The sequence below is a fragment of the Synechococcus sp. N5 genome (assembly GCF_900473925.1).
In the GTDB taxonomy this organism is placed as follows: domain Bacteria; phylum Cyanobacteriota; class Cyanobacteriia; order PCC-6307; family Cyanobiaceae; genus Parasynechococcus.
This window is the reverse complement of record NZ_UCNI01000001.1, coordinates 650,984-700,194: the sequence shown is the minus strand read 5'-3', so window position 1 is coordinate 700,194 and position 49,211 is coordinate 650,984. Positions and strand designations below refer to the sequence as shown.

Here is a 49,211-nt window from a genome sequence, read left to right as displayed (position 1 = left end):
GATGAAGGGTGTTCATCCCGACGAGGACGGCCTGTTTGTGTTTGAGAGCGATGATTCGCTCAAGGTGCTCGTGCTGGAGAACGATCAGCCCGGTTCTGATGAGCCCTTCTACGTCACAGAAGAGGATCTGGAAGAGGACTGAATCGATTGGCGCAGGAATGGAACGATGAGTTCATCACTCAGGCTCAGCATGAGCTCAAGGGGATGGTGGCTGACTGGAAATATGACTACGGCGTGAGTGATCACGATTGCTCGTCGATGTTGCTTTGGATGCTGATCAAGCTCAATCCCGACGCCAAGATCGATGCTGGCCTGCTTGATCGCTGATGCGACCTTCGCTAGGTGCAATCACCGATGCCGTTTGGTTCCTCGCGATACAGAATGAACTGGTAACCCCAGCTCAGAACAGGGGGAAACTGCGTCGAACAGGGGAGGGACTAGGGAACCCTTCCTTTTTTATGGACTCCCTTTGCAGGTTTTGCACCAGCGCTACATCTGGGGTGTTGCCACAAAAAAGCCCGCCGAAGTGGGCGGGCCGGGTGATGGGGTCTCTCAACATAACCCCGATGGCCACCACATGCAGCGTTGATGTGTGATCAAGGAGCCCTGCATAAGTAATCGTGCTCCCCCTAGATCTGGGGCTTGATGAGTATTATCGAGCCAACGCATCAAGATCTGGTGCTGTGAGCCGGGTGATGGGGATCGCTTCGGCTTGATGAATCGCTCCATGGCTGGGGCGATTTTTTTTGTCATTTATGTGACTGGTGGTTGTGTTCCACTTCAGGCACGTTGCGACTCAGGTACAGGGCGTTGCTGAGCCCCATCACAACGGTGCATCCGGCTGGTCCGCAGACCCGATACAGGTGATTGCCGATCGATTCCACGGTTCCATTCCCTTGAACGGAGTAGGGCAGATGCAGGGTTTCGGCCATGGGATCACGCTTGAAACTGCAGCTGTCTTACGGATTCGTGTTTGGACCGGGCTGCGACAACCGATACGGGTTTGGCTTTCTTTGCGTCTCTCAGCATTCCTTAAGAATTGAGCTCTTTGACTCTTGATGGTTCAGGTGCCTGGGAAATGGCTGGCCTTGAGCCGATCGATGTGATCGTGCACTTTCAGATCGGGCATGCGCATCACCCGTTGCATCAGGTTCTGCCGATGGGCATAAAGCCCTTTGCATCCCTTCAGCGGTTCGATCAGCAGATCGAGCAATTGAGCTTTGGCGGTTGTGTTGGTCATGGTTTTCGGTGCTCCTCGCCTCGTGTTCCATCAGCATCGGCAAAACCTGGGATCCACACATCACCCACTTGAGGGGTTGTGGAGTGGTGATCCAAAACGATGTCTCCCTCATCTGAGGGGACGTCGTCTGATGACTCCCCTTAACGTGAACTGTCTTGTGGGGGTTCGATGAAGGTTCTGCAATCCGTTCTGGCGTTGTTGCTGGTGCTGGTGCTCGGTTGTGCAACAACCTCAACGGTGTCTGCAGCAACGATTGAAGAGGCGGCCAGTGGTGATCTGATTGCCACGCTGGAAAAGGCGCGCGATGTTCGCGAGCAGGCCGACATCAAGATCCGGGAAAACCTCAAATTGATGGCGTCGAGTTGTCTGTATATGAGTGATTCGTTGAAAGAGTTGATGGCTCTGGAGAATCAGTTTGAAGACCGCCAGATCGAAGATTTCACCGTGGGAATGGCAGACGCGGTTGAGCTGGAGTTGCTCGATGAGGAGTCACGCAAGATCAAAGCGCTCTATCGCAGATCCCACTGTGATGATCCGATCATCCTTCGTGAGCAACTGCGGCAGGCCGATCAAAAGCGCAAGGCCTGAATCAGCAGCAGACCCCCGGTCCCTGTGACGGAGGGGCCGGGGGTCTGTGTCTGAACGATGGTGTTCAGGGTTGGTGTGGCCGTCCCGTTCCGTTGAACAGGCGGCCTAACTCGCTCGTTTGTGCATGACGCAATCCATCAGATGTGGCTGAAGGAAGGTCGAAGCGTCTGGCTTATGGCGCCTGGGGCCATGTTCCAAGGGGTCGGGTGATGGGAGCTCCTTAGGGCACCTGGCACGGTGCAAATGGAGTGCCGATCGGCCTGGCCTTTCGCACAAGGCCTGTCGAAGGGCGCACCCAACAAGAGGTGTGAAAACTGTTGGAGCAGGGGCCTGAAAGTCAGCTTGCTTCTGACGTCTGCTCGGTTGGACCGTCGTCTCGCATGGACGCCTCCGATCTCGATGCACACAGTCTTGGGGCTGGGCCAGGCCCTGGCAATCAGCACGAACACGCATTGCCTTTCAGGGCAGAACCAGCTGAAAGTGGGGCTGGCGTGGCTGCGATCTGATTAGCCTGAACCACCGCGCGTGGCTGATGACCATTCCCTTCGGCACGCCTGAGCCTTCGGACGGTCTGCTCAACAAGTCGGTGTCGTCCACCCGACTGCGCGCCTGGCTGAACACCCGCCTCCGCCAGCTCGCGGTGGGGCAGCGGATTCAGGATGCGCGGGCTTTGCGCAGCGAATTCCTGGTGGAGTGATCGTTCAGCGATCACCCCAGCTCGAGGCAGGCCAGGCCGTAAACGTTGCGGTCGTGCCCCCTGGGGATCACGCCCTTGTACATCCGCACCGTTGACGTCATCGGTTTGAAGCCCCTGGCGCTGAGGATGGTTTTGGCGCTCGGGTTGTGGCCGGGGGTGTCGATCAGGACGACACCGTTGTGGTGGTCCAGGGCGTTGTTCAGCAACAGCGAGGCCATGCCGGGGTCTTCGGCGAGCCAGGGGCCCACCCGCCAGCCCTCGCCGATCGGCAGCAGGCAAGGCCGAATGCGCACGTAGCCATGGCATTCGCCCTCGGCATCCCTCGCCGCGAACACATCTCCGGCTCTGTGGCGGAGCCAAAGCTCAAGGAAGTGGGGCCTTGGGCTGATCTCATGGCGTTCGTCGTAGCGCTGAATCGCCTCCAGCGACACCTCGCTCAAGGGCACGACGGCAACGTCGCTGCGCTGGCTGGGGCTTGCGTCCAGTGATGCCTCGCTCCGGAACAGCATCTGCCGGCGGGTGGTGATGCAGTCCTTCTGAAATCCAGCGCGTTCGTAGAAGCCCACCATCTGCACCGCGGCCTCCAGGCCGATGCACTGCACGCTGCTCAGGGTTTTTAAGGCGTGTTGCCAGAGCTGATGCCCGATTCCTTTGCCCCGATGCTCCGGCTTCACCACGAACAGCCCGATGAAGGCGTAGTCGGGGTTGTAGGTGACTGCAGCGATGCAGCCCACCGGTGCGTTGTCTTGCCAAGCGAGCCAAATCCCCTGGCGATCGGTGTTGGCGTAGATCTCGATGTCGCCGATTCCTGGGGCGAAATCCTGCTCACGGGCCAGGGCCGTGACCACGTCGAGGTCGGCAGGTGTGAAGGGTCTGATCTCCAGCATCGAGCTCGGCCCATCCCGACCCTGCTGAACTCCGTCTTACCGCCTTTGACGGCTGATCTCCATCCCTGAATCAGCCCATCCTCTGCTGGTGCATGACTGTTCTTGCTGAACAGTTTCTCTCTAGGGTGCTCCTCATGACTGATCTGCCTGCGGGCTCTTGATCCCCATGACTGCTTCGAAGCTGTTCGATTTCCTCGGCCGGGTGCTGATGGCGGCCGTGTTCGTGAATGCCCTGCCGGCCAAGTTCACCAACTTCGCTGAAACCGCAGGCTTCATCGCCTCCAAGGGCATCCCCGAACCCCTGGCTTCTGTGTTGCTCGTGGCGGCGATCGTGGTGCTGATCGCCGGATCGATCCTGCTGGTGTTCGGCAGCAACACGGTGCTGGGGGCCTCGCTGCTGCTGCTGTTCCTGGTGCCCACCACGCTGATCTTCCACACCTTCCCGGTGGACAGCGGCTTTGCGATGAACCTGGCCTTGATCGGGGCATTGATTTTGGCCATCACCCGTACCTGGGGCAATGGCGTGCCCAGCTTCACGCACCTGCGCTCCAAGGGTTGATCGCTTGATGGCTGGATCATGGCAGGCCCAGGGCCGTTCCTTCGCGGCGCGGATCAGCGGCCCCCTGCCAGCCAGCACCGATTTTTTGAATCAGAGCGGTGCCGCTGCCGATGCTCTGACGCCGCGGGCTTGCTTCGCTTTTGAGCTGCTGCAGCGGAAATGGCCAGGGCAGCGGCGGATCGCTTTCCAGCACCAGCGTTGTGCCCCGGCGTGAGAGATGGGGAAGGCCCACCGCCCGCGCCGGCGGTTCGTTCCAGATCAGGGATGCCAGCAGCACCCGGCTGAGCAGATGGGGAATGCTGCGGCCGCCGGGGCTGCCGAGGGCCAGCACCGGCTCGCCCTTGCGGAACACCAGCGTCGGCGCCATCGACGACATCGGCCGTCGTCCGGGCAGCCGGCGGTTGGCGACCGGTTTGCCGCCAAGGCTGGGCTTGAAGGCGAAATCGGTGAGCTGATTGTTCATCACCATGCCTCCCACAAGGTGCCGACTCCCGAAGATCGTCTCCACCGAGGAGGTGTAGGAGGCAATGTTGCCGCTGGCATCCACGATGGTGACCTGGCTGGTGCCCTGTTCGATGCCCTGATCTGGCCGGCCGTAGGGATAGCGATCGATGCCTGGCGGCAATCCCGGCGTTGGCCTTTCGCCGTTGGCGCCCTGCATGGCTCTGGCCCGGCTGTTGATGTAGGCCGGATCCAGCAACGCCGTGCTGGGAACCGAGCCATCGATGGGGTCGTGCACCCAATAGAGGCGGTCGACATCGGCCCAGGCCTGGGCGCGGGCCAGCTGCTGCCACACCTGCGGCTCAGCTGCGCTGGAGTTGGCCAGGTTGGTGGTCTGGTTCAGCAGCGCCAGGCTTTGCAGCAGCGCTAAGCCACCGCTGCTGGGGGGCGGCACCGTGCAGATCCGGTGCTGCATCTGCTGGCTGCAGAGGGGAGTTCGCCGGACCACGGCATAGCTGCTTAGATCAGCGGAACTCCAGCCGCGGAAGTTCGGCTCGCTGGCCTGCAGGGCATTCACCCCGTCCAGGATCTGCTGCGCCAGAGGCCCTTGATAAAAGGCTGGTCCTCCTTTCCTGGCCAGCAGTTTCAGGGTGCGTGCCAGGGCTGGGTTGTGGAAGGGTTGATCCGCTGCTGGTGGCTGTCCGCCGGGCAGGTAGAGCGCTTGAAACTCAGGACTGTGGGCCACGCCGAAACGCTGGGCCAGGCGAATGGAGCGCAACAGACGCGGGCTCGGCAGAAAGCCTTTGCTGGCCAGGCGGATCGCCGGTTGCAGGGTTTCGCTCCAGGGCAGATGGCCATGGTTTTGATGGGCCTCCCAGAGCAGGGCCACGGTGCCGGGAATGCCGATGGCGTTGGCTTGGCTGGTGGCCTGACGCCAGGGGAGGGGATCCCCCGCTGTGTCGAGCAGATCGCCTGGGCGGCTGCGTTCGGGGGCCACTTCACGGCCATCCAGCACTGCAAGCTGGCGTTGCTTGGCATCCCAGTGCAGCAGAAAACCACCACCCGCCATGCCGGAGCTCTGGGGTTCCACCACCGCCAGCACCGCCTGGGCTGTGACTAGAGCATCGATGGCGCTGCCGCCGTTCTTCAACGCAGCCAGCGCTGCCGTGCTGGCGAGGGGATTGGCGGTGACCACCACGGCGGATCCGCGGGCGGTTGAGATGCCTCTGCTGTTGGTGTCGCTGGATTCCGGATCATCCCTGCTAATCGGGGCTGCCGATGCTGGGAGGGTGCTCCAAAGGCTCAGCGCCAGCAGCAACGCTTTGAGCTGGGGGAGCACGGCGTTGGATCGGCTGGTTTCAGTCTTGTGGCTGGTGAGGCGGACTGCTGGCCTTCTGATCAAAAAAAGAGCCGGCCCCTCAGCCCGCTCCTGCTTGACGCATTGAAGGCACCACAGCCTTCACCTCAAGAGTGGATCAGTGGAGGGCCGTTCGAGGTGCGATTGGAGCGTTTCTCAGGGAATTCTCAGGAGGTGGAATAGGCATTTCAGCTCAATGAGAATCATTCCCGCATGGCCGATGATCGTGCCGGCGCGAGCACCACTGCAAACGCTTCTGGAGGGAATAGGGAGCAGGTTCCCTCGCCTGCTCCTCTCCTCTCGGCTGTTAGCGAGAAGCGGCCGTTCATTAGGAGGAGATGTATCCGCAGGCCCACCTACGGGATACATCACTCACCTGATGGGAACTTACCCAAAAAAAGGTTCCCGAAGAGCCCACTCCCCGGGAACGACTCGTGCATGCGAGGAGAACTTAATGCTGCGCAATCTCCCTTAACAATGGGTAATTGTGCTCAGTCCGAGATGACTGGGTCTCGCTTTGATTGCCCTGGCTCTGAGTCGCTTGGCGCGCCCCAGATATCCAATAAAAAACCCCTGCCTGCTGCAGGGGCTCATAACCATTTTGTTGTGGAAGATGGGTTCAGAGGCCGAGGAATTTGGCTGGAATTCCATCCAGGCTGTTGTTGCCCATCATCTGGAAGATGACGTTGATCAGCATTCCTCCGATGTGGAAAGCTCCCACCAGAGCCAGGCCTCTCCAAAGTTTTTCGGCTGCTGCTGGGGGCTGATTGTTGGCCCAGGTGCCGGATCCGTTGGTCATCGGTTGATCGCAACTTCAACAACGTTGGCGAAATAGGTAGTAGCGGTCCAGCAGTCGTCACTGAGGTTCATCAGCGCACCGGCGGTGGACAGCGTCGCCAGCCTGTTTTGAGCATCGTGTTCCAGGCTTCGATGGCGTTGTGCCGCAGCATCCGTCGCCGTGTCTGGGGCACCGGCGGACTGGGCGGAATCCAGCTGTAGGTGCGCACCACCACCCACTGGGCATGGGCGGTGGATGCATCTGGTTTGAACTGCACCACTTTCTGCTGCTCGGCGCTCACCAGCCAGCCTTCTCCGCCGGGCTGTTCTGGTGGTTCGTGGGTGGCGCGGTAACGGGGCAAGGGGTGGGGCGACGGCAAATAGAAGACAGCTCTGCAAAGCATCTGCTGCCGAGGCGGCGCCCCGGCTTCACGATGGCGAATTCGCTGCTTGAACGGTGAGCTATATCGAGCAGGACGCTGGTCAGGCCTGAACGACGCTCGCGAGTCCGACGGTCTATGGATGAATGAGTTGTTGTTGTCCTCGAGGAAAAGAAGCTTGTCTCAGTCAAAACGAGGCTTGAGAGAAGCTTCTGGTGGCCTTGGCTTGCGACCACGGTCCAACCAAGGCAGGGCACCTTTGCATCGGTCGGCGCATGGTTCGAGGTCTTCGTGAAAGATGTTGAGCAATTTTTTGTTTCTCCAAGAAAAAACATAAAGTTTTGTCTTTGCTTGATAAGCAAGAATTCGAAGTTCAACGCATTGGTTCAAAAAGTTATTGGGGCTTCATTCTTTTCTCGCATACATTCCGGCAAATCCAGAAAGCGATGCCCTACTGTCAGGTTGAAGATTTTTCCCAGAAAATTGCCTCAGATTTTGCTGCAGCCTGCAGGACTGATGAGCAGAGTGAGGATTGTTTTGGGACTGCTTACAACTACGGTCGCGACCATGTGACCCGTTTGACGCACGAGATCATTCGACTTCAGCGGGAGAGTGGTTTATCGCGAAAGGAAATCGTTGAGTCGATCAAAGATCTGGCCAGTCACATGAATGCACTCTCCTATGTGTTTCTTGTGGCGGCCGATGTCGCCGAAAAAGCCCTGGACCGTGATTGATCCTGAGGAGGCGTCTGCACACAACGAGTCCATAGAAGATGCTCCTTGCTATGCCCCGCGGGGCGATTTTCTGATTGGTCTTGCTCAGGAAGCGTTTTCCTTTGCCAGGAGACGGAAGCTTGAGAAGGAGATCGCCGTGATCAAATCAGCGCTGAAGGGCCATGACAACAAACCCACAACCCGTCGCGCCAGGCAACTCAAAACTCGTCTTGACAAGCTCAAGGAAGCGACCCATAGGTATGACTTCCAAGACTCGAGGGATTCTTTCCGCCCTTTTGTTCAGACCCTGCTGTATCCAAGCTTGGTTTCAAAGATCTTGAGTGGAAGTCCAAACGACTCCATCAACTGCCGGCAGTCATCGCCCACCGTGCCGTACACCTCAACGCTGAAGCCATCGCCAAGCTCCGCATGCTTCTGCAGATACTTCTGAACGGGAGGGTTGGAGACGTGGGCGCTGAATGCCTCGTCGTTGGCGTAGACCTCAGACCACACGAATGCTTGGGGATCGTCCGGGTCCTGATCAAAGGTGTGGTGAACCATGCCTGGCTCAGATGCCTGAACGGCTTCGTCGGTGACGCGGGCCAGCTCCAGGTATTGGTCCACACAGCCGGGTTTGACGTGGATTCGTGCCAGCAGCATGAACGGAGTGGTCTTGTCGAAGCTGGCCATTGGATCTCAGGCGGTGCCCAAGTGTTCCATGGATTCAGGCTGACCCCCCCCCTGGAGGTGCACTCTCCAGGGGAACCCAACATATGTTCAACTTACGAACCGATGGTGACGATCAGGCGGCTAGAGGCTGTTGTTTCAGCGACAGGCGACCGCCAGCCATCGAGTTGTGAACCAGGTCTTCGGCGTAGCGACGGCCTGCTTGTTGTGCTTCTCGAACGCTCTTGAAATTGCCGACAAAGTCGTATTCCTTTCCGTCAACCGTTGCTGCAACCGCATAGAGCCTGTCAGTCACCTTGCTCACAGACCAGCGCAAAAAGCAGGCCGGGGAGTTCTTCTGACTGTGCATACTGTCCTCCATGAAATAACTGGACGACTTAAGCACTTGATTACTTGTTTGATTTCAAAGCTTTAAATATCGCAAATAGGTAATTATATTTCTTTCATGATTTGCTCATCAAGTACACATTGAATCGATAGGTGTGGAGGGGCGTGGCCGAGGTTTTTGAGCAGCTCCCTCTGCCGCGATGGCTGACCTTCAACCAAGCTGCGACTTAACGATGTGGAGCCACGGAACCGCGAGGAGAAGCGAGTCCTCCCCGAGCGATGCGGTATCCGCATAAACACGTTCGTCACGTCACACTGATTTGTGCCTGCTGCACTGAATTTCTACAGCTTTTAGACACAGAGAGGTTTCCCCATTGATCGCTCTCAACGGGGAAACTCGTCTGCCAGCCCCAGGGTCGCTCTCCCCGTGCTGCTCAGCACCGCATCTGGTATGCGGGCGACTGAGGGCCCAATGATGAGGCCATTCAGCAGGCTTGTCTGGAAATTTCTGAAGATGTGCTGATCCGCCAAAAATTTCGGTAGATCCCTGCGATGGTTTCGACTGATACGGACTGCCTAAAAGCTCGATTTGCCTCGGGAGAACGGCTGGATTCGCTAGACAAACGGACCCAGCAGTTGCCGCTGACATGGGTCCGCGTCCCGGGCTAGTTGCATGAGACCAGGACGCGATACAGATAAGCCATTGGAGCCAGTTGATTCAGCGAAATCCGCTACTCAAATTGCTCCACATGTCATGCGGGCGCTTTGCGGAAATTGGTTGAATACGGGAACCGGTAGCCAAGCTCCATTTCCTCCAGCTGCTCCTCGGCGAGGTAGAGGCTGCGCGTGAAGAAGCACACGTTCTCGCTGTCGCACACCAGAAATTTGCCGGCTTCGATTTTTTGGATGGATGAGCCGCGCGGAGTCTGTGCGATCAAGTCTGCTTGAGCCATGGAGCGTTCTGGCAACTCTCCCCTGTCATGGCTTTCATCGTTTTCGTTTGGTCGTTACAACGCTCACACTTCGACAATGTCATTCCTCAAGTTTCTTGGTAACAACAGATACTCGGGTTAAGCGATAAAAAGAATCTTTCTCGCCAGCCCAAAAATGGGCTATCTACGGTCTCGTTTGATAACGAAGCGATGAAGTGGCTGCTCTCGAAACTCGGTTTACTCAAGCAGCATAAAAAGACCCAGGGTCTGAAGGACGACCTCTCGTTTTTTAAGACCTCGCTTCAGGCCAATGCCATTTCATGTCAATGGCTTCTAAGGAAGCCAACTCAGCTCTTGCTGAGGCAGAGCAAGGGGTCAGCATTAATGATCAGAATTAGGGATGCATCCGGTGATGGCACGGTTGCGAGCAAGTTGGTGGAGCTCAGCCTCAAGGCAACGCAAGCACAGATTGAAGTCCCATCTGCAAGCGGCCAGATGCTTCTTGAGCTCGGTTATCGCACGGTTGGTGGTGACTTCATCACGCTTGAGTATTCATTCATTGATCTAGGACCCAAAAAGATTGTGCAGCCAGAGTTGACCAATTGGTTCAGCAATGAATCGGACAATATTCATCAAGACATGTATGACTTGGCGACCAAAGGAAGATCACTTGGTGGATCTGAAGTCATGCCCCTCGGCCGGTGATCCTGGTTGCAGCAGCGTGGTGTTTCTCTAGTCCAATGGATGACGAGTAGGTCGAGATTGCGCTGCTCTAACCGTTTGATCAGCGCCACAACATTGTGGTACGTCATTTGCGCATCCTCAACGTGTCATTGGCGCTCCCTGGTCTTTTTCACCTAAGCCATGGTGGAACTGGAAGGCGCAGACGAAGGCTCCTTCTTTCCAATGGTTGTTCCGTTGACCATTGGGCGCTGGTCACTGCACTGACTCCCTTCTGGCGATGCAGGGAGTCAGACCTGCGTTGTCTTTTGGGTTATTCCTTCTGATCTGTTGCAGTGCAGTAGGTCTTAGGGGTGGTCATGGTTCTTCTTGTTGGGCCGTGAAAGGCAGTTAGAACAAAAGTAAGAACAAAATCCGCCCTCACCGCACTGGTTGCCGACAGCGCACCTACTGTTTTCACCCAACGAGAGAGAGGCAGCGTTGAAACCTCGTTGCTGCTCATTTGGTCATAGCCATTGCGTCATTCGCATGGGACTGCACCCCCGTCCGGGGTGAGGGTGTCTTCGGAAGTTCTGCCGTTAGGGCTTTCCATCCAATGGTTTCTCCAATGACCATTGGGCGCTGATAGCACCACTGACTCCTCTGTCTCGAGCGCGATGCGAGGAGTCAGATCAGCGTTTTCAGTTGCCGAAACTTTTTAGTGACTCATTTGGTCGCCGCTGTTGCCTCATTGAAACTGCACTGAACGCCTGGTAGAGGCGATGGTGTCTCGGGAAGTTCAGTCGCATGGGCCTTCCCTCCAATGGTTTTTTCGTTTTAACCATTGGGCGCTGTCCAGAAAAGCTGACTCCCTTTCTTGGCGGACGGGGAGTCAGTTCAGCGTGACCTGACGGGTGGTGAGCAAAGACGGCAACCTGTTTTCAGCATCCCGGTCCAGGCTTCGACCGCGTTGTTCCGGAGCATCCGTCGCTCGGTCATCGGCGTTGGCGGCTGCTGTGATTAGAGAGCAGTATGCAAGCCTCTCAACATGGTCTACACCCAGGTGGCGACGTTCTCCTCTTCTGATTGCGATGAAGGCTCTTCTCGCTAGCTGCCTACTGCTTGCCTCCACATCTGTTCCTGCTTTGGCTCAGAAGGAAATCCCCAAGGCCGAAGGCCACGACCAGTGCCCTCTGGGTTATGTGAACACCCTTGGGACGACGTGCGTATCTCCGATCTATTACGAAGTAGCCCCAACCAACGGCAAAGCTTGCCCATCTGGCTGGGTGAACATCGGTGCTGGGTACTGCAAGAAGAAGAAAGGTCCTCTGGGAATCCTCTGAACACCACCAGGCCAATAGGTATCAAAAAGCCGGGTCATCACGCTCTGCCCCATGCGCAGTTGAACCTGTCTATCGACTGAGACCAGTAGCGCAAGAAAGCAGCAATACCCATCCCTCATCGCTCGGCTTCACCGGCGGGGGATTGGTGGCGCGATGCCTCGGCACGGCCGAAGTCTGGCGAGCGCGGAACCCTTAATGCGGTCGGCGCCACACCAGCCCGTTGCATGAGCCTTCAGATTTTGTTCCTGGACCCTTGAACAACCTCTACACTAGTATGTCTGTACTGGTACGAGGGCTATGGCGGTTGATCATGCGAGCGGCATCTCGGCGCCCAAGTCGGATCCGGTCTTCCTTCACGTCAAATCGGGAATGACCGTGATCGTCACTGATACGGATGGGGCCTGGCGCATGGCAGATGTGATTTGGGTCGATGGTGGTGCCAGGAACCCCAAGACTCCGACGTTGTTTCAGGTGGCTGATGTTGATACCGGCGTCATCAACTGGGTCAACGCCGATTTCGTCACCCACATCGTTCCAAGGGTCTGAGGCCCCTGTTGGTACGGGATGGGGCAGATCAGGTCTCGGAATGCAGACAGCAGCTCTGCCAGAGAAAAACCATCTGACAATCAACTCCAGCTTCAAATGAACGTGGCGCGATTTCTGCTCAGGGACGGGAACAAGGTTGGCGCTGAAGTCTCACCAGAAGGTCTTGAGGTCTTCACCTACGAAGACCAGAAGGGGCAATTGATCCATGCGTTGGCCACGGTTAAGGCTGAAAGGGAGTTCCTCAGGCAGGTCCCCTCGAAGCTGCTTCCCTTGTATGTCCTTATGGAGCAGGCCCTTGCCAGGGCCGTTGGACGTAACTGAGACGAGCCGCAGATCTTCCCCAGGCGAAACCATCGGTCAGGTGACCGCTCGAAGTTGGTTCCGCCGCCCCTGAGTGGTTCGGGCCGCCCCGGGGCACTCCAGTCGTAGCCCTGTCGAACCAGGCTGAGACGTGCCACCTGCTACACGCTGGTCGTGTAAGCCGTACGCATAAATACTTAGTCGCTCTGTTAGGACTGGGGTACGTCATGAGAGGCGGAGGTCCCGGCATCGAACACCGGGACTTTTTCTTGGGCATCACCCACGGTTCGTCCGAAAAGCTTTGAACATGGACCAGGGCATAGCGATACCGCCCCACCGTCTTCTGCTCCAACGCCTTCTGATGAGCGATCAGGCAGAGGGACAAGCGACAGGCTGTCCATAGGTTGCTTCCCCATTTCCCATCCTCAAGACACGATGAAGTTGTGAGGGAAACACCTCATGGGATGGAAACAAGGTCGCATCCCTGAGATTGTTTTGAGGCCTCTGCCTTTGGCGGAGGTCTTTTTTATGGCTGCCCAGTTGTGAAGAGAGCGGTTTTCTTGTTGTCGAGCTTCAGGTATCAGCAACTACTGCAGCCAGTGTCAGCCCTGCCATCATTCATTAACTGCACAAAGTAAGTGACGCTTGAAGAGCAATACATCACTCTGATGGATGCAGCTGGAAGGGTTACAGATCAATGGTGTCGGGAAAAATTTATTCAGGAAGCAGACAATGTTTTGCTGCACATTAATGCTCAAGTTCTGAAGAACAGGCAAGAGCTCAACACCAAGTCTGCCTAAGACGGCAGCCGTTCAAAGAGTGAGTTCCCATTGGTAAAACGGGTTGTTGCTGGCTTGTGCCGATAAACCTGCCTATCGACTCGCCAGGGCTTGGAAGATCAGAGCCGCAAAAAGCGACCAAAGCACGGTGCTTGCGAAGCGGTGCTCTAAGGCCAACCGACGGGACGTGCTCCTCATCAGTAGGTCCCGTGGACAACCGTTGCGATGACTGAAGCAAGCGAGCAGGTAAACAACGCAAGCAGTGCGAACTCCATGAAGGTTCTGTTTTGGCCTGCTTCTGTCATGCCTCGGGTTGAAGCAGAGCTGTCGTAGCGGTCGGCACCAGAAAGCACCGGTAAGCGCTTTTACCCGTAGCGGCGAGGAAATGCTGTCTTTTTCTTGGCTTGCTGACCACACCCATCGTTTTGTCGTGATGGCGACGACTTGTCACTGAACCTCACGTCATCTTTTGAATGCTTCTTCGGTGAAGGGGCGATGCGTCAAATGCGGGGGGTGCTTAGGGAACACCCCCCTTTTTTTTGGCAGTTCGTAAACGACGCCCACGGCACTGCAGGCTGGTTAAAGAGGGTGGTGCAGCTGGGACGCCAGCACCTTCGACGCATTCGTCCCCTTGTTGATGGGCGGCATACCCTGCCGCCTTTTTTTGTCTCTGCTCGTCCGCTCCATGGCCGGTGTCTACGACCTGTTCCGACGGTTCTCCCACTCCCTCTCGCGGGTCATCTCGAAGAAAGTGAAGTGGTCGTCGAACTAGGGACACTGGCCTCTGGAGGTGAGATCTCCAGGGGCCTTTTTGTGTTCCTCTCGGCCGTTGGTGGGGAATCTCCCACCCAGGGCTACAGCCCAATCGATAAGGGCTTGTTCAGTCGGATATGTTCAATTTATTGCACGAACTATTGGCTATGCAGCGATATCTTGATCGATATAGTCCAGAAAATGAATCACTCTTCTTTCCTTCTTCTCTTGCAAAGCTTCCTTGGCAAGAGTAAGCAGCTGATTCTCTCGGGCTTTGATGGCGGTTCTCCACCGTTTGGGTTTGGGATTGGTCACACGGAAGGGGCCTGAGAGTGGAGAAGTCTTGAGAGGCACAAGTCTTTTCAAGCCGCATGACGCTAGTGGGCACAAATCAAAACCCCCAAGATGCGTGATGGTTGTTGATGTGGGTTCGTCCGGATACTGTTTATATGTATCAGGTTGAACTCCCAGTTTGGCTGCCTCAACAAGAGAAATCGCTTCAAACCTGAAACCATTTCTCGTCACTCTTAGCGGGGAACCATATGGGAACGGGGCTCACAGCAAAGCCTTGGACTGTTTCTATCCGCAGTTGAAACCGGGAGCGGTTTCAGCCACAACTGGTATGTCGCAGCACTTCAGATGGTGTCCAGCACTGAGCAACCCAAAGCGGAAACCACGAGCTCCACTCGCATTGCAGCTGGACTCATCCTCGGGTTGGCTTGTTTCGCTGCGGTGCTCACCGGTGGGATCTTTGTTGGGCAGACCATCGGAGAAGCGTTAAGCACGTTCCAGACCATCGCCCCAATTGAGGTTGATCCGCTTCGCTGAGTTGGTGGAGCCAATCAGGCTTCAACGTCAGCCTTGTCGTCGGCGTTGTGGTGGGCCTCAACTGAGCTGGCCTCAGCTGATTTGTTGCGGGGGCAGTCACCAGCGTTGGCGGCGCCAATAAAGACAACCATTGCCATGATCGCGACGATCACAGAGCCGCCTAAGAAAGCAAGGTTCGGACCTTTCACGCCAGATGTGTGTAGGAGTTCTGGCGACCCTAGTGCTGGATTCAGACCTGCGAGGCGATGTGGGTGGAATGGTCAGTGTTCACCCACGTGGTGGCCGCTATTGGTCCTTGTTTTCTTTGTATCTGGGCAGGTCGGTCGGCTGAGCCAGCACGTAAACGACGGCAGCAGAGATCACCACGGTGACCACGATGAGAGCGGTGATAGCTGCTGAGTAGTCGTTCACTGAAGTCTCTCCAAACTTAGAGGTTAGGGCTGACGCTTTGCTGGCTGCGTCAATTGCCCGAAAGGGCCTGGCTGTGGATCGTGGTCATCGTGTTGTTCAGATCACCCACATCCCGAAGCCCTTCAGCACTGAACCAGGGTGCGTTCTCCCAGCTAAAGCCTTCGCCAAAGGTGTTGTCTGGTGCGGTGACGTACCAGTGACAGTCCACATCCGGCGTATCAACGGAGCACTGCGACCAGTCCGGTTGCCACTGGGGCACCTGAACCCACATCACTGCTGCAAAAACCAGGGAGAACAGGGCATTGGTCATCTTCCTGGAAGTCGCTTATCGAAACTTTACACGAATTGGTCTCAAGATTGGAATCGTTTCTGGTGTTGACGATCGCGGCCTGAAGGCTCAACTAAGAACGGGCATCGGTAGTAAGTGACTCGATTTCGATCCGATGAGCGGGGATACAACCGAGGTGCCGTGCTGTGCGTTCGCGGGCACACCGGTGGCGGAATCGCATTCCCTCATCGCTCGACGCGATGTGATTCCGTCGTGTGGCTTCAATTTGTGCGTCCCAATCTGATCGACGTTCAAGGCGTAAGAACAACTTTGGAGAGTGTTGGCACCTGGCTTCGCGTCACCAACTGATGACGTGATCCCGAAGCTGGCCTGTCGATCGAGGGCAAACGGCTGCAGCCTCATCAGGCTGAATGTCCTCTGTGCGCCAAATGATGTACTGCGTTGAACGAAGCGATGGGCTCGACCAATGGGTTCAAGAACAGTGCTTCAAGACTGAGTTCAAGGCGTTCGTGAATGCACGCGCTAAATCTCTTGCCTTCACGAACGTGTACCGCGTCATCTATCAAAGCCCTGGGCTCACAGGCGAAGTGGTGAGGGTTGCGAAAGGAAAGGCTCTTTTGAATTCCGATGACCGGCTGGTTGGCTGAGCCGTCCAAATCAGGACTCTTTTGATTGTTCCTCATGGGGAAGGGAACTGGAGTTGAGACCTGATTGGTCGGCCCCCTGGCTCATCTCTTCCGCTCTGGCCAATCGCTCCATCAGGTTGAGGGTGTCGTTGGGAGACAACTCGCCGTCAACGCCCCACTTGAGACTAGAAAGGTCAAGTGGGCACATATAGGAGCGTGATACTTCTTGGAAGCTATGGGCACCGAGATGGCTGCTGAGGCAATGCTCCCTGAAGATTCATGGAAGAAATTCCGAATTGAGTAACCAGCCGATACTCATTGCTTGTTTAGGGGTTCTTCCACGCACGATCCTTCCTGCAGGCGACAGGCAATCGGGAAGGGTGGTCTCCTTCTTTTGTGGCTTCTCCCCTGCCACGTTCCTCACACCCCAAGCTCCTCTCAAACAAGAAAACCCTGGAGTGACGGCTCCAGGGCTTCCTTTATTCACCCGAAAGAGTCAGTTTCAAAACTTTCTCGGATTTGAGGAGGAAACCCTAAGGGCATGGAGGACCTCAGGGCATTCACTCGACAGCCGCCGACAGACTGCAGGATCCGCCGCCGGCGGAATCAATCAACTCCTGTGCATTCGATTCTTGATACCCCCATTTGGGGTGGCCATCGCAACAGTCAGCGCAACCACGGCGATTGGGTCACCTCCAGGGTGTAGGCCCCTGTGCGGGTGAAGCGCAGCGGGATCGAGTTGATGCGGATGTAGGTCTCGCCCTGCTCGGCAGCCAGAAAGCTGAACTCATGCTGAGCGCTGTTCACCAATACGTTGCCACCGCGCTGCATGAAATCGCAGCGGAAGGTTTTCACGCTGGTGATGGGGCCGTTGTAGCTGAGCAGCCGGCAGGTTGAGGCAACGATCTCAGCGCTTGCCGGAATCGCGGTGGCGATGGCGAGGCCTGCCGCGGCGAGGCTGGTTCGAATGCAAATCATCGGAGCACCCCGCAGTGCGTTGCGTTCGATTCGTGAACTCACTTTGCTGCCTCAATCCCTCTGCGGCCGGTCTTTGTGGGTGACTCGCAAGATTCTCTTAAGCATTGCGGGGCGCGTCTGCATCTGATCTGCGCGATAGTTGATGTACGCGAAAGGGCCGACAGACCACGACGCGAGATCTGAATAAGAGGAGACTTCAATGAGCAGAAGAGGTATCCATCCCCTTTTGATGGGCTTGGACAAACCCGAACGCAAACCCGTTGAGCCTTCGAAGGCAAACGATTTATCTGGCAATGAATCGGCTCAACGCAAGCGGTTCATCCGTTCCGAGGAAGAAGATTCAGGCAACCAGCAGGCTGCTTGATCAATCAACGAACCATTGATCCGAGAGTGGACGAGTCCATCCATCTTCGTGTTCCATCAACCGTTCTTCCTCCGGGAAGAGCGGTTTTTTGTTTGTGTAAAGGAATGGGTTAAGTACCTATTGATTCTGGAGGGGAGAGGAGTAGAGATAAGTCAGCGACAAGGAGAGAGATGGTCACGATCTGTTCAGGTTTTTTCGATCTCTGCATTCCCCTCAATGCATTTGACAAGACGCAGCCAGGTCAGGCTGAAGAACCCAAGCAAGCGATGAAATCTCAGCACGATCTGTACTGGGATGAGCGTTGCGACACCTCTCCAACTGCACCTGGCTGCAAGATCTATGACGACTGAGATCAGTACGTCGTCGTTGACGTCCTCAAGGCAACGCAATCGATTGTCTTTGGTTCAAGCAATAAGCCCTGGTTGATCTGCCTGGTTTTGTTGTTGCAATCTTCTTTCTCCCTGCGTCTTGCCTGCGGGGAGAAGGGGTCTGCTGTTGTGATTTTTTAGGTCACAACCTTGATGTTTTTTTTTAACACCAATTGATTCATCAATGGTGAAGTTCAATGAAAGACAAAATTGTTGTTCTCGACACGAATGTGCTGCTCCACGATCCTGAGGCGCCGCACCGCTTCGGTGATCTCAGGGTTGTGATCCCCATGCAAGTGGTTGAAGAAATCGATCGCTTCAAAAAGGATCACTCCGAAAAAGGCCGCAATGCTCGGCGCATTTCAAGGCTCCTGGATTCCTACCGAGCCCGCGGAAGCCTTGCCGATGGCGTTCCGATTGAGGGCACGAATCACGGCATGCTGCAGGTGATTTTCTGTCAGGCCCAAGCTCTCAACGCCTTGCCGGCAGAACTGCAGGGGGGAGGCGGCGACAACAACATCCTTGCGGTGGCCCTCGAGCAGATGCGATGCAGCGGGCTGAAACAGGCGCCCGAGGTCGTGCTGATCAGCAAAGACATCAACCTGCGAATCAAGGCTGATGCGGTGGGCCTGCAGGCCGAGGACTACATCAACGACAACGTCTCGATCGACGACCTCTACACAGGCTTCCGACAACTCAGCACCGATGCGGACACGATCAAAACCCTGCATGACGAGGATCAACTCCCTGTGGAGGCTGTCGCCGATCCCGAGGGGCAGCATCTCCAGGCAAATGAAGGCGTGGTGCTGGTGGATCAGCGCAACGACAGCCATACCCTGCTGGCCCGGCATCAAGGCAACAGCAACAGGATCAAACCGCTGCATTGGCTGCATCGCGCCCACTTGGGACGGATCAAAGCCAGAAACCGCGAGCAAAGTTTCGCGCTGGATCTGCTGCTCGATCCCTCCGTTGCTCTGGTGACTCTGGTGGGCAAGGCCGGCACGGGCAAAACGCTGCTGGCCATCGCTGCTGGTTTGCACCAGGTGGCCGATACCCATCACTACGCCCGCCTGTTGGTGACGCGCCCACCGATCTCCCTTGGCAAAGACATTGGCTACCTGCCCGGCACGCTGGAGGAGAAACTCGGCCCCTGGATGAAGCCGATCATCGACAACATCGACTTCATCACCGGTTCGTCTACCGGCGGGGATGCTGAGCAGACGAAGAAACAGCGGCAGCGCGAACCACGCAACGCCTGGGCCGATTTGCAGGGTATGGGGTTGCTTGAGGTGGAAGCGATCAACACCATCCGCGGCCGATCGATTCCTAATCAGTTCCTGGTGGTGGATGAGGCGCAGAACCTCACGCCCCTGGAGGTGAAAACGATCGTGACGCGGGTGGGTGAAGGAACCAAGGTTGTCTTCACCGGTGACCCATATCAAATCGACAATCCCTATGTGGATGCCGAAAGCAATGGGCTCACCTGGCTGGTGGAAAAACTCAAAGGCCAGCCCCTGGTGGGACACATGACCCTCTCCAAAGGAGAGCGCAGTGAACTGGCTGAACTGGCGGCCAACATCCTCTGACGCAAGACGACCTCGCCAATACCGCCGACATCGCTAAAACCAATGACTGTTGAACAGATGACTCAATTCCCAGGCACTTCAAGTCCTGAGCAAGCCAACCTGGACGCGATTCTGACGTCCCCCACCTACAGAATTGCCCATGAAGATCCCGACTTGTTGAACAGAAATGCCATGCGTGGTGTGCGCATGCTGCTTGAAATCACCAAGCCGGATCTGCATCTGGAAACAGCCGGAATCGAATCGACGATCATTGTTTTTGGTGGGGCCAGGATCGTCGACAACGACACCGCAGCAGCGAAGCTGGCGCAAGCCGAGCAACGTCTCAGTGAATCTCCGGGCTCACCGGTGTTGAAGCGGCAAGTTGTCCATGCGCAACAGCTCGTGGCGTTGTCTCGTTTTTACGATGCCGCCCGGGAATTCGCCTCATTGGCGTCCCGGCATGGTCAGTGCAACAGGGAACAACCCAACGACTGCTCATCCCATGTGATCGTGACCGGTGGTGGCCCGGGAATCATGGAAGCTGCCAACCGGGGTGCCTTTGAGGTCGGCTGCCGCTCGATCGGGCTGAATATCACGCTGCCGTTTGAACAACACCCCAATCCCTACATCACCCCCGATCTTTGCTTCAAGTTCAACTACTTCTCACTGCGCAAATTCCATTTTGTGATGCGCTCGATTGGCGCCATCCTTTTCCCGGGGGGTTTCGGCACGCTTGATGAACTGTTTGAGCTGCTCACACTGCGGCAAGTGGGCACCAAAGGCAGCATGCCCATTGTTCTGTTTGGAACAGATTTCTGGAAGAGGCTGGTGGACTTCGACTACCTTGCTGAGACGGGCTTGATCTCAGATGACGACCTCGAGCTGATCCATTTCTCAGATTCAGCGGAAGAGGCCTGGGATTTCATCCGCAGCCGAGCGCGGGCCGAGCCTGAGGCGAGCTGAGCAGGCCAGGCTGTTTGATCAAGCGGATGGCTGGTTGTGCTGGCGCAGTTTCTTGAGTTGATCTTCGATCTGAAAGCGCAGCTGCCTCAGGTTTTCAACATTGATCTGGTGTTCGCCTGAACTCCAGTGCTGCGGGTTGGCGACACGGATCTCCAGCTCGCGCAGGCGGGAGCGATCAGATTGCATGGCGAACTCCACGGCCGGATCAAGTCTGTGGCCGCAGCTGCCGCTACTACATGAGTTTTTCTACTGAGTAAGGGAAAACGACTGATTTGCTTCCGAAGTGGGCTCAGATGGAACCCGATTCGAGCAGGTGGTCCATCAAGGCTGCATAGAGCTGGGTCTTCATGTTCAACAGGCAGGCCTGTTCGTTGGCATCACCACCGGGCCAGTTGGCGTAGGCATCGGATACAGCCCGGTGCAGAAGACGCAAGGCATCCATTTCCACCGAGATGGTGGTGATCATTTGGTTGTCTTCCATCGTTATTAGTGGTGAGCAACGAAATCAGCTGACTTCAGAGGCCCTGGGATTGCTGGCGGACGATCCAGGCTGAGGCGGCTTGTTGTTGTTTCCAGGCCAGCAAGAGGTCTTTGGCAATGCTTTTCAGAGCCGCAAGATCGTCCGAGTTATCGATCTCCCGTGAGAATTTCTCGATTTCAAATTTCTGGCCCAGAGTCAACGCGATGGGTTCCATTGGCTTGTGGCTTTGTGAGCGGAACGTACCCGAGAACTTTTGAGGCTGCAAATGGAAAACGTAGTAGTTGCAACCGATTTGAGGAAAGAATGCTCAACTCAATGCATTGCTTGCATTACAGAACATTTCTGAATGCCGCTGATTGCTCGGATCGCTAAGGCTTATGGCCTTAGAAAGCATGTACAGGCCTGGAGCTGATGCAATTCTCCTGGGAAAAACATCTGGAATTGTCCAGGAATGTAGCTGTTGCCTCAGACGAAAATCAGGGCATGGCTCTTGCCCTGATGGGTGTTGCTCTCGCCATGCTGGCCACTGATCTTCTGGCCCATGAGTTGAAGGCCTCGGTCTTGCCGTCTTCCAGGGCTTGATTCAAAGAAAGTCCATTTCGTCTTCATTGTTGTCGTCTTCCCTTGATTGAATCCAGAGGGCTGAAAGCGGAAAGATGAAGCAGCCGGCAATCAGGAATTCCATGGGCTTTGGACTTGATTGCAGCCACGATCTGTTGGATTCCAACGAGAAGCTGTATCAACCGCTGTCGTGCTTCTTGAATTTGGTTGCCGATCAATCCGTTTGATCGCGTTGAGTGCTTGTGCTTAATCAGTCCAGGCTCACCAAGGTGGCACCGGCCACAAACAGCAAAACAGACAACACCAGCAGTCCACTGTTCATCGGTTGCTGGCGCGTTTGATCGATTCCATCCCCAGGCGTGCAGCCCTGCGCCCCAAGCCCACAGCTGCCTGAGCGGTGCTTTTGATCACATCCTTGGCGGTGCTGCGAACCCTGAGCGGGCTGCGTTGCATGGCATCGGGCCAGGATCCCTCCGGCCAGCGCGGCACGCGGCGACTAACACGGTCACCGAGTTGAAGCAGGGATTGGCGTAGCCGGCTGGCCACAGCTTTGAAGCAACAGCATCAATGTGCTGGCTTCATTTCAATGCTGTTGTGCCAAATGACACGAAGGGGGCTTGGCGCCTACTTCGTTGCTCTAATTCCATCAATTGAGGGATATGGCTACACAGATGGCTCCCCCAACTGATGGATGTGGAATCCCTTGGCGTATTGCTCAATAAGAGGGCGCCCTGTCGGTTTGCATGTCTCCTCTCTATGACCTGATTCTTCAGCGCAAAGGAGAGCTGCAGACCGAAACGGTGCAGGTGGTGGATACCGCCCAGGCCTGGTGCCTGGGGCGTGAGCGCTATCCCCACTGCATCCGGGGTGTTGTCCGTAGGGATGCTGAGTGTGATGGCTCTGCAGCTGAGCCATCCAAACGCCGCTAAAAGGGGGCATCCCAACAGTCTGGGATGGAGCTGCGGCTCGAGTCGCGCGCGTTGAACGAAGCCGTCGAGGCAACGGCGCAGTTTTTCAAGACCCAGCGGGTGGTCGCCTGCTGTGGTGATCGCCTCACATTGGCTTGCCTTTGCCTGGCGGAGCCGATTCGCCGTGCTGTGGTGGGTGCCGCCACCACTGAAGACGAAGGCTTTGAGCTGGTGCTACGCCACAAGCCGAGCCTGCTGATCTGCACGTCGGATTTGGAGACCGGCTAAGGCATGAACCTGCTGCGGCGGGTGAAGGCGGAGCTGTCTACCTGCCAGTTGTTGATCGTGCTGGTGCGCGAAACCCAGGCCGTGGTGCAGGAGGCGATGCAGGCCTACGCCGATGCGGTGATTTTCAAATCAAGCCTCGGCACCGGCAAGGGCGATTTCGTTCAAGCCCTCCAGACCCTTTCTGAAGGCGGGGTGTATCTCCTCGAAGAGATTCGCCAGCTCGGTGCGGCTGAAGCTCCGAACCTGAACCTGCCGCCGTTGATTGAAGAGCTCACCGAGCGGGAGCTGGAGGTGGTGGCTGGCGTTGCCCGCGGCCTCACCAACCGGAGCATCGGCAGCAGCCTCGGCATCTCGGTGGAAACGGTGAAGACCCACGTGGTCAACGCCAAAGACAAGTTGGGTGCAGCGGATCGCACCCAATTGGCGGTGATGGCGTTGCTTTACGGCCTGATCGATCCCCTCGGCTGAGTTCTGGGGGGCTGTTCGGTGATCGCTCTTTCGCTGATCGCCTGTTCGGTGATCACGGTCGTGATCGTGCTTCGGTGGCCAACGCCCGATCCATAGGGTCTCGGGGTTGCGTCTTTGTGATGTCCGAGGAAACCACCAACGAGCAGTCCTGTGGCGGCAAGAAGCGGGTGATGCTCGCCTATGGCCTGGTTCAGATCTCCGCCACCGTGGTGTCGGCTGTGTCGTTGGCGGCCATTGCCGTTGGCCTCTGTGCTGTGAAGCAGGAGAGCCGTCTGTTCAACGGCTGTGTGGAAACCGTGGTGGCCGAGGGCCGCTCCCAAGCCGAAGCCGTTCGCTACTGCAACAGCGGCTGATTCCGTCAGATCTTCAGTCCCGATCTGGCTTTTCAGCTGTTTCAAGTTGTGGCGATCGCGTTGCAGTCAGCCGCTTTGATTGCGCCATGTAACGCTCACTTTGAACTATTTATAAGTTCATCAGCGCACATGAAGTCATCGCCATAACTTGAACTGAATTTCATTGGTCTTTCGGATGCCAGCTCTGAAGTACAAGCGGGATTTCACCCACGATCAGCGGGTGTCCTTCGCCTTTGCGAACTCCGCGACTGCCACCAAGAGCGCCAGTTCCAACGCCGGCAAAGCTGCATCCAGCTCCGCTGAATACAAGCAGAACCAATGCGCCTCGATGGGCATCGGCATGGGTCCTCGAATCCATGAGGTCTGCCCCTTCGGAGCGGTGAACCACTCTTATGCCGCCACCGGCAGCTCGGCCCTGGAAACCGCCATCGCCGCGGCCTACAAGCAGGTGTTCGGCAACATCGGCATCTCCGACAGCCAGCGCCTCACCTCCCTGGAAGCCTTCCTCTGTGATGGCCGCATCAACGTGCAGGGCTTCATGGGCGGCTTGGTCAAGTCTGACCTCTACAAGCAGAAGTTCTTCCACGCCGTGTCGCCCATGCGCGGCATCGAGCTCACCACCAAGCACCTGCTGGGCCGTCCTCCGGTGAGTCAGCAGGAAATCAGCGCTGGCATCCAGCTGATTGCTGACCAGGGCTTTGATGCTTTTGTTGACAGCCTCACCCACTCCGAGGAGTACCTCGAGACCTTCGGCACCGACACGGTTCCCTACCTGCGCGGCTTTAAGTCGGAAGCCCGGGCCGCCTGCTCCACCTTCGTGGGCATGGCTGACGTCACCCCGGCCAACGCCAGCGCCGAGCACGTGATGTACACCGGACCTCTGCTGGTGAAGCGCCTCACCAAAGACCTCAGCACCTTCACTGCCGGTAGCGGTGGCTTCGGTGGCGATGGTGCTGGCTTCTCCTACACCAACGCCGTAAAGAACGCCCGCAACAGCGCCTACCGCCGCATGTATGGCGGCAAGTTCAACTACGGCAGCTATTGATCCCCTGCCTCAAGCAGCGATCATCCGATCAATGAACGGCAGGAGGGGCATCCCTCCTGCTTTTTTGTGAGTATCAATTCCCATTGAGAATAATCCTCATTTAGGTAAAGTCCCCGAGATCTTTGGCTTCTGGATGCATTACTTCGGGCTATTGGTGCACGAAAGCGGCCAGGTGACGCCGCTATTTGGTACTGAGGTTCTTGAAGTTGCCGTCTCTAAATTCTTTGAGTGCTGTCTAAGAGCGGGATACAAGCCCACCGATGTTCATCTGCGCCTGATCAAATCGGCGTCGCCCAAATTCCCTTCCGAGATCTGCCTGGATAAAAATCTGTTGGTGTCGGGCTACAACCTGCAGGTGGAGAACTACCAATAAGCCGTGACATCTTGGGGATTGCCCCCGCCTTATGCTTCGTGGCCAACCCCGCCGACGCCGACGCCAACCTCAAGCGGGCCCTCGAGCAGCTCAACGAGAACGAGGCGGCCGTGGCCGAGGCGATCAATGAAGCCCGCGCTGAGCATGCCCGCAGTGAACCGCCCCTCACCGGGCCTGCGCTGCTGGAGCTGATTGATCAGCTGGCCAGCCAGCGGTCCCTCGACAGTCAGGACGCTGCGATCCTCTGCCACTGGCCCGATGCCGCCTCCATCGGCCAGGCCTGGTTTGAGCTCAAGCACCCCGGCAAAAGTGTGCCCAGCCCAATGCTGGTGCTCGACGCCTACCTCGTTGGCGCCCCGCCCTTTTTGAGCAAGGCCCAGCGGGATCTGGTGGGGGATTGGTACCGCAGCAAGGTGAGCGCCAATCCCGAGTACACCGATGCCGTCACCGGGGCGGCCAAGGCTTTTGTGCTGATAGGTGATCTCAACGCCAGTGCCGCCGGCATGGCCTGGCAGACGATCATTCCCGATCTGCTCGAGCAGGGGCATGATCTGGAGTTCAACGTCACCAAGGAACAGGTGACGGCAGCGGCGGCCCGCTGGATTGTTGCGGTGGCCGACACCTTCACGCCACCATCGCTGGATTGACGCGAGCAATCGATGGGTCTGCAGCTGGTTTCCGCCGACTACCTCCATGAGGACGGCATCACCTACCGGATCCGCCGCGACAGCCTCGAGCAGGACTTCACGATTGAGGAGAAGCGCGATGGCGCCTGGGTGGATTGCGGCCTGGATCAGGCGGTGAAGGATGTGAACTTCGCTGAGTTCAAGCGCCTCGGCCTGCTGATCAAGAAGGTGATGGATGCCGATCAGTGGCTGGCCTGAACGACCCTGAATCGCAGCCGCCGGCCGGCCGCGCCAGGATGTAACGAATTCGTTACACGTTTCTCATGACCGTCGGAGAAATCTTCCTGGAGAGCCTTTCCACCGGGGTGATCACGGAGCACGAGGTGAACTGGCTGGCCTCCCATCAGACCAGTTTTGATCGGCCCGAGGAGGCCGCCGCCATCCGGCTCGGACGTTTGATGGATCAGGGCCAGATCAACCTCGGCTGCCGCCTGCCGGAGCCGATGCTGCGCCACCAGGAGGTGCTGGTGGACTGGATCGAACCCCTCGGCCGTCGCCGTCACCGTCAGAGTCAGCGCGCGGTGGCCTGAACAAGCAGGCCGTCCTTGGGAGTGGGGCTGGGAATCAGTTGCAGCGCCAGGTCTTGATCTGGCTGCAGCTGCAGCTCCACCGCCTGCAGCATTCCCACCGCCATCAGGCGGATCTCCAGTTCCGCCAAGGCCTTGCCCAGGCACACCCGCTCGCCGCCACCGAAGGGCAGCAGCGTCTGCTTGAAAGATCCATCCAGGTGGCGTTGCGGCCGGAATGCCGCCAGATCCTCGTCATCACCGGCCGACGTCGGGCTCAGCACCACCTGAATCACGCTCCCTTCAGGAACGGCCACCCCCGCCAGCTCGATCGGCGCCAGGCTGCGCCGGAAGAAGCCTCCCACCGGGGGCGTCAGCCGCATCACCTCCAGCACCGTCGCGTCCAACCGCGGTGATGCCGCCTCGCTCGCCAACCCATCGCGCAACCAGTGCTCCACCTCCGGGTTGAGCAGCAGCGCCCGGAACAGGCAGCTCAGCGATGAGGCCGTTGTCTCGTAGCCGGCGAACAGCAAGAGCAGCAGCTGTTCGGCCAGGTCGTCATCGTCCAAAGGAATGCCGGCTTCATCCAGGCCCCCGCTCAGCAGATCAAGCCCGCCTTGGTTGGTGCCCGCCTGGAGCACGCTCTTGATCCGCTTCAGCAGCCGTTGGCGGGCCGCCATCGCCTTGGCGAAGGGGGTGCCGGGAAGTGCCAGGGGAATCGAGAACAGGGCCCGGGTCCAGATCTCGAAGTCGGCGAACAGGGCATCACGGCTGGCGCCATCCAGCCCCAGCACGGTGGTGGCGATCACGGCAAAGGCGAAGCGCCGCATCCGTGCCGCCAGCGGCAACGGTGTGGTGGTGGTGATCAGCTCCTGGCAGAGCTCCGCCACCATCTGCTCGATCGACGGGGTGTAGCGCACCAGTGCTGCGCTGGAGAACAGTTGCCCCACCACCCGGCGCCGGGCTTTGTGCCCCGGGCCACTGCGGTTGGCCAGCGACCGGCTGCCCAGCAGTTGCCGCACACTATCGGGCCACCAGCCTTCCAAGGCATCCCCTTGCCCCAGCAGGTCGCCGATGGCCTTTTCGCCGCGGATGAACACCATCCGCTGGGCCAGCAGCTTGGTTTCGAACACATCGCCGTGGGTCTCAAAGCGCCGCTGGGCGAACTCCGCCTGGGTGAAGAAGGCCAGGGTTTCCCCCAGTCCGCTCACGGCGCCTGTGCTGGGGAGGGGGGTGGTGGCCATCGCAGCTCGGCGTGAGCTGACGTTCTAAGGCTGACAGTGCTGCAGACGCTGGCTAACTCAACGGGTGTGCTGCGCGTTCTCCGTGGAACTCAAGTCTCTGCTGTTTGTGCTGATCGCTCATCTGATCAGCGCCGGCCTCTCGAAAACCGTTGCCGCCCAGAAGGCGCGCAACAGCAAACGCTGGGCTGTTGCAGGTTTTCTGTTTGGGCCGTTGGGTCTGATTGCTGCGGTGGGCATGCCGGACCGTCATCAGATTGTTTATCTGCGCTACCTGGCTGAGCAGCAGGGCTACCAACCCCGCCACGCTTGTGGTGGCCAGAAGGGCGAGACCGACGCCTGAGTCTTCTGTTGAAACCCTTCAGCTGCAGCGCTGAAAACGAACAATGCTGCGGGTGAGGCCTGTCTCGGGCCAGTTGGGCATCACCCGCCAGGGGGTGTGCACCGTGAGCACGTCGCCATCGATCGCGAAATAGCGGGTCTGTTCTGTGCCCACCCATTCCGGGTTCCATGCCACATCCACCTGGGTGATCCAGCGGTCACCCTCGAGCCTGTAAGTGCCGGTGTACGCGATCATGCTGCTCAGCAGGGCCGATCGCTCCTCGGCGTTACTGCCCAGTTGGCGACCCTCTGCCGAGAGCATGAAGGAGAGACGACCCTCCGCAGTGAAGATCACATAGCCGCTGGGGTTGTCCCCCATCGGCGCGAAGCTGTTGCCGTTGGCTTGTTCCTCAACGTCGTAGCTCAACAATTGCCAGGCGCCATGCACGCTGGTGGAACTGATTGCTTGGGCGGGCTGAACTGAACTGACGCTCACAACTGAATCTGTTCCTGAGCGGCAACCTATCGATCGTGATCTGGCTTTGACAGCCTGAAGAGAGGCATTGCTGCGCAATTGATGCCATTGATTGCCGAACCAGTAGCAACAACAACGAAAGTGATCAGCGTGCTGGAGCGCGGCAGGGTCGCCAGCCCCGTTTCACCATCACGTTCCAGGTGTCGATCGCGTTCTGATCCAGAACGCGGCGATGGCTGAGGGGTTGCGGTGGTATGGGCGGGTCGTAGTGATACGTCCTGATTGAGACCCAGGCCGTGGTTTCTGAATTCAGTTCCGGCTTGAAATACACCAGCCGCTGTTGGGTTGTGTTCACCAACCATCCTCGTCCACTCTGGTCAGGATTTGATTGGGATGTTGATTGGTGCTGGGAGTTGGCCATTTGAACGCATTCTCGAGGCCAACTGTTTCACGCTGATGGCCTTGTCAAACCACCAACACAAGCTGCTCACACATGCTGATTTTTTGTTTTTCCAGCCAATTAACTGAATTCAATGCTTTTTTCCCCTTGTGAGCAGCACAATATTTGTTCTAATAGAGAAGTAACGATCTCACAGACCCATGCTTACCGGAGCTGAATTGCTCAACCGCGTCAAGGAACTTGGCGATTGCGCCAAAACAGATCTGGCCAGGGGTTGTGGTTACGTCGTCAAAAAGAAAGACGGCTCTGAGCAGGTGAAATTCACCGCGTTCTACGAGGCCCTCCTGGAAGCCAAGGGCCTTTCCTTCTCCACCGGTGGATCTGGTGTGGGCAAAGGTGGCCGCAAGCTGTCCTACAAGGCTGTGGTTCAGGGCAACGGCAATCTGTTGATTGGCAAGGCCTACACCGCTCTGCTGGAACTGCAGCCCGGCGATGAATATGAGATCAAGCTTGGTCGCAAGCAGATCCGCCTGATCCCTGTTGGCGGTTCCGAAGAAGAGGATTGATCTCCGGTTCAGCAGCAACACAATTTTCCCCGCGGTTCCCTTAAATTCCACGGGGACTTTTTTTGGCTCCGATGCCCTACCGACCCACCAAGGAGCATCTGGACCATCAGATTCCAGACGCGTTCAAGAGCATCAATAGTTTGATGCGTCAGCTGAAGCAGGACATCGGCATGGATGACCGCTACATCGCCCTGATGCTTGATGCGCTCTCGCGGGAATACTCCGCCAAGCAGCCGATCCGAGAAGGTTTCGGCTTCCGCTGAAGGTCAAGCTGTTGCTATCAACCGGTGGAACGGCGTCTCCCTCCACCCATGAAACGACTCCTGCTCGTCCACAACCTGGTGCACGGTCAGAGCGTTGTGCACGAACTGGACGACAAGGATTTCGCTGTGGAGCTGGTGGAGGGCGATCCTGAGACCGACGATCAGGGCGAGATGGACGTGGAGAGTCGCTTTTTCATCCGCGTCGACAACGAATGAGCTCGCGGTGACCTCAGTGCCGAATCACGGCCGGTGCGCAGATCAGCAAAGAAATGATTGATTGGGTTGTATCAGCGCTATCGCGAAGGAACCCGTGGGTGGAAGGTGATGGCAACGCGCTACGTGCTTCGGACGGGGGAGGTTATCCACTCCAACCGCAACCCCGAGGAACTCGACGTCTACTGCTACCGAACCGGTGCCAACGACCACACCTGTCTGCTGCTCTCCGAACAATCCGAAGCGGATTTCCTGCTCCGCTATGGATCTGAAGAGTTGAACGTGGCCTATTGACGCCGCTCGGATCGTGGCCTGAATGGGTGGGCATCTAGGCAATGCCATGGACGACGTCAGGCTGCAACGGCTGCTTCAAGAGGCAGAAGAGCATCTCCGTGCCCGCAGCTGCCGCCAGCGCTATGAGCGCGCCGTGGTCCGTCTGCCCGACAGCCGCCGGGGCATCTGGTTCGGTGATGACAAGCGTGCGGCCTAAGGCGCGCCATTGACCAGAAGGGCTGGCACCAGGGGGGCGTGCAGCAACTCAAAAACTGAATCGATGCGTTCGGCCTCCACCTGCGAGATCGAGAGCATCAAGGCCAGCAGATCCAGCCGTCGCCGCTCTTCGGCGGAATAGGGCCCATCCGAGCGCATCAGTTCTGAAGCCATGGCGTAGGCCGTGAGCGCTTGATCGACCGTGAGCGCCTTGGCAGCCTCAAGCATCAGCGCCTTGGTGCCCTTCTCAAGGCGCATGGCCAGCACCGCATCCATCAGCAGCACCACCTCGTTTTCACTCATCCGGCAGTAGGGCTCGCGGTAGTCGAGGGCATGCCGGAATGCCCTGGCCCCAGCCCGGCTGAGGGTGTCGTCCCACGACACCGCGGTGAGGCCGACGGCCGCAAAAGCAGTGACGTCATTCATCAGGAATGGCGTAAGCGTTGGCCAACTGTCAACGAATGGTCGCGATCCCTGTTGTTAAAAGCGCAACAGCTCTGCGCAGATGAGTCGTTGCACCTAGTTGGCCTGTCGCCTCATTCCGGCAGGCGCTCCACGGCCACATGCATGAACCGCTTCACCATGGCAATCGGCCAGCCTTCCCGCTGCAGGTCTTCAGCGATCTGATCGATCTGGAAGCCGATCTCTTCGGCTACCAGCTCTTCCAGCAGCTGGTTCGAATGTTGCGTGGTGGTCATGGGCCGGCGCTCAAGCTCAGCAGCACTGCATCGGGCCTAACCCACCTCGGCTGTGTTTCGCCACCTTGATTTGGTCGCATTCGGTTGCAGGCTTGCGGCGCCGTTGCCAGCTTGAAGGCATGAAACAGGCTTCCCTGCTCCGGCGCATCGGCACCTACCTGCTCGGCTTGGTGGATGAGTACTGGGCCATGCGTCGTCCCTGGCAGTACGGCGCCAAGCAACCCCAATGCGGCCTGCAGTGCGATGGCGATCACTGCGAACCCGTCGACTGAGTCAGCCCTGCGCACAATGCGCGTTTACACGGGTTGCCGCTCCTCCATGTCCCCACAACAGTGAGGTCAGCCAAGGAGATGAGATGGAGTTCAAAAGCCGCATTTTTGCCACCTCGCGTGGGTCCACCATCGACGCCATCGGTGACGGCAAATATCTGGTGTGCAATCCGGCCTATTGCTTCATGGTGCATGGCCTGCGCCAGGCCCATGAGGCCGTGCAACGTCAGGAAATGCCCGCCCTCTGAGCCATGGCTGAATACCGGATTCACTGCAAGCACTGCGGCTATGAGGGGCAGGCCAACTCCCGTTGGATCCCCTTCGTGCAGGTGGAGAAGCGGGGGCAGGATTGCCCCCATTGCGGCCGCCCCACCCTGCTGGAGCCCTGGTGCAGGCTGCGGGCTGAGGCGTCCATGCCTGATTACTGAAAGGTCTGCCAGCTGCTGGTGAGCCACTGGGGAGCCACGCTCCACCAGATGGCCGTGGCCACAAAAATGGCGGTCAGCCCGATCAGGCTGGTGATCAGCTCCTCCTGCCGGTTGTCGGAGCGAAGTTTCCTGGCTTTGCCCACGGTTGTCCTTGGATGCTTCCCTCGGTGTAAGGCCTCGGCTCGGCATTGGCCATCGGTCAAAACACCCGGCCGCAGCTCTGGCGATGATGGGTTCAGCGTCAGGGTCCGATGAGCACCGCCACGTTTGCTGAGTTCGCCGAACGGGCCGACTACTCCCTGCTGGAAGCCCTCACGCCTGACCCGGAGTCCACAGCGGATGGGGAGGACCACCGTCCCCGCCAGGTGCTCTCGGGCCACTACGTGCCGGTGACGCCCACCCCGATCCCCGAGCCCCAATACCTGGCGCACAGCCGCAGCCTGTTCAGCGAGCTGGGTCTCAGCGACGACCTGGCCCAGGACGATCAGTTCCGCCGCATGTTTTCCGGTGATCTCGGTGTGGCCACCGGTCCGATGCGGCCCTGGGGCTGGGCCACCGGCTACGCCCTCTCGATCTACGGCACCGAATACACCCAGCAGTGCCCCTTCGGCAATGGCAACGGCTACGGCGATGGCCGAGCCATGTCGGTGTTCGAGGGCTTGTTTGAAGGGCGCCGCTGGGAGATGCAGCTCAAAGGTGGTGGTCCCACCCCTTACTGCCGTGGTGCTGATGGTCGCGCCGTGCTGCGCTCCAGCGTCCGTGAATTTCTGGCGCAGGACTTCATGCATGCCCTCGGTGTGCCCACCTCCCGGTCGTTGACGCTCTACGTCTCCCATGCCGAGACGGTGCGTCGCCCCTGGTATTCCGAGAACTCACGCTCGATGGATCCGGACGTGATGGTCGATAACCCGGCGGCCATCAGCACCCGGGTGGCGCCCTCATTTCTGCGGGTGGGTCAGCTGGAGTTGTTCGCCCGCCGTGCCCGCAGTGAGGCCCATCCCCGGGCGCATCAGGAATTGCACCAGATCGTGGTGCACTTGATCGAACGCAATTACCGCCAGGAGATCGATCCCGGCCTGCCCTTCAGCGACCAGGTTGTGCTGTTGGCGAGCTTGTTCCGTGATCGCCTCACGACCCTTGTGGCCAACTGGATCCGTGTGGGCTATTGCCAGGGCAACTTCAACAGCGACAACTGCGCCGCCGGTGGCTTCACCCTCGACTACGGCCCATTTGGCTTCTGCGAGCTGTTCGATCCGCGCTTTCAGCCCTGGACCGGTGGCGGCGCCCACTTCTGCTTCTTCAACCAGCCGGTGGCCGCGGAGGCCAACTACCGCATGTTCTGGAAATCCCTGCGCACGCTGATGGAGGGCCAGGCGGAGGCCCAGGCCCAACTGGATCAGTTGCTGGAGTATTTCCCCGCTGCCATGCAGGAGGCCATGCAAAGGATGTGGAGCAGCAAACTCGGCGTGCTCAGTGCCGACGACGCCCTGGTCCAGGAGCTCTTGAAGCTCCTCGTGGAGTCCAGCGCCGATTATTCGATGCTGTTCCGCCGCTTGTCGGATCTGCCCGAGCAGATCGATCCGCTGCGGGGCTGTTTCTATCTGCCCTTGTCGGCACCCCTCGAATCCCAATGGAACAACTGGTTGCTGCGTTGGCGTGCCCAGTGGCCCAGTGGCGTTGATCCGGCTCTGATCTCTGCTGGCATGCGGCGCGTCAATCCGGCGATCACCTGGCGCGAATGGCTGATCGCTCCGGCTTACCAGCAGGCCGCTGAAGGTGACACCTCCTTGATGGCTGAACTGCAGCAGCTGTTCAGCACGCCCTACGACACCCCTTCCGCCGATTTGGCGGTCCGCTACGACCGCTTGAAACCGCGGGAGTTTTTCAGCGCCGGTGGGGTGTCCCACTACAGCTGTTCGTCTTGAGCGCCGACGACGTTCTGGAGTTCTGGTTCCAACAGTGCCGTCCCTGGCAGTGGTTTCGTCGCCGCGACAGCTTCGATGCCCTGGTGCGAGAGCGATTCGGCGAGGCCGTTGAGCGTGCCCTCGCTGGAGAGCTGGATCACTGGAGCTCTGAGCCCAGCAGTGGTCTGGCCCTCGTGCTGCTGCTGGATCAGTTCACCCGTCAGATCTGGCGTGGTGAGGCCAAGGCTTTTGCCGGAGATCCTCAGGCTCTGAAGCTGAGCCTGGCAGCGCTGGAGCGGGGATGGATCGCAGCGGAATCTCAACGACCGCGGCGGCAGTTCTGGCTGATGCCTCTTTTGCACAGCGAAGACATCAGCGTGGTGGCCCAGGCCATCCCTTTGCTCGAGCACTTCGCGGACGCTGCCACCGCCGATGTGGCCCGCCGCCATCTCCTCCAGCTGCAGCGCTTTGGCCGCTATCCCCACCGCAATGCTGCTCTTGGAAGGGTGAGTTCACCGGAGGAAATGGTTTTTACGCAGCAATCACAATGTTGAGGGTTCCTCGCCTTCGTCCTTCATCAGGCGCAGCGCTGCATTCATCACGGCAGCTTTCACCGCCCGGCGCTCCAGCCCCTGGCGTTCGAAGTGCCGAACGATGCGCGACAGGTCCCACCAGACGGCCACTTCCACTTCATCCATCTCATTGGCGACGTGGAGAGTCATGGTTGCGCTGGGTCTTAATTCAGCTGTAGCTCCGTGCCAGCACCGCCTGAGGCGTCTGCGGAATGACTGCTGAATTCAGTTGCAATTCAGCCTGAACGGTCGTTCGTGGCTAGGCAGCAAGTGGATGCCTCCCTTCACCGTGCAGCACTACTTGATCGTTTGGACGTTCCCGACCGTTGAGGGGGCGTGGGAGTCATGCCCGGGCTTTGCTGACTACATCAACTCGGGAGCACCGGGAGATGCTTTCGACGGCTTTGCTCTCAAATACCGCGTCTGCGAACCCATCAGTGGTAGTGGTGTCGCCATTGCCGTGGCCAGTGACATCGGCAAGGTGTGGGCGCATCTCGGACCCTGGATCAAGGACTTCGGCATTCAGTTCGAGGTCACTGCTGTGGTGTCCGATGCCGAATTTGCTGCGATGTGGCCGATGGTGGAAGCTGCAGCATCCGTCAGCTAAGACGGCTGCCCAACACACCATGGCCCGGCCTTGACGCTTGCCCTGCTTGAGCCCCTGCTGTTTCTTGCTGCGGCTGGTTCAGCTGCAGCGGGATTGCTGATCCTTCAGTTGGGGCTGCAACGGGTGTTTTCTGTGGCACCGCGCTTGAAGCCGGGCCAGGACGTTGCTGCTCCGGACACGTCGCTGACCGTGGTGATCCCCGCCTTCAACGAGGCCCACAACATCGAGGCCTGTGTCGCCAGCGTTCTGGCCAATCAGCCCCCCTGCCGGGACTGGTCGCTGCTGGTGGTGGATGACGAGTCCAGCGATGCAACGGTGGACAACGCTCTCCGGGCTGGCTCTGCAGCGCCCCACTTCCGACTGATCCAAGCCGGCCCTAGGCCCGTCAACGAACGCTGGGTGGGCAAGAACTGGGCCTGCAGCAGGGCCGTTGACCAGGTCTCCAGCGATTGGCTGTTGTTCATCGATGCCGATGTTCGGCTCAAGCCCGATGCCCTGAAACGGGCTCTGGCTCAGGCCCTTGACGAGCAGGCCGATCTGCTGAGCCTGGCGCCGCGGTTGAGTTGCGGATGCCTGGCGGAATGGATGGTGCAGCCGATCATGGCCAGCCTCCTGGGCCTCGGCTTTCCCATCCTCGAAACCAACGACCCGGCATCGCCGGTGGCGTTTGCGGCGGGGCCGTTCATGTTGTTCAAGGCCTCCACCTATGCGCAGATTGGTGGGCACCGGGCCCTGGCTGGCGAGGTGGTGGAAGATCTGGCCCTCGCCCGTGCCATCAAGGGAGGAGGCCATCGGCTGCGTTATCTCCTGGGGCTTGATGCGGTTGATCTGCGGATGTACCGCGACCTCGCGGCGCTCTGGGAGGGCTGGACCAAGAACTGGTTTCTGGGCTTGGATCGGGACCCCGTCAAAGCCCTTGGCGCCGCTTTGGTGGTGGTGTTGATGTTCACCGTGCCCTGGCTGTTGCTGCCGGCATCGCTGCTGCTGCTCTGGCTCCAACCCCTGCTGGCTTCGGCTTGGTGGTGGGTGTTGGCGCTGGCGAGCTTGGCCATCCTTCAACAGCTGCTGCTGCGGCTGTGGACGCGCAGCAACTTTGATGTGCCCCTCAGCTACTGGTGGCTGATGGGAGCCGGTGGGTTGCTGGTGGGTGCGATTGGCCCTGTCTCGATCTGGCGCACCCGCACGGGACGCGGTTGGACCTGGAAAGGCAGGGATTTGAATTAGGTGTGGTGTCCCCTTTTGCGGGCATCTTCAGCCCGCCGCCGGATTGCGGCATGCCGGAATGCGTTTTCCAGCTTGGTCAATTTGGGTTGTTTGTCTTGCAGGGCAGCTTCGCCGCGGGCTTTGGCTGCGTTGATGAAATCGTCCGATTTGGTACCGCTGAGTCCACCCATTTCCATGCCTCAACTGAATCAAGCCTGGTTCCGTTGCGGCTTCGTTGGGCTCGAAGCAAAGGCTTTCTATCGAATTCAGGTTTGAACGGAATTGTTTGGTAGTCCTTGATCCCATTGATGAGCCATCCCTTCTGAAGGCTCGGCATCAGGCCGCTGTGTGCGAAGGTAAGCAGTCTTGATCAATTCTTTTTTTGACGATCTTTATCGGAAATCTCTCCTGGGACGCTGAGCGGGAGGATCTCATTCATCTGTTCGGTCAGTACGGCGAAGTGAGCAAGTGCTCCTTGCCCCTCGACCGGGAGACGGGCCGCAAGCGTGGTTTCGCTTTTGTTGACCTCAGCAGCGAAGCCGATGAGCAGTCGGCAATCGACGACCTGCAGAACGTTGAGTGGATGGGTCGCGCCATCTCCGTTCGCAAGGCCGAACCCCGCCGCTGAGCTTCACAACAGCTTCGCTTCACCTCACTGTCCAAAACCACGGTCGGTTGTGGATGGTGAGGTTTTGTCGTGCGTTGCGTTGGGATGTGGCTGTTGAGAGGCCTGCTGTTGTGAGGCCTGGTTGAACCGACTGTCGAGCCAACGCGAAACGATGTAGATCCCAATGAACATCGGGATGTAGATCTGATAGGCACTTTGTTGTTCAATCTCGAGCTGATTGACGACGGTCACAGCAGCGGTGCTGAGCACGAGGTAGATCCCGACGCGCCGAAACAGGGGTGATTTGAACAACGTTGTGAGAGCTCAAACGTTTGATCATGTTCTCCTGCCGTTGAACTCCCTCAACTGGGGGATGTGCCGGACGTGCCATACCTGCTGAATGGGGAGGCAATGCAACGCTCCGATGCCACCCGCCTATGACCTGATCATTGAGCGTGGAGGCTCGATCGTGGTGGAAACCATCGAGGCCTGTGACGAAGATGCTGCCTGGCGCGCTGGCCTGATGTTGCACATCGAGGCGCTGATGGTCGTGGTCTGCAGGGACGAACACGACCCCGAATCGACGCATGCTTAGGGTTTTCTTGAGAGTTGGAGCGATGTTGTGATCGGTTTGATCGCCTCAGGTTTGTTCCTGGTGTTTCCCTCAATTCCCGGAGCGGATCTATCCCTGTTCCAACAGCTGAACAGGGAACTCGGTGCCCTCTGTCAGGAGCCACCCGCTCAGGCCATCAGGGTCTGTCGCCTCCATGCCCGCCTGGTGAACGGCTGAGTCAGCGCTCGTCAGGCACCACACCACAGGCAACCCGTGCTCCACCTCCACCGAGGGGGGGCTCGTCCCTGTAGGTGTCGCCGCCTGCATGAACAATCAGGGCTTTCCCCTTCAGGTCAGCGGTGCTGAGCCGAGGCGCCACCACGCTGGTGTTGGTCTTGCCGTCGTCATCCACCACCAGCCTGCTGAGATCGCCCCGGTGACCGTTTCCGAAGGGGCCGAGGTGTTGCCCCGTTTCGTCAGGGTCCCAGTGACCTCCGGCAGCCAAGCCGGCAACAGGTGTGCCTTCGGCGCTTAGGCCCACGTCACAGCTTCCCGTGTTGTGGAGATGGAAGCCGTGTTCACCAGGGCTCAGCCCCGCCAGATCGGGGTAAATCACCAGGCCCTGGTCGGTGTCTTGCGCGGTGACGCTGCCGATCGATTCGCCAATGCCGTTGGCATCAATGCGTTGCAGGCTCACCTCCAGGGCTCCGCACCAGCTCGGTGTGAGCGTGAGCAGGCCGATGAGCAGAACGAGCTGGGCGAGCAGGCGACGCATCACAGAACAGCGGGTTCTTGAATTGTCGCCCCCGGTTGGTGCCGTCTGCGGTGAAGATGGTGCGTCGTTCAGCTGATGCTTGGTGATGCGTTGGGAGTACACCCAGTTGCGCTTCGTGCCCCGGGGGAAGTCGTGGACCGGGGAAATCGAGGAGCTCTGGCTGGATGATCGCCAGCTGATCTCCAGAAGTCATCCGCAGCGTGACGTCACCCTGGTGGGCTTGATGAATGAATTGGGAGAGCAGGGGTGGGAATTGGTGACCTACGCCCAACCCTTCACGGGCTACCACGGTGGTTGCTACACCTTCAAACGTCAGAAGTGAGCAGCTGCTTCAGAGTGGGCTGGCATTGATGTGCTGGGCCATGCCCATAAAACCGATCACGAGAAGAGCAACAGCAACGGTTGAGGCAATGGATGCCAAGCCCATTTGTGTTTGATCGCTTAGGCTTTTCATGCATCAACCTCGTTTTTCAGATGCACGAGAATGCATTGCTCGTAACAGCTGCCATCATCGAGATTGCAGAGGGTTAGGCATTCAAAATAGGCATTCACTTGTGATTCAGTGACGCAAGCTTGGGAAGGATTCGGTGACTCCAGGTTGGTATTCAGCACGTCTTTCTCAATTCGCAGAGCGACACTATGCCGTTTTTCTTTTTTGGGCAATGAAATTATTGCGGCGGGTAAATACCTAGATAAAATTACCTATATCAGATCGATTGTGATGGTCGGTCTTTGTTTTTGGGTTGATCCCTTGCTTCTTATGGTGAGCCGATGAGCAAGGGCAACCCCGCTGAACGGCTCGAGGACGAGCTCGATCGTGCCAAGGCCCGTGGCCGTTGGCTCAGTGACGATGAGCAGGCTGCGCTTGATCGTGAAGCTGATGCCGAAGCCCTTCGGGTGGAGTCCAAGCAACAGCGTGATCGCAAGCTGATGATCCTCGCCGGGGTCTGCCTGTTGATTCCGCCGTTGTGGCCTGTGGCCCTGGGGCTGACTCTGTTTCTTCTCTATCCAGACACCATGGCCAGGATCGGGCTGGCCGCCGCCATCACCTTTCTGGTGGGCGGATTGCTGTTGGCCGGCGTGCTTGGTTTGGCGATGGTTTGGTTGATTCAGTGGCTGTTCTGATCAGGTGCTGGTCTGATCAGCTCTGCCGGATCAGTTGCGTGATTTCACCACCGTCATGCCGACGGGGGCCAGGGCAATCAAAGCCAGCTTGATGTGCTGAATTCCGAATGGAATGCCGATGATCGTGACAAAACAGGCCAGGGCACTGCTGAGGTGACCCAGGGCCAGCCACCAGCCGGCCACAAGGAACCAAATCACGTTGCCGAGCGCACCCAGCGGGCCCGTCCCCAGATCACCTCGTCCTCTCAACTGGCGACGGCTCACCGCTTCGGAGCCGAAGGGCCAGAGCGAAAAACAACCGACCACCCAGCACGACCGTGCCCATGGCAGGCCAACGATGGTGATGGCGCAGATCAACGCGGCCAGCCACCAGGCCAGAGCCATCGGAAGTCCGCCGAGAACAACCCAGAGCAGGTTGAGGATCATCGAGATCATGTCTCCATTGTCACGGCAGGCCTAAAGCTCGTTCGTTAAATTCTGTAAAAGGTGTTTGACCGCGCATGGTGGGCAGTTACGGGATTGTGGGTTGTGGATATGTGGGATCCGCTGTCGCCACCCATCTCAGGCGCCAGGGCCATGAGGTTGTCGGCACCACCACCAGCCCCGGACGGTTGGCTGAACTCTGCGATCTGGTCGACCACCCCCGCCTCTACAGCGCTGGCGATCCGATGGCGGATGCCAGTTTCCTGGATCGGCTCGATGGGGTTCTGATTGCGATGGCGCCCACCACCGCCACCTTTGAAGAAGATCAGTACGAGAAGGTTTACGGCCAGGCGGTACCGGCCCTTGTTGAGGCGCTGCGTCAGCGCCAGGGACACCGACCGCTGCATGTGAACTACCTGAGCAGTGCAGGGGTGTATGGCGATCAGGCCGGCGCGATCTGCAATGAGCTGACCCCTCCGGATTGTTCCAACAACGCCAACGCTCTTCTGGCCAGCGCCGAGGCCTCTGTTCTTTCCTTGAACGACGCTTCAACCCAGGCCTGTGTGCTGCGGCTGGGTGGTATTTACGGTCCTGGCAAGGACATCCCGTCGTACATCCGCAGTGCTGCTGGGCAGCCGGTTCGCAAGAACGGCAACCACATCAATGCCTGGGTTCATCTTCACGACATCATTCGCGGTGTTGATTTCGCCTTCGGCCGGCGCCTCCAAGGCATCTACAACCTTGTGGATGATCTCCAGTTCACCCGGCGTCAGCTTTCCAACGCCTTGTGTGATGACTTCGGATTGCCCCCTGTGATTTGGGACAACCACGATCGCCCCGGCGCACGCATCTTCAATGCCCGTGTCAGCAACGCCCGGTTGCGTGAAATCGGATTCCAGCCCAGCGTCAGCTCCATGCTGGAACCTGTTGCGGCCTGAGGGGCCAACCCGGCATAGCGAAGCTGTTCAACGTTCGCGGCTGATTTGATTTTTCGATACAGATTGCGCATCGATTTCTCATTTTTCGTTGTTGTTGTAAAGCAGGATTGCGGAATCCACGTTCAACTTGCTGCGTTGATTAGACCCTGCACATTCAACGCGGCGGCGCTGTGAAAGACGAATCGTTCTGCATCGAATTTGCGTCCTCCTTGGCCTTGATGTTGCTGGAGCTCAACGCAGAACTTCTTGAGCTTGCAGACGAAGCCTCCAACGTCACAGCCGAGCTTTCTGTTGTTGAGCTTGAGCGTGCATGCTGATGCTGGATCGCATTCGTGCCGTCTTTGCTGATGCCCAAGCCGAGGGCATGGATCAGCTGTATGACGTCATCAATGCGGCGCGTGATCTTGCACCGGATTCAGATTTTCAGGCCTGCTACGACCTTGTAATGGCATCCGGCGGCCCTGAAGTGGAAACCTGGATCAACTTCACGGTGACCACAGCCACCCGCTTCGATCTTGACGATCAACCGGAGCCGGAACAGTTTCTTTCCGTTCTCGAGGAGTGTTGTGATGCCCGTCGGGAAGAGCAGCGGGCTCAGCCTTCGGAATAACGAAGTGCCTTGAGGCCCATCACCAGATGGGTGCGAAAACTTCCCAGCGCCATCACCTGCTTGGGCGATCGCGTGTCGCTCACTGCATCGCCCTGCCCTTCGATCCAGCGCAGCAACTCCTGGGTTTGGTCGGCCCATGCACTCAGTGCTGCGCGGAGCAATTCGTCATCGCTGAGCCGTCCTTCAGGAACGGCGGATGTGTCCATCGCCGCTTTCAGCAAGGCGTTGAGTTGCTGATGGCTCAGCGCGTCAGGAACAAAGGGATCAGGATCGATGCTTAAGAAAATCTTTAGGCGTGTTTCGACCGTAGTTCAGGGGTATCGGTTACGACCACCCGTGTTTTGGCTCATTGCGTCAGCGTGATCGAGCCTGATCCGGGTCAACGCTCAGCCCGCGGGTGGCGAGAGCCAGGCGCCGGGCAGCCAACAGGGCTGGATAAGCCAGTGCTGAACGTTGGTTGTCACTGAACAGCTTGGCCAGCAGTCCCAGCAGGGGATCGCTGGGGTTCATGCGCCGGCTGAGTTCCGCAATGGCTTCGCTGCCATGCCACGTCTGCTCTCCTTCGATCAGCACGGCGCCATTGCGCAGAGGCAGGCCGAGGGCATTGAGCTCGCGACGGATAGTGTGATCGGCGCGTCCGTCAACAATGCGCAGGTTGGGAACACCCGCCTGGAGCTCACTGCGGAGGGCGAACTCTCGACAGAATGGGCATCCGCCGTCGTAAATGAGGGTCAACAGCATTGCTGAATTCTGTCGCGAAGGGCCTGGCCCTGGCGTTGTTGATGCTCGGTCTGCTGCTGGCTCCCCAGCCGTCATGGGCCGATTGGATCTGCGATGGGGATCGGCTCAGTGTTGAGAGCACGCGGGGAGCCGTTGATCCCACCGGCCTGGCGGAAGGCATTCCCAACACGTTGGAGGGAACCCTGCCGGGGGACGGAGTGCTGCTGCGCTGGCGCGATGTGGAGTTGCAACTACCGCGCACCAACAATGCAGGTGCCCCCAGTTACACCGACGGTCGTTGGTGGTGGCGGGTCGTTGATCAATCAGCGCCGGAATTTTGGGAACGCCGCGGCACGGTGATCCGCCATCAATGTGAACTGATCTGAGCCTTCCTCCAGCTACCGCCGTTTTCGCTTGCGACGGTTGGCCTTGCGGGTTCCTCCATAGCGATAACCAGCTTGTTCGCGAAAGTTTGGCCAGCAGGTTTCGCACACCAGGATCCAGTCGGCGAGTCGGGCGGTCATCACCCGGAAGTGCACGTCTCCCGGCTGTCTGCAGTGATCACAACAGAATCTTTTGTTTTTCCACAGTTTTTCAACCGACTCCTCTGGCGGATCGGTGCCCTGAAGCTTCTCCTGAGGATTGCTTGCTTCGTTCACAGCAGGGACCGCTTCGTTGCCACTTGAGGCGTGTTCGAAATCACTGATGCATTTATTGCTTGAAAACAATGGTCAGCACAGCATTCTTCACATTGAGCGGCAGGATCTGCCGGGGACTGCCGAGCATCTGAAGCTTGTTTTCCACGCCGATGGCCAAAACCACTGTGCTCGCCAGGATCAGCTGTTTTGGCCCTGTGGAAAAGCTGTGTATAACTTTACGAATCGCTTGGAACTTGGGCGTTGATGGAGGCTTTTAGGGCGGCCATCTCGTGGGCGGTGAGGTGAGCCTCGACGGCCTCAGGGGTGTTGTTCAGATAGTGGATCCATGCCTCGTAGCACTGTTCCTGCGTTGCTGATGGGTTCCGACCTTCACCAGGTCCCGTGCTGACCAGAAGCTCTTCAATCCTGGCCAGCCGAGCTTCGATCCGGCTCAAGCGGCTGCCGATGGCATCGTCCTGTTGCGTCACCTGCGGATGGGCGGTGGTTCCCGTGATTGTTGCGGAGAGCCCCTGGGTTGACGCTGTAGTACATGCGAACTAAAACAGATGTACTGCTCCGAAACCCATGGCTGCGAGTTCTCCTTACGCCACTTTCCGCGCTGACGAGTGGATGCGTCATTCCTTGATTCGACCCCGCAAGGCGTTTCCGGCGGGAGCCTCGGCGGTGGCGAAGCCACGTGCCAGGCCCACCGCCACTGTTCGAGCCTGTGATGCCGTGCAGGGGGAGCTTTTTCTCTTTCCCGTCGTGATCTGCTGAGCCTTGGTCTCTGCGACAAACATTTGCAGGAGTCGCTGTTTGCTCCCTGTTCTGCCAGGGTGAGCAGTGGTTTTTATTGCCAGACCATGCTGTTGTTCGCCTCCCAGACAGCTCCAGGCGGTCCGACTGTCATTCTTCCGGCCCTGTTGATCACCGGACTTCTCGTTGCAGCATCCCAGGCGTTCGTTCCCAAGGGCGGCGACAAGAACTGAGCCCTGCCGTTTGCCTTATCGAAGGGCTGAGAGAACATCAGCCCCGAAAGCATTGGCATCAAATCCCGGCTTTTTGGGTGTCTGTCCCAGTTGCACGATCACCGCGCGCTGGGATGGAGCCACCAGAAGAAGTTGTCCCTGATAGCCCTCAGCTGAAAAGCTGTCATAGGGCAGATCCGGTCTTGATTTGCGGCGGCTGAGCCACCAGTGCGCGCCATAGGCCTGTTTTGATCCCCTCGACGCCGTCTGTGCCTGCCGAACCCAGGTTGAGGGCAGAAGTTGCTTGCCATCCCAGCGGACCTGATTCAAGTACAACTGGCCAAACCGGGCCCAATCGCGGCCGCTGGCCCACACCAGGGATGAGCCCACCAAGGTTCCACTGTTGTCGTTTTCGAGAACGGCAGTTGCCATCCCGAGAGGCCCGAACAATGCCTGCTTGGGAAAGCGCCAGTAGCGCTGATCGTCATCGATGGCATGTCTGAGGATCCGGCTGAGGATGTTGGTGGTTCCGGATGAATAGCTCCACTTTTTTCCCGGTTTTTTGCTGAGGGGGTGGCTGGCGGCGAACCCGGCCATGTCGGCTTCCTGGGTCAGCATCCGCACCAGGTCCGAGTTCAGTGTTCCCGTCGATTCCTCGAACGCCAGTCCGCTGTTCATGCGCTGCAGCTGATCCAGGCTGATCCTTTGGTGTGGATCCTGCGGATCACTCCATTCGGGCACCTTCGGTGGCTTGCCTGGATCCAGAAGACCTTCCTGGATGGCCCGTCCGATCAGGGCATGGGTGATGCTTTTGCTCATCGACCAGCCAATCAGTGGCATGTCGGGCTGGATGCCTTGGGCGTAGCGCTCGGCGATCACCCAGCCGTTCTGCACCACCACAACGGCGCGGGTGCGTTTGGGTGTGAGCGGCTCGTTCTCTTCAAAGGCGCGATCGAGAGCGTCCTTCAGTGCCTGCTCATCGATCTCCGGCGGTCCTGCGGCGGCTGTGTCACTCAGGGGCCAGGCAGAGCCAATGGGATGGGGCGTCGCGGAGTCAGGCTGGTTTGGCTTGGGCAGCCGGGGTTTTGGATGCCCATTGATCTGCCAGGTGCAGCCCCGTTCGCCGTTCTGAATCGCTTCAGCACGAATCAGCCCGAACAGGGCGTTGGCCTCAACGCGTCCAGCGTTTGGTTTGATCCGGGTGTGGATCATCCCCTGGCCGGCGGCCAGGTCTTCGTTGATCACCTGCTCTGGATCCATTCCAGCCATCAGCACGCTGCTGCAGAGCTGCTTGGCGCTGAAACTCGCCCCCGCCCTGGCGAATGTGATCAGGTTGCGCAGCGGAGGCTCCAGGCCTGCTGTGGCGCTGAAGGCCACGGCCGCCACGGAGATCACCACTGTCCGCCACTGCTGCTTTGTCACCCTCAATGGCCATGAAAAAAGCGGGGTTGTCCCCGCTTCAGTCATGGATACAACGTTGGCTTCAGTACACGTCGTAACTGACGCCGCGGTAACGCAGTTCCCGCCCACCGCTTGGGTGCTGTTGTGGGTCGATTTGTTCGTAGGCAACGCCGCGATAGCGCAGCACCTTGGTTTTGCTCCCCACCGGGGTGTGCACCCGGTCGGTGTGGCCCTGGTGGCGGTAGGCCCGAGCCATCTGGGTTCTGGCCGATTCGATGGCTTGATTGCGCACAGTCCGTGCCTTGATCAGTTGAAGGGTGTTCATCTCTCTCTTGCGCGGTGCCCACGCCCCCGTTGCCTGGCGTGGATCTGACTGCGGCCTGTTGGTGAGGCTCAACGTGAGTACACCCTAGTCCCATTTGGTATCAACGGCTACTGTTTTTTCTGCTTTTTTTGGGGTGGCGTTGTCAGCATGGTTCTGGATGAAGGCGGCGCTTGTCTGGGGCAGTTCCTCTGGTGTGCATCTGCGGGCCGTCTGCGGCCGGCAAGACAACCCTTGCCGCCCGTCTGTCCGAACAGCTGCGTGCCAGAGGGCGTCATCCCCTGCTGATCGCCTGCGACGACTACTACCGCTGTGGTTGGTCGCCCAGCTCGCGCTATGGCTTCGACACGGTGGATGCCATTGATGCGGATCAGCTGAGGTTGCAGCTCAGCGCTGTTCGCTACCGCCAGTTGAACGCGCTGCGCAGCTACGACATGCGCAGCCGCAGGGTCAGCTCCAGGTTGTTGCAGCAGCCCTATGACCTGGTTCTGGTGGAAGGCTCCTACGGGCCACAGCACCTGTTGAAGGCTGTGCCCATCTCGCTGGTTGTGTACGTCGAAACCCCACTGCTTCAGAGGTTGATCAAGCGTCTCTGGCGTGATGTTCGCGACAGGCAGAGGCCAGCTTCCTATGTGATTCGCCAGATGCTGCGCGAAATGCTCCCGGGTGAGCGTCGCTTCATTCACCCTTTGAAGCGTCGCGCAGATCTTGTTGTTCGGGGCTACAACTTCGATCTCGAGCCGATTCTCAGCAGAATTGGATAGCTGCTTAAGCGTTGATCAGTCTCAGTGGTTTGTTTCTGCGTAGGCCTGTGCGTCTGGAGGCTGATTGGCTGATGGTTTGCCCTGGCTGATTCCATCAGCGAGTCTGTTTTTTAGGGCGAGAGATCTTCTTTTTAGGGCGAGACAGCAGGCGCGAGATTTTCGCCATCCATCGATCCGGTGCTACTTGTTGCGTCGAAACAATCGCTGCTCTTTGCTTGGCTGACGCAGGGTTAGGGCCTGAAGGTTCTGATAGCGCCCAGCGAAAATCCATCAAGGATCGTGGCTTGCCTGCCGGGGACTGAGCCAGCACCTGCTGGCGAAGCTGACGTTGAGTGCGCAACAGCCTTCAAAGGCACCTGCTTGCACCATGGCTCAAGCAGGTCCTGTTCCGCCAGCAGTTCTGTCGTTCATCAGAGGCTTCCGACAGTGCCTGCCCAGGGGCGACAGGTTCAGGCCTTGTTTCCTTCGTCGTCCCAATACTCGATTCTGTTCACTTCAAGATCGTCTTGTTTGAGTTTGGCGGCGATCTCCTTGGCCCTCGCCCTCAGATACAGCTCATCGGTCACCAGGCTTTGGTAAACGATCTCCTCAAGGGTTTCTGCGGGAGCTTCTGAGACGATCTGCTTCACGTCGTCCTTGCTCAGCTTCACGTCAGTTCGAATGCTGACGGTCTGCTCGAAGTTGAACTCGATTTCGTTGATGACCGATTCCATGGGCTCCCTGGCAGACAAAAAGAAACCCCCGCCAAAGGCAGGGGTTCCAAAACGGCTCGCAGGAGTGTGTCCTTGTTTCCACCCTGTGAGGCGTTTTTCCTCACAGATCCAACATGCCATCCGATGCGTTTGCTGGGATTGCTGATGGACAGCCTCGCGGTTGGCCTCCGCGACCTGTCTCAAAGTTCAACCGCGTCGCCCCAGGCCGGAGATGCAAGGCGTTTCCAGCCCTGGGTCTGTAAGGACGCCCAGAGTTGTTCTGCTTCGGCCTTTCGCAGGTGTCGGCGTTCCTTCAGCAGGGGAGGGCCGTCAGGCAGGCGCCGGCCTCTGTCGATGAAGACCTTTGGCTCATGGATCCATCCCTTCTGATCGCGATGGAATCGCCAGATCCAGCGGTCGTCGCTGTCGATCAGCCAGCCCTCTCCCATGACCATGCTGCAAGTACATCAGTACTAGCAATGGTGGGTTTGGCTGGTCAAGTGGTCTTCTGGATCAGGTCCAGGCCAAAAAAAAGAGCAGGCCCCTCAGTCCGCCCCCTCCGTGACGCATGGAAAGCACCACTGCTTTCGTGATGCACTGTCCAAGACGATGGCGCTTTGGCGGGTATCGATCCGCACGTTTTTAGGCATTACTGCTTAGTAAGAACTGTTCTCATCCGCGTGATGATTCCGGAGGCGCGAGCATCACTGCCAACGCTTCGGGGAGTTGAACGAGCGCAGGTTCCCTCGCCTGCGCCTCCCCCAAACATTCATGGGAGCAGGGTGCGGATTCAGCTGCTTTGGCGCCGATGGGCTGATCCAGCTACCAACCGTTCAGGATCTTCCGCGTCATGGCCTCTTTCAACATCAGCATCGAGGGTGGTGCCAGCTTTTCGTGCCCTGATGACACATACATCCTCGATGCAGCCGAGGAGGCCGGAGTTGATCTGCCCTATTCCTGCCGGGCAGGCGCCTGTTCCACCTGCGCGGGCCGTTTGGTGAGTGGCTCAGTGGATCAGACCGATCAGAGCTTTCTCGATGATGATCAGATCGTCCAGGGGTTTGCCCTCCTTTGTGTGAGCTACCCCACCGCTGATTGCGTGATCAAGGCCAACGCTGAAGAGCTGCTGTCTTGATCAGGGCTTGCGGGTGATCACAGGGCGGCGGCGTTTCGGATAAAGCTCACGGCACATGGGGCAGACGGTTCCGTCGCAGCCCCGTGCTGTGCAGAACTCACGGCCCCAGAAGATGATTTGCAGGTGCAGGCGGTTCCAGTGCTCCTTGGGGAACAGGCGCTTGAGGTCCTGTTCCGTTCGCGCCACACTGCTGCCGTCGCTTAATCCCCAGCGTTGGGCCAGCCGGTGGATGTGGGTGTCGACCGGGAAGGCGGGCACGCCGAAGGCCTGGGCCATCACCACGCTGGCTGTCTTGTGGCCCACGCCGGGTAAGGCTTCGAGCTCTTCAAAGCTCTGGGGAACATCGCCGTCGTAGGCCGTCACCAGAATCTGGGCAAGGCGGCGCACGTTTCTGGCCTTGGTTTTGGCCAGCCCGAGCTGCCGGATGAACGCCAGGATCTGCTCCTCCTCGAGTTCTGCCATGGCGGCGGGTGTTGGCCCAGCTGCAAACAGCGCCGGCGTCACCTCATTCACCTTCTTGTCGGTGCATTGGGCACTCAGCAGAACAGCGATCAGCAGGGTGAACGGATCACTGTGATCCAGGGGGATCGGTGTTTCCGGGTACTGCTTGTGGAGGCGCTGCAGAATCACCTCCACCCGCTCAGACCTGCGCACGGGTGTTCAGTGGGTGAGGTGATCTTGGCGCTTCGGTGATTGCATCGCTTCGTTGCAGCCTTTCCCTGCCATTGCCGAGATTGTTTTAGGACCCAGTGATGCGATCCTCGATCAGGCCGCGTCGGCACGCATTGACTCTGTTGAATTGGAACCGTTCGGCAGCGTTGCTGCTGGTTGTGGTGGCCGTGATGCTGGCTTCCTGCCGCAGCCGAGATCAGGACGTCAGCACGGATTCACGCCCCCAGGTGCTCACCACCTTCACGGTTTTGGCCGATCTGGCCAGCAATGTGGCGGGTGATCGGTTGCAGGTGGCTTCGATCGTCAAGCCCGGTGCCGAGATTCACGGCTACCAACCCACCCCCAGTGACATCGAGCGCGCCAGCAAGGCGGATCTGATTGTTGAGAACGGGTTGGGGCTGGAGTTGTGGGCCCGGCGTTTCACGGCTGCAGCGGGGGATGTGCCCACCATCACCCTGTCGGAAGGCATGAAGCCTCTGCTGATCACAGAGGACGCCTATTCAGGCAAGCCCAATCCCCATGCCTGGATGTCCCCCCAGCGCACGATGGGCTACGTGGACCATCTGGAGCGGGCCTTCAGCCAACTTGATCCAGCCGGGGCTGAGGACTTTGCCGCTAACGCGTCGGCCTACAAAGCCAAGCTCCAGGCCCTCGATCAGGAGCTGCGCACGGCGATTGCCGCGCTGCCGGCCCAGCAACGGCTGCTGGTGAGTTGCGAGGGAGCCTTCACCTATCTGGCAGCGGATTACGGACTCGAGGAGGCTTATCTCTGGCCGGTGAATGCCGAAAGCGAGATCACACCCAAACGCATGGCACGGTTGATCGACACGGTGCGAGAGCGCGGGGTGCCAGCCATTTTTTGTGAAAGCACCGTGAGCGATAAAGCCCAACGCGAGGTGGCAGCGGCGGCAGGGGCGCGATTCGGTGGAACCTTTTACGTGGATTCCCTCTCGCCTCCGGACGGGCCTGCCCCCACCCTGTTGGAACTGCAGCGGCACAATGTGGGTCTGATCCGCAAGGGCCTGGACCTGTCCGAGAGCAACCGCTGATGCGCATTCAGGCCGACCAGCTCTGTGTGGACTACAACGGCACCGTTGCCCTGTACGACGCCAGCCTGCACCTGCCAGCCGGTTGCATCTGCGGTTTGGTGGGCATGAACGGTGCCGGTAAGTCGACGTTCTTCAAGGCTCTC

The 49,211-nt window shown here is 58.5% G+C and carries 85 protein-coding genes (2 of these 85 running past the window's edge); 51 read left to right on the top strand and 34 right to left on the bottom strand.

Annotated elements, in window-relative coordinates; all coding sequences use genetic code 11:
- Together DXY03_RS04115 and DXY03_RS04110 are read left to right on the top strand one after the other, a co-directional pair.
- Window positions 1–142: the 3' portion of a hypothetical protein gene (locus DXY03_RS04115; protein ID WP_115009211.1), read on the top strand. 128 nt of this gene lie to the left of the window's left edge; 142 of the gene's 270 nt are visible here — the last part of the coding sequence; its start codon lies off the left edge, out of view; its stop codon occupies window positions 140–142.
- Window positions 143–147: 5 nt separating this feature from the next.
- Window positions 148–327: a hypothetical protein gene (locus tag DXY03_RS04110; protein WP_115009210.1), complete on the top strand. Its 180-nt coding sequence runs from the start codon at window positions 148–150 to the stop codon at window positions 325–327.
- A gap of 422 nt (window positions 328–749) precedes the next feature.
- Here the strand turns inward: DXY03_RS04110 and DXY03_RS04105 are convergent, their stop codons facing one another.
- Together DXY03_RS04105 and DXY03_RS12175 are read right to left on the bottom strand one after the other, a co-directional pair.
- Window positions 750–932 carry a hypothetical protein gene (locus tag DXY03_RS04105; RefSeq protein WP_115009209.1) on the bottom strand — a complete coding sequence of 61 codons (183 nt, stop codon included), beginning with the start codon at window positions 930–932 and terminating at the stop codon, window positions 750–752.
- 131 nt (window positions 933–1,063) lie between these two features.
- Window positions 1,064–1,240 (bottom strand): hypothetical protein, encoded by a 177-nt coding sequence (locus tag DXY03_RS12175; RefSeq protein WP_170951963.1) that lies wholly within the window; start codon window positions 1,238–1,240, stop codon window positions 1,064–1,066.
- Window positions 1,241–1,408: 168 nt separating this feature from the next.
- Between DXY03_RS12175 and DXY03_RS04100 the strand changes: the two genes are divergently transcribed.
- Complete coding sequence (locus tag DXY03_RS04100; protein ID WP_115009208.1) at window positions 1,409–1,828, top strand: hypothetical protein; 420 nt, start codon at window positions 1,409–1,411, stop codon at window positions 1,826–1,828.
- A 532-nt stretch (window positions 1,829–2,360) separates the two neighbouring features.
- A complete protein-coding gene (locus tag DXY03_RS12170; RefSeq protein ID WP_011364523.1) occupies window positions 2,361–2,525 on the top strand; it encodes a hypothetical protein in 165 nt (54 codons plus the stop codon).
- An 11-nt stretch (window positions 2,526–2,536) separates the two neighbouring features.
- Here DXY03_RS12170 and DXY03_RS04095 read toward each other — a convergent pair whose 3' ends face one another.
- Entirely contained in the window at window positions 2,537–3,412 is an 876-nt protein-coding gene (locus tag DXY03_RS04095; protein WP_115009207.1) for a GNAT family N-acetyltransferase, read from the bottom strand.
- Window positions 3,413–3,578: 166 nt separating this feature from the next.
- Here DXY03_RS04095 and DXY03_RS04090 point away from each other — a divergent pair, with 166 nt between their 5' ends.
- The gene (locus DXY03_RS04090) at window positions 3,579–3,971 is read left to right on the top strand and encodes a DoxX family protein (protein ID WP_115009206.1); all 393 of its coding nucleotides are present in this window, start codon (window positions 3,579–3,581) and stop codon (window positions 3,969–3,971) included.
- A 16-nt stretch (window positions 3,972–3,987) separates the two neighbouring features.
- On the opposite strand, the gene DXY03_RS04085 is transcribed toward DXY03_RS04090, so the two are convergent.
- The 3 genes from DXY03_RS04085 to DXY03_RS04075 form a co-directional block, all read right to left on the bottom strand.
- On the bottom strand, window positions 3,988–5,751 hold the full coding sequence (locus DXY03_RS04085; RefSeq protein WP_170951962.1) for a gamma-glutamyltransferase family protein: 1,764 nt from the start codon (window positions 5,749–5,751) through the stop codon (window positions 3,988–3,990).
- Window positions 5,752–6,388: 637 nt separating this feature from the next.
- Complete coding sequence (locus DXY03_RS04080; RefSeq protein WP_115009204.1) at window positions 6,389–6,568, bottom strand: hypothetical protein; 180 nt, start codon at window positions 6,566–6,568, stop codon at window positions 6,389–6,391.
- 70 nt (window positions 6,569–6,638) lie between these two features.
- Entirely contained in the window at window positions 6,639–6,908 is a 270-nt protein-coding gene (locus tag DXY03_RS04075) for a DUF1651 domain-containing protein (protein WP_244272276.1), read from the bottom strand.
- 359 nt (window positions 6,909–7,267) lie between these two features.
- Between DXY03_RS04075 and DXY03_RS04070 the strand changes: the two genes are divergently transcribed.
- Complete coding sequence (locus DXY03_RS04070; RefSeq protein WP_244272274.1) at window positions 7,268–7,660, top strand: hypothetical protein; 393 nt, start codon at window positions 7,268–7,270, stop codon at window positions 7,658–7,660.
- 279 nt (window positions 7,661–7,939) lie between these two features.
- Here the strand turns inward: DXY03_RS04070 and DXY03_RS04060 are convergent, their stop codons facing one another.
- From DXY03_RS04060 to DXY03_RS04050, 3 genes are all read right to left on the bottom strand, one after another.
- Window positions 7,940–8,329, bottom strand: coding sequence for a putative quinol monooxygenase (locus DXY03_RS04060; RefSeq protein WP_115009202.1), 390 nt, complete (start codon window positions 8,327–8,329; stop codon window positions 7,940–7,942).
- Window positions 8,330–8,441: 112 nt separating this feature from the next.
- The gene (locus DXY03_RS04055) at window positions 8,442–8,630 is read right to left on the bottom strand and encodes a hypothetical protein (RefSeq protein WP_083757090.1); all 189 of its coding nucleotides are present in this window, start codon (window positions 8,628–8,630) and stop codon (window positions 8,442–8,444) included.
- A gap of 775 nt (window positions 8,631–9,405) precedes the next feature.
- Window positions 9,406–9,606 (bottom strand): hypothetical protein, encoded by a 201-nt coding sequence (locus tag DXY03_RS04050; protein ID WP_115009201.1) that lies wholly within the window; start codon window positions 9,604–9,606, stop codon window positions 9,406–9,408.
- Window positions 9,607–9,795: 189 nt separating this feature from the next.
- On the opposite strand from DXY03_RS04050, the gene DXY03_RS04045 reads away from it, so the two are divergent.
- The 5 genes from DXY03_RS04045 (at window position 9,796) to DXY03_RS12165 (ending at window position 13,234) form a co-directional block, all read left to right on the top strand.
- Window positions 9,796–10,290 carry a hypothetical protein gene (locus DXY03_RS04045; protein WP_115009200.1) on the top strand — a complete coding sequence of 165 codons (495 nt, stop codon included), beginning with the start codon at window positions 9,796–9,798 and terminating at the stop codon, window positions 10,288–10,290.
- Window positions 10,291–11,336: 1,046 nt separating this feature from the next.
- On the top strand, window positions 11,337–11,588 hold the full coding sequence (locus tag DXY03_RS12590; RefSeq protein WP_115009198.1) for a hypothetical protein: 252 nt from the start codon (window positions 11,337–11,339) through the stop codon (window positions 11,586–11,588).
- Between the two features lie 297 nt (window positions 11,589–11,885).
- Window positions 11,886–12,134: a DUF3104 domain-containing protein gene (locus DXY03_RS04030; RefSeq protein WP_115009197.1), complete on the top strand. Its 249-nt coding sequence runs from the start codon at window positions 11,886–11,888 to the stop codon at window positions 12,132–12,134.
- 96 nt (window positions 12,135–12,230) lie between these two features.
- On the top strand, window positions 12,231–12,455 hold the full coding sequence (locus DXY03_RS04025; protein WP_115009196.1) for a hypothetical protein: 225 nt from the start codon (window positions 12,231–12,233) through the stop codon (window positions 12,453–12,455).
- A gap of 617 nt (window positions 12,456–13,072) precedes the next feature.
- Complete coding sequence (locus tag DXY03_RS12165) at window positions 13,073–13,234, top strand: hypothetical protein (RefSeq protein ID WP_170951961.1); 162 nt, start codon at window positions 13,073–13,075, stop codon at window positions 13,232–13,234.
- Between the two features lie 1,574 nt (window positions 13,235–14,808).
- Here DXY03_RS12165 and DXY03_RS12735 read toward each other — a convergent pair.
- Together DXY03_RS12735 and DXY03_RS04010 are read right to left on the bottom strand one after the other, a co-directional pair.
- Window positions 14,809–14,931, bottom strand: a complete 123-nt coding sequence (locus DXY03_RS12735) for a hypothetical protein (RefSeq protein ID WP_256377233.1) — start codon at window positions 14,929–14,931, stop codon at window positions 14,809–14,811.
- Between the two features lie 323 nt (window positions 14,932–15,254).
- Complete coding sequence (locus tag DXY03_RS04010; RefSeq protein ID WP_115009193.1) at window positions 15,255–15,515, bottom strand: hypothetical protein; 261 nt, start codon at window positions 15,513–15,515, stop codon at window positions 15,255–15,257.
- A 389-nt stretch (window positions 15,516–15,904) separates the two neighbouring features.
- On the opposite strand from DXY03_RS04010, the gene DXY03_RS04005 reads away from it, so the two are divergent.
- Complete coding sequence (locus tag DXY03_RS04005; RefSeq protein WP_115009192.1) at window positions 15,905–16,141, top strand: hypothetical protein; 237 nt, start codon at window positions 15,905–15,907, stop codon at window positions 16,139–16,141.
- A gap of 645 nt (window positions 16,142–16,786) precedes the next feature.
- On the opposite strand, the gene DXY03_RS04000 is transcribed toward DXY03_RS04005, so the two are convergent.
- On the bottom strand, window positions 16,787–17,140 hold the full coding sequence (locus tag DXY03_RS04000) for a hypothetical protein (protein WP_244272272.1): 354 nt from the start codon (window positions 17,138–17,140) through the stop codon (window positions 16,787–16,789).
- An 887-nt stretch (window positions 17,141–18,027) separates the two neighbouring features.
- Here DXY03_RS04000 and DXY03_RS03990 point away from each other — a divergent pair.
- Together DXY03_RS03990 and DXY03_RS03985 are read left to right on the top strand one after the other, a co-directional pair.
- Window positions 18,028–19,416 carry a PhoH family protein gene (locus tag DXY03_RS03990; RefSeq protein WP_115009189.1) on the top strand — a complete coding sequence of 463 codons (1,389 nt, stop codon included), beginning with the start codon at window positions 18,028–18,030 and terminating at the stop codon, window positions 19,414–19,416.
- 57 nt (window positions 19,417–19,473) lie between these two features.
- Window positions 19,474–20,358, top strand: a complete 885-nt coding sequence (locus tag DXY03_RS03985) for an LOG family protein (RefSeq protein ID WP_244272270.1) — start codon at window positions 19,474–19,476, stop codon at window positions 20,356–20,358.
- An 18-nt stretch (window positions 20,359–20,376) separates the two neighbouring features.
- Here DXY03_RS03985 and DXY03_RS12160 read toward each other — a convergent pair whose 3' ends face one another.
- The 4 genes from DXY03_RS12160 to DXY03_RS03965 all read right to left on the bottom strand — a co-directional run bounded on the left by DXY03_RS12160 (window position 20,377) and on the right by DXY03_RS03965 (window position 21,946).
- Window positions 20,377–20,544 carry a hypothetical protein gene (locus tag DXY03_RS12160; RefSeq protein WP_170951026.1) on the bottom strand — a complete coding sequence of 56 codons (168 nt, stop codon included), beginning with the start codon at window positions 20,542–20,544 and terminating at the stop codon, window positions 20,377–20,379.
- A gap of 103 nt (window positions 20,545–20,647) precedes the next feature.
- On the bottom strand, window positions 20,648–20,839 hold the full coding sequence (locus DXY03_RS03975) for a hypothetical protein (protein WP_115009187.1): 192 nt from the start codon (window positions 20,837–20,839) through the stop codon (window positions 20,648–20,650).
- A gap of 34 nt (window positions 20,840–20,873) precedes the next feature.
- A complete protein-coding gene (locus DXY03_RS03970) occupies window positions 20,874–21,104 on the bottom strand; it encodes a hypothetical protein (protein WP_244272268.1) in 231 nt (76 codons plus the stop codon).
- A gap of 614 nt (window positions 21,105–21,718) precedes the next feature.
- A complete protein-coding gene (locus DXY03_RS03965) occupies window positions 21,719–21,946 on the bottom strand; it encodes a hypothetical protein (protein WP_115009185.1) in 228 nt (75 codons plus the stop codon).
- A 197-nt stretch (window positions 21,947–22,143) separates the two neighbouring features.
- On the opposite strand from DXY03_RS03965, the gene DXY03_RS03960 reads away from it, so the two are divergent.
- From DXY03_RS03960 to DXY03_RS03925, 9 genes are all read left to right on the top strand, one after another.
- A complete protein-coding gene (locus DXY03_RS03960) occupies window positions 22,144–22,329 on the top strand; it encodes a hypothetical protein (protein WP_115009184.1) in 186 nt (61 codons plus the stop codon).
- 24 nt (window positions 22,330–22,353) lie between these two features.
- The gene (locus DXY03_RS12585; RefSeq protein ID WP_244272266.1) at window positions 22,354–22,596 is read left to right on the top strand and encodes a hypothetical protein; all 243 of its coding nucleotides are present in this window, start codon (window positions 22,354–22,356) and stop codon (window positions 22,594–22,596) included.
- A 3-nt stretch (window positions 22,597–22,599) separates the two neighbouring features.
- Window positions 22,600–23,064: a response regulator transcription factor gene (locus DXY03_RS03955; RefSeq protein WP_244272264.1), complete on the top strand. Its 465-nt coding sequence runs from the start codon at window positions 22,600–22,602 to the stop codon at window positions 23,062–23,064.
- Window positions 23,065–23,183: 119 nt separating this feature from the next.
- Complete coding sequence (locus DXY03_RS03950) at window positions 23,184–23,417, top strand: hypothetical protein (RefSeq protein ID WP_115009183.1); 234 nt, start codon at window positions 23,184–23,186, stop codon at window positions 23,415–23,417.
- 175 nt (window positions 23,418–23,592) lie between these two features.
- The gene (locus tag DXY03_RS03945; RefSeq protein ID WP_115009182.1) at window positions 23,593–24,462 is read left to right on the top strand and encodes a phycobilisome rod-core linker polypeptide; all 870 of its coding nucleotides are present in this window, start codon (window positions 23,593–23,595) and stop codon (window positions 24,460–24,462) included.
- Between the two features lie 133 nt (window positions 24,463–24,595).
- The gene (locus DXY03_RS03940; protein WP_244272262.1) at window positions 24,596–24,835 is read left to right on the top strand and encodes a hypothetical protein; all 240 of its coding nucleotides are present in this window, start codon (window positions 24,596–24,598) and stop codon (window positions 24,833–24,835) included.
- Between the two features lie 38 nt (window positions 24,836–24,873).
- Window positions 24,874–25,482 carry a hypothetical protein gene (locus tag DXY03_RS03935; protein ID WP_115009288.1) on the top strand — a complete coding sequence of 203 codons (609 nt, stop codon included), beginning with the start codon at window positions 24,874–24,876 and terminating at the stop codon, window positions 25,480–25,482.
- 12 nt (window positions 25,483–25,494) lie between these two features.
- Complete coding sequence (locus tag DXY03_RS03930; protein WP_011364493.1) at window positions 25,495–25,719, top strand: hypothetical protein; 225 nt, start codon at window positions 25,495–25,497, stop codon at window positions 25,717–25,719.
- Between the two features lie 65 nt (window positions 25,720–25,784).
- Window positions 25,785–26,051 carry a hypothetical protein gene (locus DXY03_RS03925; protein ID WP_115009181.1) on the top strand — a complete coding sequence of 89 codons (267 nt, stop codon included), beginning with the start codon at window positions 25,785–25,787 and terminating at the stop codon, window positions 26,049–26,051.
- On the opposite strand, the gene DXY03_RS03920 is transcribed toward DXY03_RS03925, so the two are convergent.
- A complete protein-coding gene (locus tag DXY03_RS03920) occupies window positions 26,033–27,271 on the bottom strand; it encodes a cytochrome P450 (protein ID WP_115009180.1) in 1,239 nt (412 codons plus the stop codon). The genes DXY03_RS03925 and DXY03_RS03920 overlap by 19 nt on opposite strands.
- An 82-nt stretch (window positions 27,272–27,353) precedes the next feature.
- Between DXY03_RS03920 and DXY03_RS03915 the strand changes: the two genes are divergently transcribed.
- The gene (locus DXY03_RS03915; RefSeq protein ID WP_244272258.1) at window positions 27,354–27,611 is read left to right on the top strand and encodes a hypothetical protein; all 258 of its coding nucleotides are present in this window, start codon (window positions 27,354–27,356) and stop codon (window positions 27,609–27,611) included.
- A gap of 18 nt (window positions 27,612–27,629) precedes the next feature.
- Here DXY03_RS03915 and DXY03_RS03910 read toward each other — a convergent pair whose 3' ends face one another.
- Window positions 27,630–28,085: a lipocalin-like domain-containing protein gene (locus DXY03_RS03910; protein WP_115009178.1), complete on the bottom strand. Its 456-nt coding sequence runs from the start codon at window positions 28,083–28,085 to the stop codon at window positions 27,630–27,632.
- Between the two features lie 124 nt (window positions 28,086–28,209).
- On the bottom strand, window positions 28,210–28,419 hold the full coding sequence (locus DXY03_RS03905) for a DUF1651 domain-containing protein (protein ID WP_244272256.1): 210 nt from the start codon (window positions 28,417–28,419) through the stop codon (window positions 28,210–28,212).
- 245 nt (window positions 28,420–28,664) lie between these two features.
- Between DXY03_RS03905 and DXY03_RS03900 the strand changes: the two genes are divergently transcribed.
- From DXY03_RS03900 to DXY03_RS12155, 5 genes are all read left to right on the top strand, one after another.
- Window positions 28,665–29,030: an AbrB family transcriptional regulator gene (locus DXY03_RS03900; protein WP_006850785.1), complete on the top strand. Its 366-nt coding sequence runs from the start codon at window positions 28,665–28,667 to the stop codon at window positions 29,028–29,030.
- Between the two features lie 71 nt (window positions 29,031–29,101).
- Window positions 29,102–29,293, top strand: coding sequence for a hypothetical protein (locus DXY03_RS03895; protein WP_115009176.1), 192 nt, complete (start codon window positions 29,102–29,104; stop codon window positions 29,291–29,293).
- 48 nt (window positions 29,294–29,341) lie between these two features.
- The gene (locus tag DXY03_RS11820; protein ID WP_170951960.1) at window positions 29,342–29,509 is read left to right on the top strand and encodes a hypothetical protein; all 168 of its coding nucleotides are present in this window, start codon (window positions 29,342–29,344) and stop codon (window positions 29,507–29,509) included.
- Window positions 29,510–29,575: 66 nt separating this feature from the next.
- Window positions 29,576–29,800, top strand: coding sequence for a hypothetical protein (locus DXY03_RS03890; RefSeq protein ID WP_115009175.1), 225 nt, complete (start codon window positions 29,576–29,578; stop codon window positions 29,798–29,800).
- Between the two features lie 46 nt (window positions 29,801–29,846).
- On the top strand, window positions 29,847–29,996 hold the full coding sequence (locus DXY03_RS12155; RefSeq protein WP_170951959.1) for a hypothetical protein: 150 nt from the start codon (window positions 29,847–29,849) through the stop codon (window positions 29,994–29,996).
- Here DXY03_RS12155 and DXY03_RS03885 read toward each other — a convergent pair.
- Window positions 29,993–30,421: a tellurite resistance TerB family protein gene (locus DXY03_RS03885; RefSeq protein ID WP_115009174.1), complete on the bottom strand. Its 429-nt coding sequence runs from the start codon at window positions 30,419–30,421 to the stop codon at window positions 29,993–29,995. The genes DXY03_RS12155 and DXY03_RS03885 overlap by 4 nt on opposite strands.
- A gap of 110 nt (window positions 30,422–30,531) precedes the next feature.
- Window positions 30,532–30,693: a hypothetical protein gene (locus tag DXY03_RS12150; RefSeq protein WP_170950620.1), complete on the bottom strand. Its 162-nt coding sequence runs from the start codon at window positions 30,691–30,693 to the stop codon at window positions 30,532–30,534.
- Between the two features lie 119 nt (window positions 30,694–30,812).
- Here DXY03_RS12150 and DXY03_RS12145 point away from each other — a divergent pair, with 119 nt between their 5' ends.
- The 3 genes from DXY03_RS12145 to DXY03_RS12135 all read left to right on the top strand — a co-directional run bounded on the left by DXY03_RS12145 (window position 30,813) and on the right by DXY03_RS12135 (window position 31,390).
- Window positions 30,813–30,965, top strand: coding sequence for a hypothetical protein (locus tag DXY03_RS12145; protein WP_244272254.1), 153 nt, complete (start codon window positions 30,813–30,815; stop codon window positions 30,963–30,965).
- 83 nt (window positions 30,966–31,048) lie between these two features.
- Window positions 31,049–31,210: a hypothetical protein gene (locus DXY03_RS12140; protein WP_170951958.1), complete on the top strand. Its 162-nt coding sequence runs from the start codon at window positions 31,049–31,051 to the stop codon at window positions 31,208–31,210.
- A 3-nt stretch (window positions 31,211–31,213) separates the two neighbouring features.
- Entirely contained in the window at window positions 31,214–31,390 is a 177-nt protein-coding gene (locus tag DXY03_RS12135; protein ID WP_156783051.1) for a hypothetical protein, read from the top strand.
- On the opposite strand, the gene DXY03_RS12130 is transcribed toward DXY03_RS12135, so the two are convergent.
- A complete protein-coding gene (locus DXY03_RS12130; protein WP_170950618.1) occupies window positions 31,384–31,533 on the bottom strand; it encodes a hypothetical protein in 150 nt (49 codons plus the stop codon). The genes DXY03_RS12135 and DXY03_RS12130 overlap by 7 nt on opposite strands.
- Window positions 31,534–31,641: 108 nt before the next feature.
- On the opposite strand from DXY03_RS12130, the gene DXY03_RS03875 reads away from it, so the two are divergent.
- Both DXY03_RS03875 and DXY03_RS03870 read left to right on the top strand, forming a co-directional pair.
- Complete coding sequence (locus tag DXY03_RS03875) at window positions 31,642–33,315, top strand: protein adenylyltransferase SelO family protein (RefSeq protein ID WP_115009172.1); 1,674 nt, start codon at window positions 31,642–31,644, stop codon at window positions 33,313–33,315.
- Window positions 33,312–33,848, top strand: coding sequence for a DUF924 family protein (locus DXY03_RS03870; protein WP_115009171.1), 537 nt, complete (start codon window positions 33,312–33,314; stop codon window positions 33,846–33,848). Before DXY03_RS03875 ends, DXY03_RS03870 begins: the two co-directional genes overlap by 4 nt.
- Here the strand turns inward: DXY03_RS03870 and DXY03_RS03865 are convergent.
- Window positions 33,837–34,016 carry a hypothetical protein gene (locus tag DXY03_RS03865; RefSeq protein WP_006850301.1) on the bottom strand — a complete coding sequence of 60 codons (180 nt, stop codon included), beginning with the start codon at window positions 34,014–34,016 and terminating at the stop codon, window positions 33,837–33,839. The two genes, DXY03_RS03870 and DXY03_RS03865, sit on opposite strands and share 12 nt — an antisense overlap.
- A gap of 139 nt (window positions 34,017–34,155) precedes the next feature.
- On the opposite strand from DXY03_RS03865, the gene DXY03_RS03860 reads away from it, so the two are divergent.
- The 4 genes from DXY03_RS03860 to DXY03_RS03845 all read left to right on the top strand — a co-directional run bounded on the left by DXY03_RS03860 (window position 34,156) and on the right by DXY03_RS03845 (window position 36,304).
- Window positions 34,156–34,473 carry a DUF3303 domain-containing protein gene (locus tag DXY03_RS03860; protein ID WP_025362236.1) on the top strand — a complete coding sequence of 106 codons (318 nt, stop codon included), beginning with the start codon at window positions 34,156–34,158 and terminating at the stop codon, window positions 34,471–34,473.
- Between the two features lie 30 nt (window positions 34,474–34,503).
- Complete coding sequence (locus tag DXY03_RS03855; protein ID WP_115009170.1) at window positions 34,504–35,697, top strand: glycosyltransferase family 2 protein; 1,194 nt, start codon at window positions 34,504–34,506, stop codon at window positions 35,695–35,697.
- The gene (locus DXY03_RS12125; RefSeq protein ID WP_170951914.1) at window positions 35,667–35,969 is read left to right on the top strand and encodes a hypothetical protein; all 303 of its coding nucleotides are present in this window, start codon (window positions 35,667–35,669) and stop codon (window positions 35,967–35,969) included. Before DXY03_RS03855 ends, DXY03_RS12125 begins: the two co-directional genes overlap by 31 nt.
- Window positions 35,970–36,058: 89 nt before the next feature.
- Window positions 36,059–36,304 carry an RNA-binding protein gene (locus DXY03_RS03845; RefSeq protein WP_006850138.1) on the top strand — a complete coding sequence of 82 codons (246 nt, stop codon included), beginning with the start codon at window positions 36,059–36,061 and terminating at the stop codon, window positions 36,302–36,304.
- A gap of 24 nt (window positions 36,305–36,328) precedes the next feature.
- On the opposite strand, the gene DXY03_RS03840 is transcribed toward DXY03_RS03845, so the two are convergent.
- Entirely contained in the window at window positions 36,329–36,595 is a 267-nt protein-coding gene (locus DXY03_RS03840) for a hypothetical protein (protein WP_115009168.1), read from the bottom strand.
- 112 nt (window positions 36,596–36,707) lie between these two features.
- On the opposite strand from DXY03_RS03840, the gene DXY03_RS12120 reads away from it, so the two are divergent.
- Window positions 36,708–36,878, top strand: coding sequence for a hypothetical protein (locus tag DXY03_RS12120; protein WP_170951957.1), 171 nt, complete (start codon window positions 36,708–36,710; stop codon window positions 36,876–36,878).
- A 60-nt stretch (window positions 36,879–36,938) separates the two neighbouring features.
- Window positions 36,939–37,073, top strand: coding sequence for a hypothetical protein (locus tag DXY03_RS12730; RefSeq protein WP_255441730.1), 135 nt, complete (start codon window positions 36,939–36,941; stop codon window positions 37,071–37,073).
- Window position 37,074: 1 nt separating this feature from the next.
- Here DXY03_RS12730 and sodC read toward each other — a convergent pair whose 3' ends face one another.
- Window positions 37,075–37,611: a superoxide dismutase family protein gene (gene sodC / locus DXY03_RS03835; RefSeq protein WP_115009167.1), complete on the bottom strand. Its 537-nt coding sequence runs from the start codon at window positions 37,609–37,611 to the stop codon at window positions 37,075–37,077.
- Window positions 37,612–37,696: 85 nt separating this feature from the next.
- Between sodC and DXY03_RS03830 the strand changes: the two genes are divergently transcribed.
- Both DXY03_RS03830 and DXY03_RS03825 read left to right on the top strand, forming a co-directional pair.
- Window positions 37,697–37,933 (top strand): hypothetical protein, encoded by a 237-nt coding sequence (locus DXY03_RS03830; RefSeq protein WP_006851383.1) that lies wholly within the window; start codon window positions 37,697–37,699, stop codon window positions 37,931–37,933.
- Between the two features lie 449 nt (window positions 37,934–38,382).
- Window positions 38,383–38,736: a hypothetical protein gene (locus DXY03_RS03825; protein ID WP_115009166.1), complete on the top strand. Its 354-nt coding sequence runs from the start codon at window positions 38,383–38,385 to the stop codon at window positions 38,734–38,736.
- A gap of 30 nt (window positions 38,737–38,766) precedes the next feature.
- Here DXY03_RS03825 and DXY03_RS03820 read toward each other — a convergent pair whose 3' ends face one another.
- Complete coding sequence (locus DXY03_RS03820) at window positions 38,767–39,171, bottom strand: YccF domain-containing protein (protein ID WP_115009165.1); 405 nt, start codon at window positions 39,169–39,171, stop codon at window positions 38,767–38,769.
- Between the two features lie 65 nt (window positions 39,172–39,236).
- Here DXY03_RS03820 and DXY03_RS03815 point away from each other — a divergent pair, with 65 nt between their 5' ends.
- Both DXY03_RS03815 and DXY03_RS03810 read left to right on the top strand, forming a co-directional pair.
- Complete coding sequence (locus DXY03_RS03815; RefSeq protein WP_115009164.1) at window positions 39,237–40,097, top strand: SDR family oxidoreductase; 861 nt, start codon at window positions 39,237–39,239, stop codon at window positions 40,095–40,097.
- A gap of 310 nt (window positions 40,098–40,407) precedes the next feature.
- Window positions 40,408–40,707: a hypothetical protein gene (locus tag DXY03_RS03810; RefSeq protein WP_244272252.1), complete on the top strand. Its 300-nt coding sequence runs from the start codon at window positions 40,408–40,410 to the stop codon at window positions 40,705–40,707.
- Here DXY03_RS03810 and DXY03_RS03805 read toward each other — a convergent pair.
- Window positions 40,692–40,913, bottom strand: a complete 222-nt coding sequence (locus tag DXY03_RS03805) for a hypothetical protein (RefSeq protein WP_244272250.1) — start codon at window positions 40,911–40,913, stop codon at window positions 40,692–40,694. The genes DXY03_RS03810 and DXY03_RS03805 overlap by 16 nt on opposite strands.
- Window positions 40,914–41,061: 148 nt before the next feature.
- On the bottom strand, window positions 41,062–41,448 hold the full coding sequence (locus tag DXY03_RS03800; protein ID WP_115009163.1) for a DCC1-like thiol-disulfide oxidoreductase family protein: 387 nt from the start codon (window positions 41,446–41,448) through the stop codon (window positions 41,062–41,064).
- Here DXY03_RS03800 and DXY03_RS03795 point away from each other — a divergent pair.
- The gene (locus DXY03_RS03795; RefSeq protein ID WP_115009162.1) at window positions 41,448–41,813 is read left to right on the top strand and encodes a hypothetical protein; all 366 of its coding nucleotides are present in this window, start codon (window positions 41,448–41,450) and stop codon (window positions 41,811–41,813) included. The two genes, DXY03_RS03800 and DXY03_RS03795, sit on opposite strands and share 1 nt — an antisense overlap.
- Window positions 41,814–42,301: 488 nt before the next feature.
- Here the strand turns inward: DXY03_RS03795 and DXY03_RS03785 are convergent, their stop codons facing one another.
- Window positions 42,302–42,553: a hypothetical protein gene (locus DXY03_RS03785; RefSeq protein ID WP_115009160.1), complete on the bottom strand. Its 252-nt coding sequence runs from the start codon at window positions 42,551–42,553 to the stop codon at window positions 42,302–42,304.
- 97 nt (window positions 42,554–42,650) lie between these two features.
- Here DXY03_RS03785 and DXY03_RS11810 point away from each other — a divergent pair, with 97 nt between their 5' ends.
- The gene (locus DXY03_RS11810; protein WP_136987628.1) at window positions 42,651–42,842 is read left to right on the top strand and encodes a hypothetical protein; all 192 of its coding nucleotides are present in this window, start codon (window positions 42,651–42,653) and stop codon (window positions 42,840–42,842) included.
- Window positions 42,843–42,928: 86 nt separating this feature from the next.
- On the top strand, window positions 42,929–43,054 hold the full coding sequence (locus DXY03_RS12725; RefSeq protein WP_256377198.1) for a hypothetical protein: 126 nt from the start codon (window positions 42,929–42,931) through the stop codon (window positions 43,052–43,054).
- 15 nt (window positions 43,055–43,069) lie between these two features.
- Here DXY03_RS12725 and DXY03_RS03775 read toward each other — a convergent pair whose 3' ends face one another.
- The gene (locus DXY03_RS03775; protein WP_244272247.1) at window positions 43,070–44,455 is read right to left on the bottom strand and encodes a serine hydrolase; all 1,386 of its coding nucleotides are present in this window, start codon (window positions 44,453–44,455) and stop codon (window positions 43,070–43,072) included.
- Window positions 44,456–44,516: 61 nt separating this feature from the next.
- Window positions 44,517–44,759, bottom strand: a complete 243-nt coding sequence (locus DXY03_RS03770; protein ID WP_170951956.1) for a hypothetical protein — start codon at window positions 44,757–44,759, stop codon at window positions 44,517–44,519.
- Between the two features lie 170 nt (window positions 44,760–44,929).
- Here DXY03_RS03770 and DXY03_RS03765 point away from each other — a divergent pair, with 170 nt between their 5' ends.
- A complete protein-coding gene (locus DXY03_RS03765) occupies window positions 44,930–45,520 on the top strand; it encodes a nucleoside kinase (RefSeq protein WP_115009156.1) in 591 nt (196 codons plus the stop codon).
- A gap of 449 nt (window positions 45,521–45,969) precedes the next feature.
- Here the strand turns inward: DXY03_RS03765 and DXY03_RS03760 are convergent, their stop codons facing one another.
- Together DXY03_RS03760 and DXY03_RS03755 are read right to left on the bottom strand one after the other, a co-directional pair.
- Window positions 45,970–46,233, bottom strand: a complete 264-nt coding sequence (locus DXY03_RS03760) for a hypothetical protein (protein WP_115009286.1) — start codon at window positions 46,231–46,233, stop codon at window positions 45,970–45,972.
- Window positions 46,234–46,412: 179 nt separating this feature from the next.
- The gene (locus DXY03_RS03755; protein WP_114989376.1) at window positions 46,413–46,661 is read right to left on the bottom strand and encodes a DUF1651 domain-containing protein; all 249 of its coding nucleotides are present in this window, start codon (window positions 46,659–46,661) and stop codon (window positions 46,413–46,415) included.
- 401 nt (window positions 46,662–47,062) lie between these two features.
- Between DXY03_RS03755 and DXY03_RS03750 the strand changes: the two genes are divergently transcribed.
- On the top strand, window positions 47,063–47,347 hold the full coding sequence (locus tag DXY03_RS03750; protein WP_115009154.1) for a 2Fe-2S iron-sulfur cluster-binding protein: 285 nt from the start codon (window positions 47,063–47,065) through the stop codon (window positions 47,345–47,347).
- On the opposite strand, the gene nth is transcribed toward DXY03_RS03750, so the two are convergent.
- Window positions 47,348–48,001, bottom strand: a complete 654-nt coding sequence (gene nth, locus DXY03_RS03745; protein ID WP_115009153.1) for an endonuclease III — start codon at window positions 47,999–48,001, stop codon at window positions 47,348–47,350. It abuts the gene before it with no gap.
- A gap of 188 nt (window positions 48,002–48,189) precedes the next feature.
- Between nth and DXY03_RS03740 the strand changes: the two genes are divergently transcribed.
- Complete coding sequence (locus DXY03_RS03740) at window positions 48,190–49,068, top strand: metal ABC transporter substrate-binding protein (protein WP_244272292.1); 879 nt, start codon at window positions 48,190–48,192, stop codon at window positions 49,066–49,068.
- Window positions 49,068–49,211: the start of a metal ABC transporter ATP-binding protein gene (locus tag DXY03_RS03735; RefSeq protein WP_115009151.1), read on the top strand. The gene runs 612 nt beyond the window's last position; the window shows 144 of its 756 coding nt (coding positions 1–144); it begins with the start codon at window positions 49,068–49,070; the stop codon falls past the right edge of the window. Before DXY03_RS03740 ends, DXY03_RS03735 begins: the two co-directional genes overlap by 1 nt.

Bases quoted from the DNA above. Each gene is read 5' to 3' on its own strand.
- DXY03_RS04025 (WP_115009196.1), top strand. From the start codon at position 12,231: ATGAACGTGGCGCGATTTCTGCTCAGGGACGGGAACAAGGTTGGCGCT.
- DXY03_RS03770 (WP_170951956.1), bottom strand. From the start codon at position 44,759: ATGAACACCCTTCAACTGATCAAGGCACGGACTGTGCGCAATCAAGCC.
- DXY03_RS04090 (WP_115009206.1), top strand. From the start codon at position 3,579: ATGACTGCTTCGAAGCTGTTCGATTTCCTCGGCCGGGTGCTGATGGCG.
- DXY03_RS12585 (WP_244272266.1), top strand. From the start codon at position 22,354: ATGGAGCTGCGGCTCGAGTCGCGCGCGTTGAACGAAGCCGTCGAGGCA.
- DXY03_RS04010 (WP_115009193.1), bottom strand. From the start codon at position 15,515: ATGACCAATGCCCTGTTCTCCCTGGTTTTTGCAGCAGTGATGTGGGTT.
- DXY03_RS12135 (WP_156783051.1), top strand. From the start codon at position 31,214: ATGGCTGAATACCGGATTCACTGCAAGCACTGCGGCTATGAGGGGCAG.
- DXY03_RS12140 (WP_170951958.1), top strand. From the start codon at position 31,049: ATGGAGTTCAAAAGCCGCATTTTTGCCACCTCGCGTGGGTCCACCATC.
- DXY03_RS03930 (WP_011364493.1), top strand. From the start codon at position 25,495: ATGGGTCTGCAGCTGGTTTCCGCCGACTACCTCCATGAGGACGGCATC.
- DXY03_RS03900 (WP_006850785.1), top strand. From the start codon at position 28,665: ATGCTTACCGGAGCTGAATTGCTCAACCGCGTCAAGGAACTTGGCGAT.
- DXY03_RS03975 (WP_115009187.1), bottom strand. From the start codon at position 20,839: ATGGAAGACAACCAAATGATCACCACCATCTCGGTGGAAATGGATGCC.
- DXY03_RS03750 (WP_115009154.1), top strand. From the start codon at position 47,063: ATGGCCTCTTTCAACATCAGCATCGAGGGTGGTGCCAGCTTTTCGTGC.
- DXY03_RS03895 (WP_115009176.1), top strand. From the start codon at position 29,102: ATGCCCTACCGACCCACCAAGGAGCATCTGGACCATCAGATTCCAGAC.
- DXY03_RS04050 (WP_115009201.1), bottom strand. From the start codon at position 9,606: ATGGCTCAAGCAGACTTGATCGCACAGACTCCGCGCGGCTCATCCATC.
- DXY03_RS12155 (WP_170951959.1), top strand. From the start codon at position 29,847: ATGGACGACGTCAGGCTGCAACGGCTGCTTCAAGAGGCAGAAGAGCAT.
- DXY03_RS12725 (WP_256377198.1), top strand. From the start codon at position 42,929: ATGCTGTTGTTCGCCTCCCAGACAGCTCCAGGCGGTCCGACTGTCATT.
- DXY03_RS04095 (WP_115009207.1), bottom strand. From the start codon at position 3,412: ATGCTGGAGATCAGACCCTTCACACCTGCCGACCTCGACGTGGTCACG.
- DXY03_RS04045 (WP_115009200.1), top strand. From the start codon at position 9,796: ATGAAGTGGCTGCTCTCGAAACTCGGTTTACTCAAGCAGCATAAAAAG.
- DXY03_RS12170 (WP_011364523.1), top strand. From the start codon at position 2,361: ATGACCATTCCCTTCGGCACGCCTGAGCCTTCGGACGGTCTGCTCAAC.
- DXY03_RS03955 (WP_244272264.1), top strand. From the start codon at position 22,600: ATGAACCTGCTGCGGCGGGTGAAGGCGGAGCTGTCTACCTGCCAGTTG.
- DXY03_RS03815 (WP_115009164.1), top strand. From the start codon at position 39,237: ATGGTGGGCAGTTACGGGATTGTGGGTTGTGGATATGTGGGATCCGCT.
- DXY03_RS03885 (WP_115009174.1), bottom strand. From the start codon at position 30,421: ATGAATGACGTCACTGCTTTTGCGGCCGTCGGCCTCACCGCGGTGTCG.
- DXY03_RS03820 (WP_115009165.1), bottom strand. From the start codon at position 39,171: ATGATCTCGATGATCCTCAACCTGCTCTGGGTTGTTCTCGGCGGACTT.
- DXY03_RS03925 (WP_115009181.1), top strand. From the start codon at position 25,785: ATGACCGTCGGAGAAATCTTCCTGGAGAGCCTTTCCACCGGGGTGATC.
- DXY03_RS03830 (WP_006851383.1), top strand. From the start codon at position 37,697: ATGCGTTGGGAGTACACCCAGTTGCGCTTCGTGCCCCGGGGGAAGTCG.
- DXY03_RS11810 (WP_136987628.1), top strand. From the start codon at position 42,651: ATGGCTGCGAGTTCTCCTTACGCCACTTTCCGCGCTGACGAGTGGATG.
- DXY03_RS04100 (WP_115009208.1), top strand. From the start codon at position 1,409: ATGAAGGTTCTGCAATCCGTTCTGGCGTTGTTGCTGGTGCTGGTGCTC.
- DXY03_RS12590 (WP_115009198.1), top strand. From the start codon at position 11,337: ATGAAGGCTCTTCTCGCTAGCTGCCTACTGCTTGCCTCCACATCTGTT.
- DXY03_RS12160 (WP_170951026.1), bottom strand. From the start codon at position 20,544: ATGCAATCTGATCGCTCCCGCCTGCGCGAGCTGGAGATCCGTGTCGCC.
- DXY03_RS12145 (WP_244272254.1), top strand. From the start codon at position 30,813: ATGAAACAGGCTTCCCTGCTCCGGCGCATCGGCACCTACCTGCTCGGC.
- DXY03_RS04105 (WP_115009209.1), bottom strand. From the start codon at position 932: ATGGCCGAAACCCTGCATCTGCCCTACTCCGTTCAAGGGAATGGAACC.
- DXY03_RS11820 (WP_170951960.1), top strand. From the start codon at position 29,342: ATGAAACGACTCCTGCTCGTCCACAACCTGGTGCACGGTCAGAGCGTT.
- DXY03_RS03920 (WP_115009180.1), bottom strand. From the start codon at position 27,271: ATGGCCACCACCCCCCTCCCCAGCACAGGCGCCGTGAGCGGACTGGGG.
- DXY03_RS03755 (WP_114989376.1), bottom strand. From the start codon at position 46,661: ATGGGAGAGGGCTGGCTGATCGACAGCGACGACCGCTGGATCTGGCGA.
- DXY03_RS03810 (WP_244272252.1), top strand. From the start codon at position 40,408: ATGCTGATGCTGGATCGCATTCGTGCCGTCTTTGCTGATGCCCAAGCC.
- DXY03_RS03990 (WP_115009189.1), top strand. From the start codon at position 18,028: ATGAAAGACAAAATTGTTGTTCTCGACACGAATGTGCTGCTCCACGAT.
- DXY03_RS04080 (WP_115009204.1), bottom strand. From the start codon at position 6,568: ATGACCAACGGATCCGGCACCTGGGCCAACAATCAGCCCCCAGCAGCA.
- DXY03_RS03805 (WP_244272250.1), bottom strand. From the start codon at position 40,913: ATGGACACATCCGCCGTTCCTGAAGGACGGCTCAGCGATGACGAATTG.
- DXY03_RS03760 (WP_115009286.1), bottom strand. From the start codon at position 46,233: ATGGAATCGGTCATCAACGAAATCGAGTTCAACTTCGAGCAGACCGTC.
- DXY03_RS12175 (WP_170951963.1), bottom strand. From the start codon at position 1,240: ATGACCAACACAACCGCCAAAGCTCAATTGCTCGATCTGCTGATCGAA.
- DXY03_RS03945 (WP_115009182.1), top strand. From the start codon at position 23,593: ATGCCAGCTCTGAAGTACAAGCGGGATTTCACCCACGATCAGCGGGTG.
- DXY03_RS03740 (WP_244272292.1), top strand. From the start codon at position 48,190: ATGCTGGCTTCCTGCCGCAGCCGAGATCAGGACGTCAGCACGGATTCA.
- DXY03_RS04005 (WP_115009192.1), top strand. From the start codon at position 15,905: ATGTCCTCTGTGCGCCAAATGATGTACTGCGTTGAACGAAGCGATGGG.
- DXY03_RS03960 (WP_115009184.1), top strand. From the start codon at position 22,144: ATGTCTCCTCTCTATGACCTGATTCTTCAGCGCAAAGGAGAGCTGCAG.
- DXY03_RS12735 (WP_256377233.1), bottom strand. From the start codon at position 14,931: ATGGCAATGGTTGTCTTTATTGGCGCCGCCAACGCTGGTGACTGCCCC.
- DXY03_RS03875 (WP_115009172.1), top strand. From the start codon at position 31,642: ATGAGCACCGCCACGTTTGCTGAGTTCGCCGAACGGGCCGACTACTCC.
- DXY03_RS12150 (WP_170950620.1), bottom strand. From the start codon at position 30,693: ATGACCACCACGCAACATTCGAACCAGCTGCTGGAAGAGCTGGTAGCC.
- DXY03_RS03800 (WP_115009163.1), bottom strand. From the start codon at position 41,448: ATGCTGTTGACCCTCATTTACGACGGCGGATGCCCATTCTGTCGAGAG.
- DXY03_RS03825 (WP_115009166.1), top strand. From the start codon at position 38,383: ATGAGCAAGGGCAACCCCGCTGAACGGCTCGAGGACGAGCTCGATCGT.
- DXY03_RS04030 (WP_115009197.1), top strand. From the start codon at position 11,886: ATGGCGGTTGATCATGCGAGCGGCATCTCGGCGCCCAAGTCGGATCCG.
- DXY03_RS04060 (WP_115009202.1), bottom strand. From the start codon at position 8,329: ATGGCCAGCTTCGACAAGACCACTCCGTTCATGCTGCTGGCACGAATC.
- DXY03_RS03985 (WP_244272270.1), top strand. From the start codon at position 19,474: ATGACTCAATTCCCAGGCACTTCAAGTCCTGAGCAAGCCAACCTGGAC.
- DXY03_RS03865 (WP_006850301.1), bottom strand. From the start codon at position 34,016: ATGACTCTCCACGTCGCCAATGAGATGGATGAAGTGGAAGTGGCCGTC.
- DXY03_RS12120 (WP_170951957.1), top strand. From the start codon at position 36,708: ATGCCACCCGCCTATGACCTGATCATTGAGCGTGGAGGCTCGATCGTG.
- DXY03_RS03950 (WP_115009183.1), top strand. From the start codon at position 23,184: ATGTCCGAGGAAACCACCAACGAGCAGTCCTGTGGCGGCAAGAAGCGG.
- sodC (WP_115009167.1), bottom strand. From the start codon at position 37,611: ATGCGTCGCCTGCTCGCCCAGCTCGTTCTGCTCATCGGCCTGCTCACG.
- DXY03_RS03940 (WP_244272262.1), top strand. From the start codon at position 24,596: ATGCATTACTTCGGGCTATTGGTGCACGAAAGCGGCCAGGTGACGCCG.